Raw genomic sequence first — 57022 nt, 5'->3', positions numbered from 1 at the left:
CCGGGAAAACCGGCTCCGGTGCCCACGTCGACGAGGCGCTTGTCCGCAAAGTCGGCGCAGGTGAGGAGAGCGGCACAGTCCAGCATGTGGAGCTTGACCACCTGGTCGGGGTCGGTGATGGCGGTCAGGTTCATGACCTGATTCTTTTCCAGCAGGAGACGGCCGTATTCGGCCAGCTGGTCCGGAGCCTGGGCGGGCACCCGGTCCAGAAGACCCAGGGCGGACAGCCCCGCTTGAATTTGTTCTTTCATGGGCTCAACCTCCCAGTGCGCCCAGGAGAGCGGTCACACCCAGCACCAGATTGACCAGGCAGGCCACGGCGGCTAGCACGGCCAGGAGGAGCATGGGCAGACGCTTCTCGGCGCGGTATTTCAGAAAAGAGATGGCGGAGAGTCCGCCGCAGGCGGGGAAGAGCAGGATGCCGGGGATACCGTGGAGCGGCTCCCCCGTGGCCAGATTATAGGTGGTGAGAAGGACCAGGATGACCATGTAGACAATGCCCATCCAGGCCAGGGCACGCTTGATGGGGGAGGCGGGGGTATAGGTGGGCTTGTTCTCTCCGGGGATCTTGTCGTCCGGCATTACGATCTCTCCTTCAGCAAATCACGGATCTCGGTGAGCAGGATTTCCTCTTTGGAGGGAGCGGGAGGAGCGGCAGGGGCCTCCTCCTTTTTCCGGTGGAACACATTCAGGGCCTTGATCAGGCAGAACAGCGCGAAGGCGGTAATAAGAAAGCTGAGCACCGTGTCCAGAAAATGTCCCACGGCCACCGGACCGATGGTCCAGCCGGAGAGGGAGAGTCCGCTGGGGGTCAGCAGACCCAGCAGCGGCATGAGCAGGTCGTTGGACAGGGAGTCGGCAATGGACTTGAAGGCGCCGCCGATGATGACGCCCACCGCCAGGTCCATGACATTGCCCCGGGCAATGAACTTGCGGAACTCGGCCAGAAAGCCGGTGGCCTTTTGATTGACTGACATGATAAACCTCACGATCGTAAATAAAAAAAGAAGGGAAGGGGCGGCGGAATTCCGCCGCCCCGGGTCTTGTGTTTGGATGTGCGCTCTTATTTCTTGGGCAGCAGGACTTCCTTGCCGCCCATGTAGGGCTGGAGGACCTTGGGGATCTTCACGCTGCCGTCAGCCTGGAGGTTGTTCTCCAGCAGGGCGATGAGCATGCGGGGGGGAGCCACGCAGGTGTTGTTGAGGGTGTGAGCCAGGCAGACCTTGCCCTCGTCGTCCCGGTAGCGGATCTTCAGGCGGCGGGCCTGGGCGTCGCCCAGGTTGGAGCAGGAGCAGACCTCGAAGTACTTCTGTTGACGGGGGCTCCAGGCTTCGATGTCGCAGGACTTGACCTTCAGGTCGGCCAGGTCGCCGGAGCAGCACTCCAGCTGGCGCACGGGAATGTCGAAGTTGCGGAAGAGCTCCACGGAGTAGCGCCACATCTTCTCGTACCAGTCCATGGACTCCTCGGGCTTACAGACCACGATCATCTCCTGCTTCTCGAACTGGTGGATGCGGTAGACGCCGCGCTCCTCGATGCCGTGAGAGCCCTTCTCCTTCCGGAAGCAGGGGGAGTAGGAGGTGAGGGTCTGGGGCATCTTCTCAGCGGGGATGATCTGGTCGATGAAGCGGCCGATCATAGAGTGCTCGCTGGTGCCGATGAGGTAGAGGTCCTCGCCCTCGATCTTGTACATCATGGACTCCATGTCGGCGAAGGACATGACGCCCTCCACCACGTTGCCGTGGATCATGAAGGGGGGGATGCAGTAGGTGAAGCCCTTGTCGATCATAAAGTCACGGCCATAGGCCAGCACGGCCTCGTGGAGGCGGGCGATGTCGCCCAGCAGGTAGTAGAAGCCGGAGCCGGACACCCGGCCGGCGGCGTCCATGTCGATGCCGTCAAAGGACTCCATGATCTCGGTGTGGTAGGGGATGGGGTAGTCCGGCACCACGGGCTCGCCGAAACGCTCCACCTCTACATTGGCGGAGTCGTCGGGACCGATGGGCACGGAGGGATCAATGATCTGGGGGATGACCAGCATGATCTTGCGGATCTCCTCGGCCAGCTCAGTCTCGCGACCCTCCAGATAGGCCAGACGGTCGGCGTCCGCCTTGACCTCAGCCTTGAGGGCCTCGGCCTCGGCCAGCTTGGAGGGGTCCTTCTTGGACTGGCCCATCAGCACGCCCACCTGCTTGGACTTGGAGTTGCGGGCGGTGCGCAGGTCCTGGGCCTCCTGGATGGTGGCGCGGTTCTCAGCGTCCAGCTCCAGCACCTTGTCCACCAGGGGGAGCTTCTCCTCCTGGAACTTCTTCTTGATATTTTCCTTGACCAGTTCGGGGTTTTCCCGGACAAAACGAATATCCAACATTGTGTTACACCTCGTCATTCAAAATCGCGCGGGGGAAGCTCTGCCGCTCAGGGCTGGGCAGAGGGGGAAGGGGAGGGCGCGGAGGTCGTCTCCACATCCAGCAGGTCCAGGATATCCCGGTACTGCTCGGCAGGGGAGAGACCCTCCTGGCCGGTCAGGTTCTCGGTGGGGAGATACTGGGGAAGGCCGGTAGCCTCAAAGGTGGCGATGAGTTCCCGGGCCTTCGTGTAGTAGCCCCGGGAGTACTGCCGCTGGATGCGCCAGAACCAGTCCATGGCGGTGAGGGCCTGCTGAGAGGACTCCTTTTCCTCCGCCAGCTCCACCCGGCTGTCCTGGAGCTGTTCGTGGAGAGCCTCGTTGGCTTCCTCCAGCTCGGCCACCCGGTTTTTCAGATCCTCATTCTCCTGGAGCATGTTATCCAGGGTCTGCACGGTGGAATTGGAGGTCTGCTGCAGGTCGTTATAGCGTTCCTGATTGGTGCGCTGCTGCATAAAATAGGAGAGGAGCAACAGGAGGAAGGCCGCGGCAAAGAGGATCACCAGATAGAGGAGCACCGCGTTCTTCTTACCCGGCTTGGCGTGCTCCGCCTCGTGCTGAAGAGGCTGCTCGTGGTTGTCATCGTGCACGGCTTATTCGACCTCCTTTCCGGAGGAGGGGAGCTGCTCCAGCACCTCCAGGAGAAGATTCAGGTCATCGGTATTGTAATACTCCAATTCGATTTTACCCTTCTTCTTACCATTTATAATATGCACCTTCCGGCCGAAGCGGCTGGAGAGATCCTTTTCCGCGTCCCGCAGGTAGAGGGAGAAGTCGGCGGCAGCCGGTGCGGCAGGGGCCTCATCCAGGGCCTCCTCCGACTTGGCCAGCCGCTTGGCCAGCGCCTCGGTCTGGCGGACGGAGAGTCCGTCATTGACCACCTTCTGAGCCAGCTTCTTCTGGAGCTCCTTCACGGGGCAGGAGAGGATGGCCCGGGCGTGGCCTGCCGAGAGACGCCCCTCCTCCAACAGAAGGTGTACCGCGTCGGGCAGGGAGAGGAGACGCAGGGCGTTGGTCACGGCCGAGCGGGACTTGCCCACCCGCTTGGAGACCTCCTCCTGGGTGAGGCCGTACTCGTCGATGAGGGTCTGATAGCCGGCCGCTTCTTCGATGGGATTCAGGTCCTCCCGCTGGAGGTTTTCGATGAGGCCCAGCTCCATCACGGTGCGGTCGTCGGCCTCAATGATGACGGCGGGGACCTCATGGAGGCCCGCCAGCTTGGCGGCCCGCCAGCGGCGCTCCCCGGCGATGATTTGATAATAGCCGGAGGAGAGGCGGCGGACGGTGAGGGGCTGGATGATGCCGTGGGTGCGGATGGAGTCGGCCAGATCGGCCAGCGTCTCATCGTCAAAGCGCTTGCGGGGCTGCTTGAGGCCCGGCTGCACCTCGGAGATGGGGAGGGAGAGGGAACCGCCCTCCTGGGGCTGAAGGGCGTTGTCGCCCAGCAGGGCGCCCAGGCCCTTGCCCAGTCCGCGGTCCTTTGAGGATGCCATATACTCAGTCCTTTCCTAAGTGATGTGAGCTTCAGGTGCGGTTCTGGTCCAGGACCTCCTGGGCCAGGGCGGCATAGGCCTCCGCACCCCGGGAAAAGCTGTCGTAGGCCGACACGGGAAGTCCGTGGCTGGGGGCCTCGGAGAGCCGTACATTGCGGGGGATGACGGTGGCATAGACCTGCCCGGGGAAATGGCGCTTGACCTCCTCGGCCACCTGGAGCGAGAGGTTGGTGCGCCCGTCGTACATGGTGAGGACTACGCCCTCCATGGTGATGTCCGGGTTGAGGGCCCGCTTGACGATCCGCACGGTGGAGAGGAGATCGGACAGTCCCTCCAGGGCATAGTATTCGCACTGGACCGGCACCAGGATGCTGTCGGCCGCACACAGGGCGTTGAGGGTGAGCAGCTCCAGAGAGGGAGGACAGTCAATGAAGATGTAGTCATAGTCTCCCGCCACTTTGGAGAGCGCGTCCTTGAGCCGGTATTCCCGCCGGTCCATGGCGATCATCTCCACCGTGGCGCCGGTGAGCGCCTTGTTGGTGGGGAGCACGTCGGCATAGTCGGTGTGAACGATGGCCTTGGTGATATCCGCGTCGTTGACCAACACATCATAGATGTTGGGAGAGGCGGTCACCTTGTCCACCCCAAAGCCGGACGTGGTGTTGGCCTGGGGATCAAAATCGCACACCAGTACCCGGGAGCCCAAGGCCTTCAGGGCGGCGGCCAGATTGACGCAGGTGGTAGTTTTGCCGACGCCGCCTTTCTGGTTGACGATTGCGATGGTTTTTGCCATAATGCACCTGCCTTTTACCTGCACGGTAGAATAAGTAAGTTGAATTTTGCCAAGTGGTTTCCATAATACAGCCCTGAGTGGGATAAAAGCAAAAACCACCGGAACATAGATTCAGCAGACCTTATTATAATGCCATCCTGGATGGAGCGCAACCGAAAATGCAAAAATAAAAAAACAACTCCGTATGTTTCACGTGAAACATACGGAGAGAGGGAAAAAGAAGGGGAAGATGGTTTCACGTGAAACATCAGCTTCGACCGCGCTTTGGGATGCGAATGGTGAGCAGGATGGAGTCCTCAGTATCCTCCCGGTCACAGTTGGCATCTACCCCCGCGCTCTGCATCATGCTCAGTCCCTTGGTAATGGAATTGAGAAAGAGCCGGACATCCTTGAGGATAAAGACCGGCTTGCGCCGGGGAGCGGCCGGAGGAGGAGCCAGGAGAGAGTCAATGTACTCCTCAGTGCGGGCCACGGTCAGGGAGTGCTCCACCACATAGTGGGCGGCGGAGCGCTGCTCCTCGGCGGTGGGCAGACGGAGGAGGGCGCGGGCGTGCCGCTCGGAGTAGTGCTTCTCCCGCAGCAGGGCCAGTACATCGGGGGGGAGGCGGAGGAGCCGGAGCTTGTTGGCCACCGCAGACTGGGATTTTCCAATCTTCTGGGCGGCCTCCTCCTGGGAGAGGTGGAAGGTGCGAATCAGCTTGGCCAGAGCAGCTGCCTCTTCTACAAAATCCAGATCCCGCCGCTGGAGATTTTCAATGAGGGCCAGCAGAGAGGAGGCCTCATCATCTACATTGACCAGAATACAGGGAACCTGGGTCAGTCCTGCCATCTGAGAGGCGCGGAGCCGGCGCTCCCCGGAGACCAGCTCATAGCCGCTCTCCACCTTGCGCACTGAAAGGGGCTGAAGGATGCCATATAACCGGATGCTGGCGGCCAGTTCCTCCAAGCCGTCCTGGGCAAAGGCCTTGCGGGGCTGGTTCGGGTTGGGCGCAATGGCGTCGGCGGGGAGAAAGAGGACGCGGGTACTCTCAAAGAGTCCCTTTTTTCGAGATAAAAGCATGGGAGCTTCCCTCCTTGTCACAACAGATTTGATAACCATATTTTACCATACAATCGCGCAAAGGGAGGGGAAGGGGGTCGAGTGGGAAATATTTCCTAAAGCTCCGGCCGCCCTTGAAGCCGGCCGGAGGGCTGTGCTATACTGAAAGAACCCAAATCACGCGGGCCCGGGGCGGCATGCCCTGGTGGAAAGAGAGGAAAGGAGCCAACGGCTATGAGTCGGAAAGCAACCAATGTTGTGGCATATTTGACGCTGATTGGACTGATTATTGCGCTTTTGCTGGGGGACCGGGCGGCCTGCCGCTTTCACCTGAACCAGGCGCTGACCCTGTGTGTGTGCAGTCTGGTGCTCTCGGTGGTCTCGCAGATTTTAGCGGTCATCCCGGTGCTGGGCTGGCTGCTGCTGATCGTGGTACAGATCCTCTATCTGGTGCTGTTGGTGTTGACCATTGTGGGCATCATCAACGCGGCTCAGGATGTGGAGAAGCCCCTGCCCATCGTGGGAGGCATCCAACTTCTGCGATAAGAGAAAAACTGCGGCCGGATACCATTGGTATCCGGCCGCAGTTTTTTGTACTCAGGCCCGCAGGAAGCCTTTGCCGAAGATCTCGCTGGAATTGGCGATGATAAAGAAGGCCTGGGGATCGTTCTCCTTGAGGTAGCGGCGCAGGGCCACCGCCTGGCCCCGGGAGAGCGCGGTGAGGACCACCCAGTGCTTTTCGTGGGTATAGGCGCCCTCGCCCTCCCACACTGTGGCGCCCCGGTGGAGGCGGAGGGTGATGTAGTCGCAGGCCGTACGGGGGTCGGAGGTGATGATAAAGAAGTTTTTCCGGCGGTTGAGGGATTCGATGACGCTGTCCACCAGCACCGATTTGAGCACCAGGCCCAGCATAGAGAAGAGACCGGTCTCCACATCGAAGATCAGGAAGGTGGAGGCGGCAATGACCACGTCGGACAGAAGCAGGGCCTTGCCCACATCCAGGCCGGTGTACTTTTTCAGAATCATGGCCACGATGTCAGTGCCGCCGGAGGAGGCGTTGATGTTGAAGAGGATGGCCGAACCCAGGGCGGGGAAGATGACGGCAAAGAAGAGCTCCAGCATCTTCTCGTGGGTGAGGGGGGCGTCCAGGGGACAGATCCACTCAAAGGCCTGGATGACCAGAGAGTAGAGGATGGAGCAGTAGACCGTGCGCAGGCCGAACCCACGGTTGAGCATGGCAAAGCCCAGGAAGAGAAAGAGAATATTGATCACGCCGTTGATGGCCGAGGCGCTCAGCCAGGGCCAGGGCGAGAGAGGGGCCAAAATCACGGCCAGGCCGGATACGCCGCCCATGGAGAAGTTGTTGGGAAATTTGAAGAAATACACGCCGATGGAGACCAGAACAATCCCCAGTGTCATGAGGAAAACGTCCCGGAGCCGTGCGTTCCATGATGCCTTCATGTCAGGTCATCCTCCTGTTGATGGATCTCTCCGATCCAGTGATGGGCTATGGACGTTCGGCCTGGACGGCGGTCCACAGGTTATAGTTGCTATAGGTTGGGATGTTCCCCAGACGCCAGAAGGAGAAGCCGGTGATGCCGAACATCTGGGCCAGATCGATCTTGTCCGCAATGCTCTGGGCATCCTCAAACCAGACCTGATAGCGCGCCCCGCTCTCGTCGGTGTAGATGGCGTAGGGATTGCGGGCGGTCTGGCTGTAAGTAACAGTGGTGTCGCTCTGGGCCAGGCGCTGGGAGAGGGTCTCCATGGTGGGACGGTAATACTTGCTCTCCAGCACACGCCCGTTCTCGTCGATCCGGAAGCCGGTGGTATCCATGGAGAAGGCCAAGGCCAGCTTGCTCTTGTCCTGCACGCCGGTGAGGGGGGCGGTGATCTCCACCAGGGCGGCATAGATCTTGGAGAAGGGGGTGAGGGCAAAGCTCTCCGAGGGGATGGAGCCCACCTTCAGGCTGGAGACCGGCGGGCGGTAGTCGTGGGCCATGAGGATGACCTTGTCACAGCTCTCCCCCAGGGATTTAAAGTCAAAGCCATTGTTATAGGGCCCGGGCTGGACGCACACATACAGACGCTTGTCCGCCGGAAGGGCGGCACGCAGTTCGGACATAAAGGAGGCAAAGTGCTCCTTCAGGCCGTCCTTGTCCTTGAGCCCCTCAAAGTCAATGGTGATGCCCGCATAGTCGGACGCGGCGGCGGCCAGCGCGGCCACGGCCTGGGCCCGGCTGGCAGAAGAGGCGGTCACGGCCGCCACGGTGGAGGTGGTGGTGCCGTCCGGGAGAGTGATGGAGTCGGAAGCGCTTCCAAAGACACACAGGTTATAGGGGATGCCATTGCTCTCAAAATAGCCGGTGGCCGCCTCGCTCTGAGCGGGGATCTTCCAGTCGTTCCCCCCCGCGCTGGTGGTGTTGAGGACCGCTCCCCGCTGGGGATCGTACTCCATCCGGGCCCAGCCCACCGAGACGGCGTCCATCTGCCGGGTCAGGTCGATCTGGCTGTACGAGGAGAGAGCATAGAACCCGTGGAGCCACTCGATGGTGGAGGTATAGCGCTCATAGACCTGCACCAACATGGTGGCGGCCTCGGCCCGTGTGGCCGAGCTGGCGGGCTTGAAGAGAAGCTTGCCGTCTTCCTCGATACCCGAGACCATGCCGATGTGGTAGGCCAGGGAGATATAGCCCTGGTTCTCGGTCACGTCGGAGAAGGGCAGATCGGCCGCGGCGCTCTTTGCCAGCGTGTCATAGCCCAGGGCCTTGACCAGCATGACGGCCATTTCCTCCCGGCTGATGTAGTCGTCGGGGCGGAAGCTCCCGCCCGCGTCCATGACGCCGTGGGCCCGGGCCGCCTCCACATAGCCGTAGGCCCAGTGGGAGGAGGGACAGTCGATGAAGCTGGCGTGATCGGGCCGGACCGCCTCCCAGGAGAACATCTGACAGAGAATGGTCACAAAGGAAGCACGGTTCAGGTTGTCGGCCACGCCGAAGCGGCCGTCCTCATAGCCCACCATCAGGCCGTAATTGGTGGCCCGCTGGATGACTGACTCGGCCCAGTGGCCGGCGGTATCGCTGTAAGCCAGAGCGGGGGCGGACAGAGAGAGCATCAATCCGGCGGAAAGCGCCAGGGAGAGAAGTCTGCGTCGCATGAAAAAACCTCCTTATGAATCAGCGGATGGATAACTCGATCGGGTGAGACTCCTGTCCGGGAGGAGAACCCGGACAGATGCCGCTTTCATTGTAGCAGGCGAAGGAAGTAAACGCAATGGATACCCGGACGGAAGGGGTCGAACTGTGGTGGAACAACAAAATATTTTGTTTCTAAGAAAACCATTTTTCGATGAAAAGGGGGTGACGGAGGTGCTTTTTTTTGCTATGATAAAACAAAGAGAAAGTCCCTCGCGGGACCAATGAATGATGAGAATGGGAGAAGAGCTATGAAACTGTTGGAAGAGCGCATTCGCAAGGATGGCACCATCCGGGGCACCGAGGTGCTCAAGGTAGACCGTTTCCTCAATCATCAGATGGATATCGGCCTCATCAATGAGATCGGCAAGGAGTTCAAGCGCCTGTACGGGGACTGCGGCGTGAACAAAATTCTCACCATCGAAGCCTCGGGCATCGGCATTGCGTGCATCACCGCGCAGTTTTTCAACGTGCCCGTGATTTTTGCCAAGAAGAACAAGACCAAGAACATCGCCGGGGATGTGTACACCTCCAAGGTGGAATCCTTCACCCACGGAAAGGTGTACGATATCATCGTGTCCAAGGAGTTTTTGGGCCCTGAGGACCGTGTGCTCCTCATTGATGACTTCCTGGCCAACGGCAGCGCGCTCCAGGGTCTGATCAACCTGGTGCGGGACGCGGGCGCCACCCTGGTGGGTGCCGGTATCTGCGTGGAGAAGGCCTTCCAGCCCGGCGGCGACCTGATTCGCTCCATGGGCGTACGGGTGGAGTCTCTGGCCCGGGTCAAGTCTATGGACGAGGCCACCAACTCCATCGAGTTCTGCGAATAAGAACCGCGGGAGAGGTGCGCGCCTCTCCCGTTTTTTCTCTTGCAGGTATTGCGCAGATCATATGTCTATTACGGCACGCGCCGTTATAGGATACACAAGGACACTCTTGCAAAGACCAATGTGAAAAGGAGGAACATGGTATGAAAAAGCGGATTTTGGCGATGCTCCTGGCCGGTACGCTGGCCGTAGGGCTGGCCGCCTGCGGCGGCGGTGAGGAAGCTCCGGCTCCCAGCGGAAGCGGCGGGGGAGAGACGGCCGGTGTAGCCAAGGAGGAGCTGAAGGTAGGCTTTGTCCACATCGGCGACGAGAGCGATATGGGCTACACCTACAACATGGTCCAGGGCGTCAAAGAGATGCAGGCCAATCTGGGTCTCTCCGACGACCAGATCATCACCAAGTACAACATCCCGGAAAACGATGCCTGCGCCGACGCCCTCAACGACCTGATCGACCGGGAATGCGACATCATCTTCGCAACCAGCTTTGGCTTCGGTGACTATGTGACCATGGCGGCCCGGGAGAATCCCGACATCCAGTTCTGCCATGCCACCGGTACCCAGGCCCACACAGAGGATCTGCCCAACCTGCATAACTGCTTTGCCAACATCTATGAGGGCCGCTACCTGGCCGGTATCGCCGCCGGCATGAAGGCCAAGGAGATCGGCAATCCCAAGCTGGGCTATGTGGGTGCCTATCCCTATGCCGAGGTTATTTCGGGCTACACCGCCTTCTATCTGGGCGCCAAGAGCGTCTACCCCGAAGTGACCATGGACGTCATCTATACCAATACCTGGAATGACGCCAGCCTGGAGAGCCAGACCGCTCAGGCCCTCATCGACCGGGGCTGCGGCGTGGTGAGCCAGCACTCCGACTCCACCGGACCCGCCACCACCGCCGAGATGAACGGCGCCTTCCAGGTGGGCTACAACGCCGACATGACCGAGGCTGCCCCCGGCGCCTCCCTCCTGTCCACCCGCATCGACTGGGGCATCTACTTCACCGAGGCGGTCCAGGCAGTCCTGGACGGCAAGGAGATCCCCAAGGACTGGAGCCAGGGCTATGCCGACGGCGCCGTCCTCCTTACCCCCCTGAATGAGGCCATCGCCGCCGAGGGCACCCAGGAGGCCATCGAGGCCGCCGAGGCCGGCCTGAAGGACGGCAGCCTCCAGGTCTTTGCCGGCCCGCTGCACGGCGTGTCCTACAACCCCGACGGCAGCGAGAAGGACGTGCTGGACCTGGCTGAGGGCGAGGCCTTCATCGAGAGCGATGTGGCCGGCGGCAAGACCAGCGCCCCCTACTTTGACTACATTGTGGACGGCATCACCGTGGTGTCCGACCAGTAACCGAGAGCAACCGACGGCAACACCCCGGGCGGGGCTGCGCATTCCCGCAGCCCCGCCCTTTTTTCCACAGGGCACTGCCCAAACTGAGCAAGAGAGGTGAGCACATGGATAACCAGGCCAACTATGCCATCGAGCTGCGGGAGCTGACCAAGACCTTTGGCGAGGTGGTGGCCAACGACAAGGTCTCCCTGACCCTGCGCCGGGGAGAGATCCTCTCCCTGCTGGGAGAGAACGGAAGCGGCAAGACCACACTGATGAACATGCTCTCGGGCATCTATTTTCCCGACCACGGCTCCATCCTGGTGGACGGGAAGGAGGTCACCATCCGCTCCCCCAAGGACGCCCACGACCTGGGCATCGGGATGATCCACCAGCACTTCAAGCTGGTGGACGTGCTGACGGCCGCCGAGAATATCATTCTGGGCCTCAAGGGGGGCGGGCGTCTGGACCGGCGGGAAGTGGGGCGCCAGGTCAAGGCCATCAGTGAGAAATACGGCTTTGAGATCGACCCGGACCAGAAGGTGTACGACATGTCGGTCTCCCAGAAGCAGACGGTGGAGATCGTCAAGGTCCTCTACCGGGGCGCCAATATTCTCATTTTGGACGAGCCCACCGCTGTTCTCACCCCCCAGGAGACCGCGAAGCTCTTTGCCGTCCTCCGCAACATGCGGGACGACGGCAAGTCCATCATCATCATCACCCACAAGCTCCACGAGGTCATGGCCATCTCCGACCAGGTGGCCGTCCTGCGCAAGGGCCAATACATCGGTACCGTCCCCACCTGTGAGACCAATCCCCAGAAGCTCACCGAGATGATGGTGGGCCATGCGGTGAGCCTGAACATCGACCGGCCCAAGACGGAGTATCAGGACCTGCGTCTGGAGGTCAAGGGACTCAACTGCCGGGGGGCAGAGGGAGTCAAGGCCCTGGAGGATGTGTCCTTTGAGGCCCGGGGCGGCGAGATCCTGGGCATCGCCGGGATCGCCGGTTCGGGCCAGAAGGAGCTGCTGGAGGCCATCGCGGGACTCCAGAAGGTGGAGTCAGGGCATATCTTCTACTACCCGCCCCATCCCAATTCGGAGATCGCCGGACTCCATGTCCCGGTGGACAAGGCCGGAGAGGAGCTGGTGGGGAAGACCCCCACCCAGATCCAGAAGATCGGGGTCTCCCTGGCTTTCGTACCCGAGGACCGGCTGGGCATGGGCCTGGTGGCCAGCATGGACATGGTGGACAACATGATGCTCAAGACCTATCGGCAGGGCAAGGGCCCTCTGGTGGACCGGAAGCCGCCCCGGGAGCTGGCCATGCGGCTGAAGGAGGAGCTGGAGATCGTGGCGCCCAGCATCTCCACCCCGGTGCGCCGCCTCTCGGGCGGCAACGTGCAGAAGGTACTGGTGGGCCGGGAGATCGCCTCCAGCCCCACGGTGCTCATGACGGCCTACCCGGTGCGGGGACTGGACATCAACTCCTCCTACACCATCTACAACCTTCTCAATGAGCAGAAGAAGCGGGGGGTGGCCGTCATCCTGGTGGGCGAGGATCTGGACGTGCTGCTGGAGCTGTGCGACCGCATCCTGGTGCTCTGCGGCGGCCGGGTCAGCGGCATCGTGGACGCGGGACAGACCACCAAGGAGGAGGTGGGCCTCCTCATGACCCACCTGAGCGGGACTGGAAAGGAGGGTGCGGCGGTATGAGCGTACACACCGAACACAGAGAGCCACTGATTCGTCTGGCCAAGCGGGACGACATCCCCCGCGCCCAGGCGTGGGCCATCCGGGCCGCGGCCATCCTGCTGGCCCTGGTCACCGGCGGACTCATCATCGCGGTGCTGGGGCATAACCCCATCCAGGTCTACGCCTCCATGGTGGAGGGGTCCCTGGGCAAGAGCCGGGTCCTGCGGGAGACCGTAAAAAAGGCCATCCCCCTGCTGGGTGCGGCAGTGGCCATCGCCCCCGCCTTCAAGATGAAATTCTGGAACATCGGCGCAGAGGGCCAGATCCTGGCCGGCGGCATCGCGGCCAGCTACTTTGCCCTCTTCTGGGCGGACAGCCTGCCCCGGCCGGTCCTGCTGGTGGTCATGGCAGTGGCCGGCATCCTGGCCGGCGGAGTGTGGGGCCTCATCCCCGCGGTCTTCAAGGCCCGGTGGGGGACCAACGAGACGTTGTTTACCCTGATGCTCAACTACATCGTCCTGGGGTTTGTAAAGTATCTCCAGGCCGGCCCCTGGGGCCCCGACCTGAACGCCAACGGCTATCCCAAGATCCCCATGTTTGACTCGGCGGCCCTGCTGCCCAAGGCGCTGGGCGTCCACATCGGCTGGATCATCGTCCTGGCGGTGACCGCCCTCATGTTCGGCTATCTCAAATACAGCAAGCAGGGCTATGAGATCGCCGTGGTGGGCGAGAGCGTGCGCACCGCCCAGTATGCGGGCATGAACGTATCCCACATCATCCGGCGCACCATGTTCCTCTCGGGCGGCATCGCGGGGCTGGTTGGCTTCCTCCAGGTGTCGGGGGCCAGCGGCACCCTCACCGAGAATACCGCCGGCGGCATCGGCTTTACCGCCATTACGGTGGCGTGGCTTGCCAAGCTCAACCCCTTTGTCATGATCGCCATTGCCGCGCTGCTGGCCATCCTGGAAAAGGGCGCGGATACCATCCAGACCCTCTATACCATCCCGGCTTCGGCGGCTGACATGCTCACGGGCATCGTGCTCTTCTTCATGCTGGGATGTGAGTTCTTCATCAGCTACCGGCTCATCGTCCGGGGAAAGGGGGAGCGTACGCATGAGTAATCTGTTTTCCATTGCCTTTGTCATGGCCGCTGTGGCGGCGGGGGCGCCCCTGCTCTTCGGCACACTGGGAGAGATCCTCACCGAGAAATCGGGCAACCTGAACCTCGGTGTGGAGGGCATGATGTACATGGGCGGCGTGGCCGGTCTGGCGGGGGCCTATTACTACGAGCAGATGGCCGGTCCCGCGGCCTCCGGCGTGACGGCGGCGGTCATCGCCACGGTGTGTGCCTTCCTGTGCGCGGCCTTCGGGGCGCTTCTGTACAGCGTGCTCACCATCACCCTACGGGCCAACCAGAACGTGACCGGTCTGGCCCTGACCATCTTCGGTACCGGCTTCGGCAACCTGGTGGGCGAGGCCATGGGCAACGCCGCCGGCGGCTTTGTGGCGGTGAGCCAGAGCACCAAGAGCGTCTTCAACGGCGGCATCCCGGTGCTTCAGGACCTGCCGGTGGTGGGGAAGCTCCTCTTCTCCTACAACTACCTGGTCTATCTGGCGGTGCTGGTGGCGGTCGTTCTCTCGCTGTTCCTGAATCACAGCCGGCTGGGCCTCAACCTGCGCTCGGTGGGTGAGAATCCGGGCACGGCCGATGCGGCCGGCATCAATGTGACGGCCTACCGGTATCTGGCCACCTGCATCGGCGGCGGGATCTCGGGCCTGGGCGGTATGTACATCGTCATGGCCCAGCAGCAGGGCGTCTGGGTGCACAACTGCATCGCAGGTAAAGGCTGGATCGCCGTGGCTCTGGTCATCTTCGCCACCTGGAGCCCGGCCCGGGCGCTGGCGGGCAGCCTGGTGTTCGGCGGACTGTCGGTGCTGCGCCTGTACATGAACTGGGGCGGGAACCGTCTGGCCCCCATCTATGACATCGTGCCCTACATCGCCACGGTGGTGGTCCTCATCGCCGTGAGCATCCGGCAGCGCCGGGAGAGCCAGCCCCCCGCCAACCTGGGCAACGCCTATTTCCGGGAAGAGCGATAACGAGAACTGTCCCGCAGACCATACCTAAAATGTACAAAAACCTCCTGTCCGGCATACCCGCCGGGCAGGAGGTTTTGTAATTAAAACGGGCAAATATGCCATCCGGAGCCGGAGTTTGGCTGCGGTTTAGTTGAGAACGGCGACATAGTCCGTAAAGGGTTCCCCCTCCGGAGCCTGGAGGAGAAAGCAGTAGACGGGCTGATAGAAGCCCTTGGTGTCGGCTATCCACTCCAGCGTACAGGAGAGCACCTGGATCTGGGTGAGGCCGGAGTGCTCCAGCACTGTGCCCGCAAAGCTGCGCCCGCCATAGAGTTGCTCCACCGCCTGTGCGGGGGTGAGGATCGGGCGCTCCTCACAGGGGGTCAGGGAGACCAGCTGGTTTTCGATGGACGTGAGGGTAGAGGCGCCGTCCTGCTCCTGGAGAAGGCAGGTCAGCGTACCGTAGACGCTTGGTCCGTCGGCAGGTATGAGCTGGGAGGTAAAGCTGGCCTGGACATACGCCTCACCCGAAGGCTCCAGAGCAAAGGCGGCGCCCTCCGGCACCGAGATCCCCCAGACGTCCAAAATGGAGAGAAGTGCGTCGGGAGAGACCTGGGAGGCGGGAACATCGAAGACGGGCCGCTTCTCCCGGTCGATGCGGTATTCCCATGTGCCGTCCCGCTGGTACAGGTTCAGAAAATCTCCGCTCGTGTGATTGGCGAAGATAATGATGTCATCGTAGTAATAGGTATCCTCAAAGGTGATCCCCAGCTTCTGCGCAAAGGCTGCGGCAAATGCCTCACTGGCGGAGCGGTCCAGCCGCCCTGCCCGGTAGATGGGGGCCGTGGCAGGCGCATCCTCCGGCGTAAAGGCCAACTCCCACTGTATCCCATCAAGGTTGGCGGTGATCACAGGGGCGTCCGGGAGATTGCCGTACGGCTTCAGGGCGTAGCCGCCAAAGATGAGAGCCAGTGCGAACAAAAGAGCGGCTGGTATGGGCAGCAGCGCCCCACAGCGCCTTTTCCAGCCGGGGCTGCGTTTTGTCAGGGTTAGAATGAGCATGGAGATGCTCCAGCCCACCATGGCGCCCAGAGTATTGGTAAAGAGATCGTCTACGTCCAGCATGCCTCTGGCGGTAGCAAACTGTCCCAGCTCGATCAGCAGGGATACGCCCAGCCCGGCCAGCAGCATCCGGGGCCACGAGCGGAACCAACGGGTCAACAGAGGGAGCAGGAAGCCAAGGGGAAGGAACAGGGCGATGTTGAGCAGCACATTGAGCCAGACCTGGAGGGTAAATTGATTCCAGGCCTCGCGCCATGCCAGAAACAGGTGCAGGTTCCACTGCCGGTGCCCGGGCTCGCCCCTCAGCAGGGTGAGAAAAACCGTGAGGACCAGCCAGCCGATCAGGAGCAGCAGCACCAGCGCCCGCCCCCATGGGAAGGGGCGGTTCTGTCTCCGAAAGAGGATCCAGCACACCGCCACGATTGCTCCACAGAGCAGGAGAACCGGGACGGCCAGATGAAGCCCACGCTGGAAAAGAGACAGGATGTATCCGATAAAATCATGCAAAACGATCCCCCCTATGATCCGTATTCTGCTGTCTGCATTTTACCATAGGAAGCATGTGGGGACAACCGCGGGAGGTTCTCACAAAATGAGAGGGCCAAACGAAAACGACAAGGGCCGGACGCCTGCTCCTGACGTCCGGCCCCTGCCTTAGGAAAGAGGATACAATGAAATGAAAAGAAACTGTCTCTTGCAGGTATTATAATAGCCGAGAGTTGTTAACAAATCAGCGAAAAGGTGTTACAAGAGTTTTAAATCTTTTTGGATTTTATGTAAAGGTCTCATGAGACGGGGCAGACGCCGCATCGGAGGATGACGAAACGGATTTCGCAGCCTTACGCTTGTCCCGGAGGCGCTGAAAAAAAGCCTGGAGCAGCGCGGCGCACTCCTCCTCCAAAAGGCCGCTGTGCACCTGGGGGTGGTGGTTGAAGGGCTGGGCAAAGAGGTCCAGAACTGACCCGCAGCAGCCCGCCTTGGCGTCGGCCGCGCCGTACCACACCTGGGGGATGCGGGCGTTGATAATGCCTCCGGCACACATGGGGCAGGGCTCCAGCGTCACATAGAGGGTGGCCTTGTGGAGCCGCCATCCACCCAAAAGGGCGTTGGCCTGGCGGATGGCCTCCAGCTCGGCATGGGCCAGGGCATCTTTCCCGGTCTCCCGGCGGTTGCGGCCACGGCCGACCACCCGCCCGTCCTCCCAGACGATGACGCAGCCGACCGGCACCTCGCCCTCCTCCATGGCCTCCCGGGCTAAATCCAGGGCCATGCGCATATAGTCCTCATGGGTCATGAAAGCCATCCCCTTTCGCTTGCTCTCCCCGCAGGGGCAGCATTAGCATACCTGTTTTTCCCGGGCGGCGCAAGGGGAGAAAGGAGAAGTTGGAGCGGAAAAAAGATGGCGTGGGGGAAAACTCTATGGTATAATCATGTGATGATGTCTGGGGAAATGCTAGGCATCGGGAGAAGAACAGGAGAATAGGTGAGCATATTTGATTGAAGTTTTGTTGATTGCGGTGAGTTTGGCCCTGGACGCCTTTGCGGTATCCGTGTCCAGCGGTATCTCGGTCCCTGGCTTCGGCTGGAAGCAGGCCGTGCGCATGGGCCTCTATTTCGGCTTTTTCCAGTTTGCCATGCCCCTGATCGGCTGGTTCCTGGGGACCAGCGTCAGCGGCTACATCGAGGCGCTGGACCACTGGGTGGCCTTCGCCCTGCTGGCGATCATCGGCGGACGCATGGTCTGGGGCGCAAGGGACGACTCCTGTGAGACCGAGAGCGGCCCCGTGGAGCTGACCTGCCGCCGCCTGGTGATGCTGGCGGTGGCCACCAGCATTGACGCGCTGGCGGTGGGAGTCTCCATGGCCTTTATGAAGAACGTGAACATTTTCTCGTCCGCCCTGGTCATCGGCGTGGTGGCCTTTGGCCTGTCGGTGGTGGGCGGTCTGGCGGGATGCCGGCTGGGATGCCTCTTTCAGAAGCGGGCGGAGCTGGTGGGCGGACTGGTGCTCATCGGCATCGGCCTGAAGATCCTGCTGGAACATCTCTTGGGATAAGGGGGTAATCGGATGGGACTCTGGAGCGATCTGCACCTGGATATGGACCGCCACCGGGCGGTCACCCTGGTGGGAGGCGGCGGAAAGACCACCACCATGTATGCCCTGGCCCGGGAGGCCCGGGAGGCGGGGAAGCGGGTGATCGTGACCACCACCACCCACATCATGCCCCATCCCCGCATTTTTCTCACGGACGACCCCGCGCCGGAGCATCTGCGCCAGTGCCTGGAGCGCCATGGGATCATCACCCTGGGCACCCTGGGCCGGGCGGACAAGCTGTGCGGCACGGGAGAGATCGGCCTTTGCCGCTCGGTGGCCGACGTGGTCCTGGTGGAAGGGGACGGAGCCCGGATCCGGCCGCTGAAGATCCCGGCCGACCATGAGCCGGTCATCCCACCGGAGAGCGACGCGGTGGTGGCGGTAGCCGGGATGGACGCCCTGGACAAGCCTATCGGTGAGATCTGCCACCGGGCCGACCTGGTGGCGGCCTTTCTGGGGAAAACGCTGGAGGACAAGGTCACCGAGGCCGATATGACAGCCATCCTCTCCAGCGAACGGGGGAGCCGGAAGAATGTGGCCCCCGGCATGGCATACCGGTGCCTGCTGAATAAGACGGATACTCCGGCCCTGCGGGAGCGGGCCCGGGTCATCGCCGCCGGTCTGGACCGGCTGGGTATTTTTACGCTCATCAAGAGCTATGAGGAAAAGGAGCGAGGAGGACTATGCTGGTTCTGATCAAAGGCGCGGGAGACCTGGCCACAGGGGTGGCCTACCGGCTTTACCGGGCGGGCTATTCGATCGTAATGACCGATATTGAACAGCCCACCGCGGTGCGGCGGACGGTGGCCTTCTGCCAGTGTATCTATGACGGCACCGCCACGGTAGAGGGGGTCACCTCCCGCCGGGTGGAGACCGTGGAGGAGGTCAAGGCCTGTCTGGAGCGGGGGGAGATCCCCGTGCTGGTGGACCCGGAGGCGGCCATCCGCACCCAGATGCCCTTTGACGCCGAGGTGGACGCCATCCTGGCCAAGTATAATGTCAACACCCGGATAGACGACGCCCCCATCGTGCTGGCCCTGGGGCCCGGCTTCACCGCCGGGGTAGACTGCCACGGCGTCATTGAGACCAAGCGGGGCCACTATCTGGGCCGCCTGATCCTGGAGGGGTCGGCCATCCCCAACACGGGCGTGCCCGGCGATGTGGGAGGCTACACCACCCAGCGGATCATCCGCGCCTGCCGGGACGGCATCTTCCACCCGGTGGCCCACATCGGCGACATGGTCGCTGAGGGAGATGTGGTGGCCACTGTGGACGGCGAGCCGGTCTATGCCCTGATGCCCGGTACGGTCCGGGGCATGCTGCCCGACGGTCTGCGGGTCAAGCAGGGGATGAAGTCGGGGGACATCGATCCCCGGTGTGAGTACAACCACTGCTTCACGATCTCGGACAAGGCCCGGGCCATCGGCGGTGGCGTGCTGGAGGGCCTGCTCTATTTCCAGAACCGGAAGGGATAAAGACGACCCCGCCTCCAGGGCGGGAAACCGATGATACAGAGGAGAATGATCCATGGAACGACTGATTTTATGCGGCGGCGGCCATGTGTCGCTGGAAGTGGCCTACATGGCCAGCCATCTGGAATTTGAAGTGGTGGTCATCGACGACCGGGAGGAGTTTGCCAACCCCGAGCGCTTCCCCATGGCTGCGCAGGTGCTGTGCAAGCCCTTCCTGGAGGCCCTGGACGAGCTGGGCAGCCGGAGCGACGACTACTATGTGATCCTGACCCGGGGACATGCCTTCGACGGAGAGTGCCTGGCCAAGGTGCTCCAGGGCGACTACGCCTATGTGGGTATGATCGGCAGCAAGATCAAGGTGGCCGCTGTGATGAAGCGGATGAAGGAGCTGGGCTTCCACGCCAACGTGTTGGCTGGGGTACACTCTCCCGTGGGACTCCAGATCGGCGCGCAGACTCCGGCGGAGATCGCCGTATCCATCTTGGGTGAGGTCATCCAGGAGCGGGCGCGTAAGGGACCCGGAACGCCGCCTCCCCCCAGTGAGAAGGGCGTGCTGTGCACCATTACCCGCAAGAGCGGCTCCGCGCCCCGGGGTGAGGGGACCTGGATGCTGGTGCATCCTGACGGGACGTGCGTGGGTACCATCGGCGGCGGCGCGGTGGAGTACCGGGCCAAGCTGGACGCCCTGGAGATGATGAAGAACGGCGTGGAGCGGGAGCACAAGCTCTACGATCTCTCCCACGCGGCGGCCGAGCTGGGCATGGTCTGCGGCGGCAAGATCGAAGTGGACTTTGAGAACCGAAAGGGTTGATCGCCATGAAAGAGATCCTGATGTTTGTCCAGGCGGGCTGCCCCCACTGTAAGCGCGCCCTCAAGTGGCATGAGGCGCTGACCGCCAAGTTCCATCCCGAGTGGGCCCAGGTGCCCCTGCGCATCGTGGACGAGGAAGTGGAGAAAGAGCTGGCCGACGCCCACGACTACTACTATGTGCCCACCTACTATGTGGACGGAGTGAAGATCCACGAGGGTCCCGTCACCCAGCAGGATGTGGAGAAGGTCTTTGCGGCTGCCATGAGCGCCGAATAAGTCAAAAAATACCCCCTGTCCACCGAGGACAGGGGGTATTTTTATGTCTGGGGGAGATCCTCCGGGCGGTCGATGTCAAAGAGCTCCCGGGGATGGGCGGCCGGCACCAGGTGCAGAAGCTCCTTGTGGCGGCGGATGACCTGGCCGCCGCCGGTATCGCCGGTGAGGGCCAGAAGCTCGGGAAAGAGGGCGGAGGGGAACAGGGCGGGATTGCCCCGCCGCTCCCCATAGCAGAGGGAGCAGATCCGGTCCGGGTGGGACTGGAAGGCCTCCAGCAGAGTATTCACGCTCTCCGGAGTGAGCCAGGGCTGATCGCACACGCCGAAGAGGATACCGTCCAGGTCCATACAGGCCCGGGTTCCCAGGGTGACCGAGGCGGAGATCCCCCGCGCGGCCTCCGGGTTGGGAAGGGGGAGAAAGCCCGCCTTCCGGCCCAAGGAGAGGATAGACTCATACTGACTCACCACCACCCGGCGGGCAAAGGGGGCACCGGCATAGAGGGTGAGCGCCCGCTGGACCAGGGGCACCCCCTCCACCGGCAGAAGGAGCTTATTGGAGCCAAAGCGCCGGCCAAATCCCGAGGCCATCAGGACGCATCCGATCTCCATACAGCCTTATCTCCAGAACTGGGAGGGTCCGCGGTGGACGAACTTTCCCAGGCCTTCCTTGACCACTTTGCCGTCCTCCACGGCGACCTCGCCGCCCAGCAGGACGGTCTCGGTACGGCCCGCCATCTCCATGCCCTCATAGGGCGTGTAGTCCACATTCTGATATTGCTCGGCTGCGCGAATACACCAGGTATAATTCGGATCAAAAATAACGATATCAGCGTCGCTTCCCACAGCCAGCGTGCCCTTCTGGGGGAACATGCCAAAGAGCTTAGCGGGATTTTCCGAGAGGGTCTTCATCATCTGAAGCTCGGAGATGTGCTCCTGCCGGACGCCGTAGGTGTACATGAGAGCCGGACGGTGCTCCACGCCGGGGATACCGGGGGGGATGGCGGAGAAGTCGTCCTTGCCCAGGTGCTTGGTGGTGGCGTAGTTGAAGGAGCAGTGGTCGGTGCCGATGGTGTCGATCTCATCCTCACCCAGGGCCTCCCACAGGGCGTCCACATCCTCCTGCTTGCGCAGGGGGGGAGAGAAGACGTACTTGGCGCTCTCAAAGCCGGGGAGGTGATACTTCTCATCGGTCATGGTGAAGTACTGGGGGCAGGACTCCAGGTAGAGGGACTGGCCGTGGGACCGGGCCATCAGGGCCTCCTCCAGGCCGCGCTGGGTGGAGAGATGGACCACGTTGACCGGATAACCGGCCTGCTCGGCCAGATTGAGCCAGCGGTTGACGGCCTCAGACTCGATGAGGTCGCTGTGGGCCAGGGGATGGGAGGCGGGCGTGAGCATACCGGCCTCCTTGAGCTCGGCAATAGCCTCGTCGATGAGGTCGCCGTTCTCGCAGTGGCAGCCCACCACGCCGCCCTCCTTACCAACGGCCTTGATGACCTCATAGGCCACGCCGTCGGGGATGCGCATGCCGTGGTAGGCCAGGTAGACCTTGTAGGAGGTGATGCCCTGCTCGGTCATTTTGGGCAGCTCCTCCCGGATGCGGGCATCCCAGTCCACGATGGTCATATGGAAGGAGTAGTTGCAGGAGGCGTGGCCATCGGCACGGCTGTGCCACTCGTCCAGCGCGGACTGGAGGGAGTGGCCGTGCTCCGGCTCGGCAAAGTCCAGCACGCAGGTGGTGCCGCCGGCCAGAGCGGCCCGGGTGCCGGTCTCCCAGTTGTCCGCAGTCTCCCGGTCGGTGCCCTTGTTCATCTCGAAGTGCGTGTGGGTGTCGATAAAGCCGGGGAAAACCAGCTTGCCCCCCGCGTCGATGACCTGACAGCCGTCGGCGGAGAGGGCGGGGCCAATCTCGGCGATCTTGCCCGCATCCACCCGCAGATCAGCCTTTACCGGGCCGTCGGGGAGGATCAGGGTACCGTTTTGAATGAGGATGGACATAGATAGGCCTCCTTCAATAAGAGTAAATACAAAACAGGGCGGGTCACATCCAAAACGGATGTGACCCGCCCATTCAGGCTCCGTTTCAGCCATTTCCGGCTCTATTGTAGCACATGGAAAGGTTGAACGCAAGAGTACAGGAACGCTGCGCCGGAGGGGTCAGGGATGGATCCCATTGGCGTCGAAGGCCTTGAGCAGTTCGTCCATGGAGGGACGGACCAGCATGGGCTCTCCCGCGGCCTTGATGCCGTTGGCCACATCCTTGAGGCCGTTGCCGGTGACCACGCTGACCACCGTGGCGTCGGGGTCCAGGATGCCGCGCTCCAGGGCTTTCTTGACACCGGCAGTACCGGTGACACCGGCGGGCTCGCCAAAGACGCCCTGGGTCCGGCCCAGAAGGCGCATGGCGGCCAGAATCTCGTCGTCGGTGACGTTGACCACCAGACCGTCGGACTCCTCAATGGCCTGGAGGGCCTTGTCCGCGTTGCGGGGCACGCCCACGGCGATGGAGTCGGCCAGGGTGTTCTCCTCCATGGGCTGCCAGGGAGTGGCCGTCATGATAGCCCGGTTGAGGGGGCAGCAGCCCTCCGCCTGGACCGAGATGAGGCGGGGGAGCCGGTCGATGAATCCGGCGGCATAGAGGTCCTTGAGGCCCTTCCAGGCGCCGGCGATGGTGCAGCCGTCGCCCACCGAGAGGGCGATGAAGTCGGGCACCTTCCAGTGGAGCTGCTCCAGGATCTCCAGGGTGACCGTCTTTTTGCCCTCGGAGAGATAGGGGTTGATGGCGGCGTTGCGGTTGTACCAGCCCCACTTCTCGATGGCGGCCTTGGAGAGCTCAAAGGTGTCCTCATAGGAACCGTCCACGCTGATGACTGTGGCGCCGAAGATGCGCAGCTGGGCCACCTTGCCCTTGGGGGCGCGGGAGGGGACAAAGATGTAGGTGGGGATGCCCGCTGCCGCCGCGTTACCCGCCAGAGAGGAGGCGGCGTTGCCGGTGGAGGAGCAGGCAATGGTGTGGGCACCCGCCTCCCGGGCCTTGACCACTGCCATGGCGGAGGCGCGGTCCTTCAGAGAGGCGGTGGGATTCTGTCCGTCGTCCTTGATGTAGAGGGTCTTGAGGCCCAGCTCCCGGGCCAGATTGTCCGCCCGGTAGAGGGGAGACCAGCCCACCCGCAGCGGAGTGGGCGCCGAGTCGGCCTCCACGGGCAGGAAGGGACGGTAACGCCACATGGACCACTCCTGGCTGCGCTCCAGGTCGTCCCTGGTGAAGTGGGCCTTGATGTAATCGTAGTCGTAGACAATGTCCAGGATACCGCCGCAGGTACAGGTGGTGGTGTTGGGGGTGGCTTCATACTCCTTGCCGCACTTGACACATTTGGCGTATTTTACATTCTTCAGCAACGGGATGACCTCCTTTTCAAAACAGCCGGCGGGCGGGATTTCCCCGCCCGCCGGTCCGGTGTGTATGGATGAATGAGGCGCTTACAGGGCCTTGAGCAGTCCAGTGGCGTCGTTGAATTCGTTGATCAGCTCGTCCAGATCCTTGGCCTGCTGGTGGACGGCGTCCCAGGTGCCCTCGGTGTCGTACCACAGGGCGTTGAGGTCCTTCACGTCGCGGGCCTGCTGCTCCACCCAGGTGTAGTACTTCAGGTTGTGGACCCGCTTGCGGTCCCAGTAGTTGAGCTCGGCCATGTTGTCGGTCTTGAGGCCCAGAATGTGCAGGTTGTGGTCCAGAGTGGCCTCCTGCAGGTTGTAGGCGCCGTGCATCTGGTTGAGCTCTTCGATGCGGCTCTGATACATGACGGCCGAGTCGGTGAGGACGGTGACCACCACGTCGCGCTCGGTCAGCTCGTAGTACTTGGCCATCTTGATGCAGCACAGCACGTTGGCGATACCGGAAATGCCCATCCAGGTCAGCTTCTCCAGCAGCTCATCCGAGAGGCCCAGCTCTTCCTTCAGGTACTTCTGGCCGTCGGGGGTGTTGAAGAGGCGGAGCAGGCGCTGGGAATCCTCATCGTCAATGTCGATGACCATATCGGTGTTCTTGACATTGTGGATCCAGGGGATGTGCTTGTCGCCGATACCCTCAATGCGGTGGCCGCCAAAGCCGTTTTCCAGAATGGTGGGGCACTGGAGCGCCTCGCCCACGGCCAGCTTCACATGGGGATAGCGGTCCTTGAGCAGGTCGCCGGCCGACATGGTGCCCGCCGAGCCGGAGGTAAAGCAGGCGCCGGCCAGACGGTCGCCGGGGCGCTTAACCGCCTCATAGAGATCGGCCAGAGCGGTACCGGTCACATTGTAGTGCCACAGGGGGTTGCCCATCTCTTCAAACTGGTTGAAGATCATCATGGTGGGGTCCTGCTTGAGCTCCCAGGTCTTGTCAAAGATCTCCTTGACGTTGGACTCACAGCCGGGGGTGGCGATGACCTGGCCGGCGATCTGGCTGAGCCACTCGAAGCGCTCCTTGCTCATCTCGGCGGGAAGGATGGCCACGCTGTCACAGGCCAGCAGCTTGGAGTTGAAGGCGCCGCCGCGGCAGTAGTTGCCCGTGGAGGGCCAGACGGCATGGTGATAGGTGGCGTCAAACTGTCCGGTCACCAGACGGGGGGCCAGACATCCAAAGGAGGCGCCCACCTTGTGGCATCCGGTGGGGAACCACTTGCCCGCCATGGCCAGAATGCGGCAGGGAACACCGGTCAGGGAGGAGGGCAGCTCCACATAGTTGGGCACAGCCTGATAGCCGCCGCCAAATTCCTTGGCTTCGTTCTTCCAGGTAATGCGGAACAGGTTCAGAGGATTGACGTCCCACAGTCCCACATTTTTCAGCTTGTCCCGGATGGCGCCAGGAATGGATTCCGGCTCCTGCATCTGGGCAATGGTGGGAATGATGACGTTATTTTCGCGGGCCTTTTTGATGTTTCGGTCCAGACTGTCTCGGCGGATGGTAAGGTCAATCATATTCCGTGTCCTCCTTAAAATACAGAGTGCCAAAGGCGCTGCCATGCCCTAATCATAGCACAATCTGGAAATAAATCAAGAGGAAAGAAATAATTTTTGAACTTAGGCGTTTTCATTGAAAGTAAATCATATAATGAATTATTTGTACAAAATAACGGGAGTGTGACCATGCACGTTCAGATGAGTGAAATTCTGTCCGCCCGATAAAAACAGAGAACGGTCGCGGCGCGGAGAAAGACAGAAAAAAGCGGGCCGCATTTGCGGCCCGCCGGAAAAAATATTCAGATTAGCACTTCTCGAGGATGACAGCAGTGCCCATGCCGCCGCCGATGCACAGGGTGGCAAGGCCCTTCTTGGCCTCGGGACGCTTGCTCATCTCGTGCAGCAGGGTGACGATGATGCGGGCGCCGGAGCAGCCCACGGGGTGACCCAGGGAGATGGCGCCGCCGTTGACGTTGACCTTGCTCATGTCAAACTTCAGCTCGCGGGCCACAGCGATGGACTGGGCAGCAAAGGCCTCGTTGGCCTCCACCAGATCCATGTCCTCGATGGTCAGGCCGGCCTTCTCCATGGCCTGCTTGGAAGCGGGAACAGGACCCACGCCCATGATCTTGGGATCCACGCCGCCCTGGCCCCAGGAGACCAGCTTGGCCATGGGCTTCAGGCCGTACTTCTCCACAGCCTCGCCGGAGGCCAGGATGATGGCGGCAGCGCCGTCGTTGATGCCGGAGGCGTTGCCGGCGGTGACGCGGCCGTCCTTCTTGAAGGCGGGCTTCAGCTTGGCCAGACCCTCAGCGGTGGTGCCGTGGCGGGGGAACTCGTCGACCTTGAAGTCCACGATCTCCTTCTTGACCTTCACAGGCACGGGGACGATCTCGTCGTCAAACTTGCCGGCCTCCTGAGCAGCCTTGGCCTTCATCTGGGAGTTCAGGGCGAACTCATCCAGCTCCTCGCGGGTGATGCCCCACTGGTCGCAGACGTTCTCAGCGGTGATGCCCATGTGGTAGTCGTTGAACACATCCCACAGGCCGTCCTTCACCATGGTGTCCACCAGCTTGGTGTCGTTCATGCGGGCACCGAAGCGGGCGGCGGGCATGGCATAGGGGGCAGCGGACATGTTCTCGGTGCCGCCGGCCACGATGATGTCGGCGTCACCGGCCAGGATGGTACGGGCACCCTCGATCACGGACTTCATGCCGGAGCCGCAGACCATGCTGACGGTGTAGGCGGGCACTTCAACGGGAATACCGGCGCCCAGAGAAACCTGGCGGGCCATATTCTGACCGGCAGCGGCAGTCAGGATGCTGCCGAACATGACCTCGTCCACCTGCTCAGGCTTGATGTTGGCACGCTTGAGCGCCTCAGCCACAACGATGGAGCCCAGCTTGGCGGCGGGAACATCCTTCAGGGAACCACCGAAGGAGCCGATGGCGGTACGGCAGCAATTGACAACATAAATGTCCTTCATAGAATTGACCCTCCAAATATTTTACATTTCGTTCGATATATGGTCGCGGAATCGGCAATGAATACAAATTCGGTTTGCGAACCGGATAAGCTTATTATATATGATTGGGAAGAAAAATGCAACGGTGACTTGTGAATATTTTAACAATATACTTTGGAGGTCAAAAATCCGGCGGTCACCGGGACGAAACGCCCAGGACCGCCGGATTTGAATGAGAAAGTTAAAAATTTAACATACTTTCAAAAAATCTTTGGAGAGGTGCGGGATGCCGGAGTTTCTCAGGGTGCTGCGCTGCGGAGGATGAGTACATCCTCTGCGCCCAACTCCCGCAGGGCCTCCAGGGTATGGGTGGCCGTAGTCTGAATGGTAATGGTGAACTGATAGATGTGTCCGTCCTCCACCAGTTCCGAACGGGCCTCCGGCGAATAGAAGTGGAAGGTCAGATCGTTATAGTAGCAGTTGGCATAGCGGTCCTGATTCTCCAACAGATAGTGACGACCCAGATTTCCCTCTTCCAGATCGGTGAGCACGGCGTCCAGAAGCAGCTGGGTGTCCGCACCGCTGGAGAAAATTTGATCGGCTCCCGTATAAGTGGAGAGGTTGACGCTGGTCAGCACATCGCCGCTGCGGTAGAGGGAGAGATACTCCTGCTGTGCCAGACCCGGAGCATTGATGAGCGCATCCAGCTTGGCGGCGGGAGAGGTGGGATCGGCCAGAAGCTCCTCGTCCACCGGGATACGGTAGCTGCGCCGCATGGTGCCGCCGTCCCGGAAGAGATAGGTGAAGGAGAAGTAGAACGAGCCGGAAGTCTCTACGTCCACCATATAATCTCCCACCTGCTGGGAGACATAGGAGTGGGAAGATACACGCTCAGCCGACTCCAGCTGGGACTGATGGTCGATGATGGTCTGATGGAGCTCCACCAGACGGGCAATGTCCTCCTCCCGGCGCAGGACGGAAGGAGAGGAAGCTCCATCATAGGGAGCGAAGGAGGGCGTATCCAGGCGTACTTCCACCACCTGCTGGGCCTGGGGGACCCGGGCCTCAAAGCCGATCGGGTCGACCTCCAGAGTGCTCACGCCCAGCGTGAGCAGGACCAGGAAGCAGAGGCAGCCCTTCCAGCCCTGCCGGAAGACGCGGAAGGATTTGCACAGCAGCATTTCGGCGATAAAGTAGCCCAGGGCTCCCGTGAGCAGCAGGAAGAACAGGAGAGACCACAGGATGCTGTGTGAGACCTGGGGCAGGAAGACGCTCCACAGAAAAGTGCCGATAACCACGGCAGAGCAGAAGGCCACACCGTATTTGAAGATGGGGCGCAGCCAGGAGACAGCCACCACGTCCCCGGCGGTCTCCAGATGGCGGCGGCGGTAGAGGAGCAGGGCCAGTCCGGTGAAGACCAGCCCGGCCAGCATATACACAAAGACGGGAAGCAGTCCGGTAAAGTGATAATTGGGGGAGCCGGTGCTGCTCATACGGTCGATGTAGCAGAGTGTGGGAGTGAGCCACTCCACCCAGGGGTTGAGTTGATATGAGGTATAAAACCCGAAGAGGAAGATGCGGGCCAGCTCCCGAAAGAGAGCATCCAGGCCGAACACCAGGCCGTTGAGGATGCCGTAGAAGGCGGGCAACGCCAGAATGTGGCCGGTAAACATGGCGCAGAACACCGCAAAGGAGTAGAAGAACAGGGAAACCATACACTGGCACCAGCCCCACAGGAAGAGAGAGGTCAAATCCACCCCGTGGCCCGCATAGAGCTCTGCCCCCAGGGTGAGCAGGGCCACCACCAGAATGGGGAGGACAAAAAAGCTCAGGCCCGAGAGGTAGTTGGTGAGAAAGAGCCCCTCCCGCCGGATGGGCAGGGCGTGCATGAGCCCCACCGGACGGCTGGAGTAGAGATAGGAAAAGACCGCCATGGCACACAGTACACCAAAGCCCAGTGAGAGCAGGATCCCCATGGGGATGGCGTACACCACATAACCGGTCGGGTAGTAATTATCCGGCATGGGATCATAGATGCCGCGGCTGTTGAGAATGCCCACGGTCAGAATTAAGAACCAGATCACCCCGTACAGAGACCACAGGGGCCAGAACCGGGACCAGTTTTTCCGAAAGAGCGTGATGTTGAACCAGGCGCAGGGGCGGCGCTCCTTAGAGCACGATGTCACGGACGGCATAGTCCTCACCTCCCAATTCATAGATAAAGATTTCCTCCAGCGTCAGAGGCAGGGCCTCCATCAGGATGGGGGCATAGATCGCCAGACGATTGGTGACCTCGTCGGCCGAGCCCCGGACAATCAGGGTATGAATACGCCCCACCTGGGACACATGGAGGACTGCCAGGTCCTCGGGGAGCTGAGGCAGCTCCCGCTCCTGAAAGACGATCTGCATCTTCACGATATTGTCCTGCAGATCCGCCAGGGCACGCTCCAGCAGCACCTTACCCTGGGAGAGGATGCCTACATGGTCGCAGACGTCCTCTAGCTCCCGCAAGTTGTGGGAGGAGACCAGCACGGTGGTGCCATACTCCGCCACATCGCCCATGAGGAGGGACCAGACCTGCCGGCGCATCACCGGGTCCAGACCGTCCACCGGCTCATCCAGCACCAGCAGGTCGGGCCGGCAGCACAGGGAGAGCCAGAAGGCCGCCTGCTTCTGCATGCCCTTGGAGAGACGGCGCACCGGGATATTCTCCTGCACCGAGGAAAAGACCTCTTTCAGAGCCTGGTAGCGCGCTTCATCAAAGCGGGGGTAGAAGCCCCGGAAAAAGCGCATCATATCCCGGGTGGAGGCGGACAGGAAGGTGTAGAGCTCATCGGGGATGGAGGCGATGCGGGCCTTGACGGCGGGGTTCTCGTAGACCGGCTCACCTGCCACCAGCACCTGACCGGAATCCTGCCGGTAAATGCCGGTGATGTGGCGCAGAATGGTGGATTTTCCCGCTCCGTTGGGGCCCACCAGGCCGTAGATGGCCCCGTCGGGCACCTCCATGTTCAGACCGTTCAGGGCCCGGAACCCGTCGAAGGTCTTTACTACATTTTGGACTGAGATCATAAACAGCGGCTCCTCCTTCTCAAATTATGGCTGGGAAACAGCATGCAGGCGACGAGAGAGCTCGTCCGGGCTCAGTCCCAGAAAAATCAGTTCAGCAGCCGTCTGGTCAAACCGATTTAAAAGGGTTTCCCGGCGCCGGCCCTGGATATCCCCCCGGTCAGCCGCAAAACAGCCCTTGCCGGCCACTGGGTGGAGGTAGCCCTCCGCCGCCAGGGATTCATAGGCCCGCTGGATCGTGTTGGGGTTGATGGCCAGCGTAGTGGCCATCGCGCGGACCGAGGGGAGCTTCTCCCCAGGCTGGATGGCGCCAGACACCACCAGACGGCGCAGACTGTCCATCACCTGTTCATAAATGGGGCGCGCATCCCGGGAGTCAAGACGAATCATAATCAGACCCCTTTCCTAGAGTTGAACTGTATGAGGTGTATTAATACAGTCAGTATAGAGGAGTATATGACCGGGAACAAGGGAAAAAGTCTTAACATTTTCTGACGATTCCGGACGGGAGACAAAAAACCGCCCCGGCGGTTTCACCGGGGCGGTTCGGAACGGTCAATTCTGAGAGACGGGAGTGAGCTCCTCCTGAGAGCGGAAGAGGCGGTCGGTGAGCGGGGCAAACCAGCGGGAGGACTGGCCAATGAGCACAGCAGCGATAATAGTGCCTTCCCGTACGGTGGTCACGCCATGGAAAACAATCAGAGAACCAATGGTGGCCAGCACCACCAGGGTAATATCGGTCGCGGTGCGGACATTGCCCCAGGCCCGACCGGTACGCTCGGCCACCACGCTGATGAAAGCCTCGCTGGGCTGAAGGGTGGCGTCGGCGGAGACCATCAGGGCCAGGCTCAGACCAAAGACAATGCAGCCCGCCACCAGGACCAGCAGCTTGGACACGTAGGAGGTAGGCACCACAGCGTTGCACAGCCACATGTTGACGTCGATAAAGACGCTGCAGATAAAGGTGGGAACCAGCTGCGTGAGGATCTTGACCGGGTGCCAGGTCTTGGGCGCCACGATAAATTCAGCTATAAAAAACAGGAAGTTCAGCAGAAAGGAAAAGGTACCCAGCGAAATGTTGGGGAAAATCAGATAGAAGAGGTTGGTAATACTGCTCATGGGAGAGACACCAATGGTAGCCTTGATGCTCAGCGCAATACCGGTACCCATCAGGAACATGCCGATGAAAAAGACGATCCAGCGTTTGACCACTTGATCTTTTGTTGCAGCGGAGGGAGTAGACATAGAAAATCCACCATCTTTTCTTTTGAATTTTATGAGCCGGCAAGCCGCTGTTTTGCCAAAGCTCATATAGTGATATGAGGAGTTTACGGCAAGGTTGTGCAGTTTGTCAAGAAAAATTTTATTGAACAGTCAGTGAGTGTATTCGATGTAAATACACTTTGAAATAAAACGTATTTATATTGGAGACGATATAAGAAAAATTTGTATAGATAGAACAAAAATAAAAGCAAAAAACTGTAAAAAAGTGAAATATATGTCGTGCGCATGAAAAAGAGCGGGAAAGGGGCCGGTTCGGACCGGAAAGAAAATGCTGGCAATTGCCCAAAACGACATGACAAACCGTTGGAAAGCTACTATAATAAATATGGAGGGGCCCGGATCTCAGGGCCCCGGACCCAAGTGGGTCCAATGACTGCGAAGGGGTGATTCCCATGGTTTTGTTCGATGAGACGCATTGGTATCGGTTCCTGGAGTGCGTGGCCGACCTGATTGAGAGCCGTGAGGTGCTCTCCATGCGGGAGATCCCCCACCACCCGGGCTGCAACTGCTACGAGCACTCCGTATTCGTAGCCTATATTGCCTTCCGCCTGGCCCGGCGCTGGGGACTGGACTGCCGCACGGCGGCTCGCTGCGGCCTGCTCCACGACCTGTACCTGTACAACGCCCGGGAACCCGGGACCCATCCGGGCAACCAGTGCTTTGACCACCCGGTGGCCGCGGCACGCAATGCCCGCATGCTGTGCGGCGAGCTCTCGCCCAAAGAAGAGAATATCATTCTGTCCCATATGTGGCCCCTGGCCAAACGCCGGCCCCGCAGCCGGGAGGCGGCGGTTGTGAACCTGGCGGATAAGTTCTGTGCCACATTGGAGGTCTCCCAGCTCTGGCGCGTCATGGGGATGCGCCGCCTGGTCATGGCATAACCGGGGCAGAACCGGAAGGAGGATCCCCGGGGGTCCTCCTTTTTTACGCTTTCCGGGCAACCTGCTGTGTAAAGAGGCGGTAAAGTTGTTGAGAAGCCGGGGGAAAACCCATTTGGAATTGTGCATTTGTCTGATATGGCATCGGGAGACGGATTTTCCCAAAAATATGGGTGCATTTCCACGGCCGCTTTGATATAATCGAAAGAAGAGAAGGAGTGTGACCGCGTATGACGGAAAAGGCGGGTGCAATCGTATTCCTGCCGCGGGAGGGGAACCGGCCGTCCCTGCTGCTGGAGCCGCTGCTCTTTGACCCTGCGGCCCTTTGGCTGGAGCAGGCTCTGGAGCGCGCTGGAGCAGAGGAGTTTCTGGTGGTATGCCATCAGGACGACCAGGCCCAGGCCGAGACCTGCTTCCCGGAGGGAACGGTGTTCATCACCACCGGGACCGACGGGGCCAGAGAGCGTCTGCTGACCTTCCTGGAGGGACATGACCGGGTGGTGGCGGTGACCCGGCCTGTTTTTATGCCCGCCTATGCCGTCAGCCGCGTCCGGGATGGACTGGCTGAGCTGCCGCCCCAGGAGAAAAACGCCATGCTCAGCCGGGGGATCCACCCGGAGGGACACGGTGTGTTTGAGTTTACTCCCGCCGGCCGGGCTGCGCTGGCCGAGGGCGGCGATATTCTGGAGGTCCTGACCGTCCACTGCCGTCCCTATGAGAGCTGCTTCCTCCCCCTGGAGGAGAAAAATCTGGAGGACCTCCAGACCGTAGCCCGGGAGGACAGCGTCAGCCGTGCCCGGGAAGCGGGGGTACGCTTCCTGGATCCCGCCCAGGCCTATATCGGGCCTCAGGTCACACTGGGCCGGGGAACGGTGGTGCTGCCCGGGGTCATCCTGCGGGGACGGACCGTGATCGGTCCGGAGTGCGAACTGGGCCCCAACACCATGATCCGGGACTGCGTGATCGGCCGGGGCGTGACGGTCAATGCCTCCCAGCTCAATGAGAGCACGGTGGAGGAGGGGACCAAGGTGGGACCCTTTGCCTATATCCGTCCGGGCTGCCATGTGGGCCGGGAGGTCAAGGTGGGCGACTTTGTGGAGCTGAAAAACTCCACCATCGGCGACGGTACCAAGATCTCGCACCTGACCTATGTGGGCGACTCCGACGTGGGCGGCCATGTAAACTTCGGCTGCGGTACGGTCACCGTCAACTATGACGGCACCAGCAAATTCCGCACCACCATCGGCGACAACGCCTTCATCGGCTGCAACACCAATCTGGTGGCCCCGGTAAAGATCGGGGACGGCGCCTATACCGCTGCCGGCTCCACCATCACCGACGATGTGCCGGCGGATTCTCTGGCCATTGCCCGGAGCATCCAGGTGGTCAAGAAGCAGTGGGCGGCCCGCCGGCGCAACCGCAGAAAATAAGCCATCCCCCGGGCAGAACCCGGATAAGATGCAGATAGAGAAGTGACTTGAGCGGCAGGGTTTGGCCGCAAAACATATGAGAGGATGTATGTAGAAATGATTGCACACGGTAAGGACATTAAGATCTTTTGCGGAAGCTCCAACCAGGCGCTGGCCCTGGACATCTGCAAGAAGATCGGCACCTCCCTGGGCGAGGCCGAGGTGGGCACCTTCTCCGACGGCGAGAAGTATGTGTCCATCTACGAGACGGTGCGTGGCTCTGACGTCTTTGTGATCCAGTCCACCTGCAGCCCCGTCAACGACAACCTGATGGAACTGCTCATCATGATCGACGCCATGAAGCGCGCCTCCGCCGGCCGTATCACCGCGGTCATCCCCTACTTCGGCTATGCCCGTCAGGACCGCAAGACCAAGCCCCGCGATCCCATCTCCGCCAAGCTGGTGGCCAACCTCATCACCCGCGCCGGCGCCGACCGGGTCCTCACCATGGACCTGCACGCCAATCAGATCCAGGGCTTCTTCGACATCCCCGTGGACAATCTGATGGGCTCTCCCGTGTTCGTCAACCACTTCCTGGAGAAGTACAAGGACTGCCACGACGAGGTGATGGTGGTCTCCCCCGACGTGGGCTCCGTGGCCCGCGCCCGCGCCTTTGCCCAGAAGCTGGATATGCCTCTGGCCATCGTGGATAAGCGCCGCCAGAAGGCCAACTCCTCCGAGGTCATGAACATCATCGGCGATGTGCGCGGTAAGCGCGTCATCCTGCTGGACGACATGGTGGACACCGGCGGGTCCCTCTGCCACGCCGCCCAGGCTCTGGTGGAGATCGGCGGAGCCAAGTCGGTCACCGCCTGCGCCTCCCACGGCGTCCTCTCCGGTCCTGCGGTGGAGCGCATCCGCAACAGCGCCCTGGACGAGGTCCTCTTCCTCAACACCATCCCCGCCAAGGCGGAGACCTGCGACAAGATCAAGTATCTGTCCGTGGCCCCCATGTTCGCCGAGGCCATTGAGCGCATCTACGAGGAGATCTCGGTCTCCAAGCTGTTCCTGTAAGCATCCTCTCCCGCCTGCGGGCGGGTGCGGGGCGCCCCTGCCGGGTCATTTTGCCCGGCGGGGACGCCCCCTTTTCTGCAATGCTGTAATCCTGTGAGGTGGTATCCATGTTTTTCGGAAGGACATCGGGCGGCGTATCCTGGCTGGTAGTGGGCCTTGGCAACATCGGTGAAAAGTACGACAACACCCGGCACAATGTGGGCTTTGAGGTAGCCGATGAGCTGGCGGAGCGGGGACGGGTACCCATCCAGAAGCTCAAGTACCGCGCCCTCACCAACACCCTGGAGATCGGGGGAGAAAAGGTTTTGCTGATGAAGCCGGTGACCTATATGAACCTCTCCGGTGAGTCGGTGGGGGAGGCGGCCCGCTTTTTCAAGGTGCCCGCCGACCATGTGCTGGTCATCTCGGACGATGTGTCCCTGCCGGTGGGAAAGCTGCGGGTGCGCCGCGGCGGTTCGGCCGGGGGGCATAACGGCCTGAAAAACATCATCCAGCACCTGGGCAGCGACCAGTTCCCCCGGATCAAGGTAGGCGTGGGGGAGAAGCCCCATCCCGACTACGACATGGCCGACTGGGTGCTGGGAAAATTCCAGGGGGAGGACCGCAAGACCATGGACGTGGCCGTCAAACGGGCGGCCGACGCGGTGGAGTGCTTCCTCCGGGAGGGGCCGGACAAGACCATGAGCCGCTTCAACGGGTAAGTCTGCCATCTTTCGTATTTTGTAAGAAAATCGTTCATTCTTCTCAAAAGCCGTCTGCTATTCTGTGTGAGAGAACACATGGAATGGGAGGCGGCTTTTATCAGACGCTGGATATTGGAACGGGCCCGGGTGGGCGCCTGGATCTGGATGGGCCTGGGGCTGCTGGGCCTGGCAGCGGCGGAAATGCTGTACGATGGGTGGCAGCTCCCGCTGCTGCTGTTTTGGGTATGGGTCATAGGCTATATGGATGTGATCTCCATTCTGACGATAAAAGAACTGCGCCACCAGATGGCCCGGCTGGATCAGACCTGTGATCCGGCGCCGCTGTTGGCGTGGTGCCGCTCCGTCCTGCGGCAGAATCCGGGCAGTACCCGCTATCGGGTCTATGAGGGGTTTTGCCTGCTTTTGCTGGGACGGGAGGTGGAGGCTCTGTCGACCCTGGAACAGGTGGAGGGGCGGCGGAAGCTCTGGCGGCAGCCGGACAGCTTCCTGCTCTATGTGGCCTGCCGCAGTGATCTGTCCGACCCCGGGACGGCGGGACAGTGGCTGGAGCAGGGGCGCCGGGCGGCCCGCCGGAAATGGCTGGGGCGCAAGACCCTTGAGAAGGCCCTGAGGGAACAGGAGCTCTGCCTCGCCCTGCGGCAGGGACAGACCGAGGGACTGGAGGGGGCCATGAAGGCCTGCCTGGAGAAGGCGTCTTCCCTGCGTCTGCGGGTGGCCTGGCACTATGAATTGGGGCAGCTCTTCCGGGCGCTGGGCCGGCCGGAAGAGGCGGCGGAGCATCTGCGCTTCGTGGCCCAGTATGGAAACCGTCTGGCGATACGCAGCCGGGCGGAGGAGCTGCTGGAGCTGGGGCGCTGAGGCAGACCGTTCTTCCAATCCATATCGGAGCAAATGGGCGCCGCGGGAGAGAGCACTCCCGCGGCGCTGTACGCATGGGGCAATTTTGTTACCAAACTGTGGGGACTTTTCGGCACGTATGGGATACAATCCAGAGAGACGGACCTGGAACGGCCCGGGAGAGGGATGGAAGGCATGGGACAGAGGAAATTGTTTTGCCAGTGGGGGCCGGTCTGCTACCGGATCTCGCTGAAAAAGGAAGCGCTGCGGCGGAGACTGTGGGACTGGCGGGAGCGCACCGCCTTTGCCCGGACCAGACAGGTGGAATCCCTTCCGGTGGTGGTAAAGGGACACCGCTCTCCCATCCTGCGCCCGCTGCACGGGGTGGATATGGCCCTTCAGGAGAACAAGCGGCAGAATCTGGCCCTGGCGGCCCCCTGTGTGGACGGCATCTGTGTGGAGCCGGGGCAGGTCTTTTCCTTCTGGGCACTGGTGGGGCCGCCCACCGCCCGGCGGGGATACCGGGAGGGCCTGACCATCGGCGGGGGGCGGTTCTACACCGGTGTGGGCGGGGGACTGTGCCAGCTGGCCAACCTGATCCACTATCTGGTGCTCAACAGCCCCCTCACCGTGCGGGAGCTCCACCACCACTCGGACGCCCTCTTCCCGGACGCCCAGCGGCGGGTACCCTTCGGCACGGGCACGTCCATTTTCTATCCCCATGTCGATTACCGCTTCCGGAATGACACGGACCAGACCGTACAGCTGCGGGTGTGGCTGGAGGGGGACGACCTGTGCGGCGAACTGCGGGCTGGGCATCCCTTCCTGCGGCGCTACCGCCTGCGGGAGGAGGGCGCGGGCTATGTCCGGGAGGGGGAGGACTGGTTCCGGGTGAGCCAGGTCTACCGGGAGGTACTGGACCGCGCCACCGGTGAAGTGGTGGGCCGGGAGCTGGTGCTGGACAATCACTCCCGGGTGATGTATGATCCCGCCCTTATCCCCCAGGAGGAGAAGGTATGAGACTGCTGGAGCGGCTGCGGGAGAACTGCGGCGGACTGGGGGAGCGCCCCGCCTTCTGCGGCGGCGGGGAGGCGATGAGCTGGGCGGTTCTGGGGGCAAAGGTGCGGGCAACCGCGGCTATGCTGGCCCGTGGCCGGGGACCGGTGGTGGTATACGGGCACAAGGAGCCGTGGATGCCCGCGTGCTTTCTCGCCTGTCTGCTGGCGGGGCGGCCCTATCTCCCGGCGGACCGGAGCTGGCCCCACGAGCGGGTGCGCCGGGCGGCGGAGCTGGCAGGGGCCACGCTGCTGCTGGCGGTGGAACCGATGGAATTGCCCGGACTGGAGACCTGGGACCGGGGGTCGTTGGAGGCCCTCCCCGACCCCGGGATATGGTGCGAACGTACGGCCGGTCCGGCGGAGACGGCCTATCTGATCTTCACCTCGGGGAGTACGGGAGTGCCCAAGGGAGTCCCCATTTCCCGGGGAAGTTTAGACCATTTTTTGACCTGGGCTCTCTCCCTGCCGGGGATCGCCGCTTGTGCCGGGCGGGGAGTGCTCAATCAGGCAGGCTATGCCTTTGACCTGTCGGTGGCCGACCTCTATCTGGCGGTGATGACAGGGGGGACCCACACCGCCCTGACCGGAGAGGAGCAGAGCGACTTTTCCACAATGTTTGCTCGGATGTGGAAAAGCGGAGCGGGACTGCTGGTGGCCACACCCACCTTTCTGCGGCTTTGCCTCACGGATGCGTCCTTCTGTTGCGGACAGATGGGAACTTTGAGTGGAGTGCTCTCCTGCGGAGAAGTCCTTCGGTCGCGGACAGCGGAAAAACTGTTCCGGCGCTTCCCAAAACTGCTCCTCTACAACGCTTACGGCCCTACGGAGGGAACCTGCGCGGTCTCTGCTGCCCGCATCCATCCCGAGGACTGCGGGAGTGAGCTTCCCATCGGAGAGATGGCGCGGTGCGGCGCGGATATCTCCATAGAGATAGGGGGAGCGCCCTGTCCGGAGGGGGCGGTGGGGGAGATCGTGCTGCGGGGCGCGCAGCTCTCGCCGGGTTATCTGAATGGGATACCGGGCGGGTTCCGGGATACCCTCACCGGGCGGGCCTATGGCACGGGAGACCTGGGGGTGATTCGCGCCGGAAAGCTCTGGTACCGGGGACGGATGGATGAACAGATCAAATACCGGGGTTACCGGGTGGAACCGGGGGAGATCGAGGCGGTGCTGGAGACCCTGAGCGGCATCGAGCGGGCGGCGGTGCTCCCCCGGCTGGGCCGGGACGGGGGCGTACAGGGCCTGGTCGCCTTTGTGGAGAGCCCCCAACTACCTGACTGGAGCGGGGTGAAGGAGGCGCTGTCCCAGCGCCTCCCGCCCTGGATGTGCCCGGGGCAGTATGCGTGGGTGGAACATATGCCCCTCACCCCCAACGGAAAATGCGACCGGAATACCTTAAAGGAGTGGGTGCGAGATGGTAAGCCTGGATGAGATCCGGGACCTGCTGGTGGAGGCCTGTGGAAGTCCGGAGGCGGGGGAGCCGGGGGTGGACCTGCTGGAGCGGGGACTTCTGGACTCCCTGGCCCTCATCACCCTGCTGGAGGGGCTGGAGGACCGGGGTATCGAGCTGATCCCCACCCAGCTTCCCAGAGAGACCTTCCGCACGGCGGAGTCCATCCTGCAGGCGGCCCGGGCGGCCGAAATGTGACATAGAAAAAAGGTCTGCCCCCTTCTCAAAACCGTCTGAGTTTTTGAGAAGGGGGCGTTTTTGTGCCGGAAACCGCCTGATTTCCCTTGACGGCCACCCCGAACAGGGACTATACTGTCCACACGTATACCCCCCTCCCGGATGGGAACGGGGGCTTTCGGCACGTCTATAACTTCCATATTTTTCTAGAAAGGAGGGCACAGCATGCAGCTGCTGACCCAGGTCCTGCGGGAGCTGCCGGAGGTGCGCAAGCTCCTGGCGGCCATCGAGGAGGGGGGCTGCCCCGCGGCCTTCTCCGGCCTCTCCCCGGTGCTGCGGGCCTATATTGCCGCCGCCGTCCGGCGGGAGACCGGCCGGAGCGTGGTACTGCTCTGCGCCGACGAGACCGAGGGGGAGCGCCTCAGCCGGGACCTGAGGGCCCTGACCGGGGAGGAGGTGCGCCTGGTAGCGGCCCGGGAGTTTACCTTCCACCACGCCGCGGTGGTCTCTCGGCAATATGAGCACCGGCGCCTGGCCGCCTTCCACGCTCTGCTGGAGGGGAAGAGTCCCCTCACCGTGGTGACGGTGGAGGCCCTTCTCCAGCGCACCCTGCCCCCGGAGGCCCTGAGACGGGCCAGCCGCACCATCCGCCTGGGGGAGAGCTATGACCTCAACGAGCTGGCCGAGGCCCTCTCCGCCGCGGGCTATACCCGGGGACAGCAGGTGGAGGGCGTGGGCCAGTTTGCCCTGCGGGGCGGCATTCTGGACTTCTTCTCCCCGGCCCAGGAGCGGCCGGTCCGGGTGGAGTTCTTCGGCGACGAGGCCGACTCCATGGGTTATTTTGACGTCAACACCCAGCGCCGCACGGAAAACTGTGAGGAGGCCTGCTTCCTCCCGGCGGCCGAGGTGCTGCCCCAGCTCTCCCCCGGCGGGGCGGAGGGACTGAAGGAGCGCCTGACCGGGCTGCTCTCCCAGGTCCGCCGCCGGAAGGGGGACCAGGCCGCCCTCCTTCAGAATCTGGAGGAGGATCTGGAGCGGCTGACCCAGGAGACCTCCTTCCCGGCCCTGGACCGGTATCTGGCCCTGGTCTATCCGGAGATGGCCACCGCCGCCGACTACCTGCCCGAGGATGCGGTGGTGCTCTTCAGCGAGAGCCCCCGGGTGGTCGAGCGGGGGAAAAACTATCTCTGGCAGATGGGGGAGGACACAAACGCCCTGCTGGAAAACGGCACGCTGGCTGGGGAGTGCGCCCGCTTTACCCGCACCCTGGAGGAGCTCTATGCCCGCCTGTCCGACTGGCCGGTGGCCTATCTGGACTCTTTTGCCACGGGGCAGTACCCCATGAAGCCCCGCACCCTTCTGAACCTGCTGGCCAAGCAGCTCCCCTCCTACGGGACAAGCCTGGAGACGGCGGTCTCCGACCTCTCCCACTATCTGGATGAGGGATACCGGGCGGTGGTGCTGGTCTCCAGCCAGCAGCGGGCCGACAACCTCCAGGCCCTCCTGCGGGAGCGGGGGCTCCGGCCTGCGGTGGACTATGCCCTCCACGCTCTGCCCGAGTCGGGAAAGGCCACCATCGCCGTGGGCGGATTGTCGGCGGGCCTGGAATTCCCGGAGGCCCGCTTTGCCATCCTCACCGAGGGGAGCGCGGCCCCTGTCAAGAAAGCCCGGGCCAAGGCGGTCACTAATCGGGCCAAGCTCAGCTCCTATGCCGATCTCTCTCCCGGCGACCTGGTGGTCCACGAACACCACGGGGTGGGCCGCTATCAGGAGATGGTCAAGATGCAGGTGGACGGGGTGGAGAAGGACTACATCAAAATCGCCTATGCCGGGGCGGATGTACTCTATGTCCCCGCCACCCAGCTGGACCTGGTGAGCAAATACATTGGAGGCGGCGAGGACGCCCAGGAGAAGAAAAAACTCTCCAAGCTGGGGGGAAGCGACTGGGAAAAAGCCAAGACCCGGGCGAAAAAGGCGGTCAAGGACCTGGCCAAGGGCCTCATCCAGCTCTATGCCGAGCGGCAGCGCCAGCCGGGCTATGCCTTTTCTCCCGACTCCGAGTGGATGCGGGAGTTTGAGGAGCAGTTTGAGTACGCCGAGACCGACGACCAGCTCCGCTGCATCGAGGAGATCAAGCGGGACATGGAGACGGCCCGGCCCATGGACCGTCTGCTCTGCGGCGACGTGGGCTACGGCAAGACCGAGGTGGCCTTCCGGGCCATCATGAAGTGTGTGCTGGACGGCAAGCAGGCGGCCATCCTGGTGCCCACCACCGTTCTGGCCCGGCAGCACTTCCTCTCCGCCAAGCAGCGCTTTGCCCGGTATCCGGTGGACATCGACGTGGTCTCCCGCTTCCGCACCAGCGCCCAGATGAAGGAGACATTGCGCCGGGTGGAGCAGGGGGGCGTGGACCTGCTCATCGGAACCCACCGGCTCTTTCAGAAGGATGTGAAGTTCAAGGACCTGGGGCTCCTGGTCATCGACGAGGAGCAGCGCTTTGGCGTGGCCCACAAGGAGCGGCTCAAGGAGATCTCCAAGCAGGTGGATGTGCTCACCCTGTCGGCCACTCCCATTCCCCGGACCCTCAATATGGCCCTCTCGGGCATCCGGGATATGTCCACCCTGGAGCAGCCCCCCATGGACCGGCAGCCGGTGCAGACCTATGTGCTGGAGCACGACTGGGGAGTCCTGGCCGATGCCATGCGCCGGGAGCTGGAGCGGGGCGGCCAGATTTACTACCTCCACAACCGGGTGGAGACCATCACCCGCACGGCCGCCCGTATCAAGGAGATGCTGGGAGGCGAGGTGTCCGTGGGGGTGGCCCACGGCAAGATGTCCCAGGAGGAGCTCAACGACGTCATGAAGCGCATGAGCGACGGCGAGGTGGATATCCTGGTGTGCACCACCATCATTGAGACCGGCATCGACATCGCCAATGCCAACACCCTCATCATTGAGGACGCCGACCACATGGGCCTGGCCCAGCTCCACCAGATCCGCGGCCGGGTGGGCCGCTCCAGCCGCCGGGCCTATGCCTATCTGACCTTCCGGAAGGGAAAGGTGCTCAGCGAGGTGGCCTCCAAACGGCTGGGCGCCATCCGGGAGTTTGCGGAGTTCGGCTCGGGCTTCAAGATCGCCATGCGGGATCTGGAGATCCGGGGCGCGGGCAACGTGCTGGGCCCCGAGCAGAGCGGCTTCATGCTCAGCGTAGGCTACGACCTCTACCTCAAGCTCCTGGAGGAGGCGGTGCTGGAGGAGCGGGGAGAGCCCGTGCCCCGCAACACCGAGTGCTCCGCCGACCTCACGGTGGCGGCCTCCATCCCCGACCGGTATGTGCCCAGTCCTGAGCAGCGGATGGACCTCTACCGGCGCATTGCCGCCATCCGCAGCGAGGAGGACGCCGACGATCTGACCGATGAGCTCATCGACCGCTATGGCGATCCCCCGCGGACGGTGAACAACCTCATCGCCGTGGCTCTCATGCGCGCCGACGCCGCCCGAAACGGCATTTTGGAGATCAATCAGAAGGGGACCAACCTCCATTTTTACCTCAGCGACTTCCAGCTGGAGCGGATCTCCACTCTCTGCGCCGAGCGGAAATACCAGGGGCGGCTGGTGGTGGTGCCCGGGGAGCGGCCCTGCATCGCCCTGCGCCTGAAAAAGGGAGAGGATGCCCTCAAGTGGAGCCGAAAGCTGGTGGAGGACTACTCCGCCACCGCCCCTGCCGTGGCGGAGTGACGGAGCGGGCGCGCCCTTTTCCGGTTGTGCTCGACGGACATCGGTGGTATAGTGTAACAAGCAAATAAAAGGAGGATATCCATGGATCGAATGAAACGAGGGCTGGGCGTGTTCCTGGCCGGCGCGGTGCTGACCGGCGCCCTTGCTGGCTGTGAGAGCAAGCCTGCGGCCGATGATGTGACCTACCAGCTGACCGGGATCGCGCGGGACGCTGTTTTGCTCAAGGTGGATGGCCAGCCGGTGACGGCGGAGGAGTACTTCTTCCAGCTGGGACAGGACATCGGCTATATGGAGCAGCTGGGGGCCCTCTCCGGAGAGGATGCCTGGGAACAGGAGATCAGCGATGGAAAGACCCTCTCCCAGTATGTGAAGGAAGATGCCCTACAGCTGGTGAAATACTACTCGGTCATCGAGAGCAAGGCCAAGGAGTACGGCGTCACAGTCACGGACGAGCAGAAGAGCGAGCTGGACACCCAGTTTGAGCAGCTGGAGGAGAGCCTGAAGGAACAGGGCGGCACCCTCCAGATGGCAGTGGACGCCCAGGGCATTTCCCAGGATGGCTTCCGCAGCTTTATGGAGCAGAGCAGCTATCTGGTCCAGAATCTCTATGAGAAGCTGAGTGAGGAGGGCGGCCCCCTGGTCCCCACCGACGAGGACATGGATGCCTATCTGGAAGAGGAGGGGATCTACCGGGTCAAGCACATTCTCCTCTCCACCCGGCATGAGAACGAGGACGGCACCTACACCGCCTTTTCTGAGGCGGAGGAGGCCCAGGTAAAGGCTGAGGCCGACGACCTGACGGCCGAGATCCGGGCTGCGTCCGATCCCCAGGCCCTCTTTGACGAGAAGATGAACGCCCGCAGCGACGACGGACGGGATGCCGACGGCAACCTCTACTCTCCGGACGGGTACACCGCTACGCCCGGCCAGATGGTGCAGGAGTTTGAGACGGCTGCCCTGGCGCTGGACGTGGGAGAGATCAGCGATCCGGTCAAGAGCGAGTTCGGCTACCACATCATCCTGCGGTTGGATGCCGATACCGACGAGACCCGGGCCTCCTATCCCCAGTACCGCTTCAGCCAGCTGACGGAGGAGTGGATGCAGGATGTCCAGGTGGAACTGACCGACGCCTATGAGAGCATCGATCCCAAGGATTACTACACAAAGCTGACCGCCCATGCGCAGGAAATCCAGGCCCAGGTAGAGGCCAACCAGCAGGCCACCGCCAGCCCCGCGCCCACCGGAAGTGCCGCGCCGGAGCCCACGGCCAGCCCTGCAGCCAGTCCTGCGCCCAGCGCATCGGCCCAGCCCTAAGCAGGGGGAGACCGAACCGCCCGTCGCCGGCTGAGCGCGGCGGCGTCCCCCTGGGGAGCCGGAGGAGGAACAGGAGGAGAGACCATGGAGACGCGGGTGCGCACGCTGGTGGTGGAAGATGACCGCGCCACCCGCATGCTGCTGGAGGACTGGGTGAGGACCCGGCCCGAACTGGAGCTGTGTCCCTGGTCTGCCGCCGACGGGGAGGAAGGGATGCGCCTGATCCGGGACTGGCAGCCGCAGCTGGTGCTGCTGGATCTCATCATGCCCCAGTGCAGCGGGATCTCCCTTCTGCGGGAACTGGAGCGGGACCCGCCTCCGGTGCGGCCCCGCATCCTGGTCCTCTCCAAGGTGGGCAGTGAGCTCATTGTGGACCAGGTATTGTCCATGGGAGTGGACTTTTATCTGCGGAAACCGGTCAATTTGAGTGAGCTGGGGAACCTGGTGGATCTTTTGATCTGCCGCATTCCCCAGCAGGAGCCCGTTCTCCGGGGCCAGGCCTGGGAGATCCTCGCGGAAATGGGGGCGCAGAGTGAGTGGAAGGGCAGTCTCTGCGCCGCGCTGGCGGCCGAATGTCTGGCCGGTCATATTGGAGAGCGGCTCATGAAGGAGCTCTACTATGCGGCCATCCGGGAGAGTGGAGGCACCTATCAGAGCGTGGACAAAAATATCCGCGATCTGGTACACCAGCTCCACCAGAAGGGAGCGGCTTCCTATCAGCGCATCGTGAAGAGCGATACCCGCCCCTCCAACCGGGCCTTTCTCCAGGCGGTAGCCCGGGAGATCGAGCGCCGGACCGGCTTGAAATCATCTGAATCCTGACTCCGCGGGAGAGATCTTACATCTCTCCCGCGGAGTTTTTTTGCCTTGCGCCAGGATTCCCTTGCAATCGGACTTACGTCCCGGGTATGGTTATAGTCCAGAGTACTGGAAAAAAGTGGACGTGCAAAGGAGCGGAGGAAATCATGAGCGGATGGCACAGTCAAAGTGTCCGGGAGGTCCTGGACGGCCTGGGAACCGACGGACAGAAGGGGTTGACCCGGCAGGAGGCGGCACAGCGGCTGGAGCGGTACGGCCCCAATACCCTGGAGCAGGGAAAGCGACGGAGCATGGCCCTGCGCCTGCTGGACCAGCTCCGGGACCCCATGATCCTGGTGCTGCTGGGTGCGGCCGGGCTCTCCCTTTTGGTGAGCGGCGGAGAGGACTGGCTGGATGCCGCCATTATTTTGCTGATCGTGGTGGTAAACGCCGCCATCTCGATTTCTCAGGAGGACGGAGCGCAGCGCGCCCTGGAGGCCCTGCGCCGGATGTCGGCCCCCAAGGCCAAGGTAATCCGGGAGGGCGCGGTGGTGCTGGTCCCAGCGGAGGAGCTGGTCCCGGGGGATCTGGTGGTGCTGGAGGCTGGGGATCTGGTCCCGGCGGACGGGCGTATCCTGGAGAGTACGGCCCTGCGCTGTGACGAGAGCGCCATGACGGGAGAGTCGGTCCCGGTCTCCAAAGGCGCCGGGGAGGTGCTGGGGGAGGATACGCCTCTGGCCGACCGGAGCAACATGGTGGTGGGGGCCACGGTGGTAACGGCGGGACATGCCCTGTGCGCCGTGACCGCCACCGGGATGGACAGTGAGGTGGGCCGTATCGCAGGGATGCTGCTTCTCCAGGAGCGGGGGGAGACCCCGTTGCAGAAAAAAATGGCCGAGGTCTCGGGGACCCTCTCCTTTGTGTGCCTTTGCGTGTGCGGCGTCATGTTTGGGGTGGGTCTCCTCTTTCACAAGCCGGTCTTTGAGATGTTTATGACGGCGGTCTCCCTGGCCGTGGCCGCCATTCCGGAGGGGTTGCCCGCCATTGTGACCATTGTTCTGGCCATGGGCGTGCAGCGGATGGTGAACCGCCATGCCATCGTCAAGCGTCTGCCGGCAGTGGAGACCCTGGGGTGCGCCGGGGTCATCTGCTCCGATAAGACGGGCACCCTGACCCAGAATCGGATGAAAGTGGTGGATCTGTGGACCCTGCGCCCGGGGCAGCGAAAGCTGGCGCTGGAGATCGGGGCGCTGTGCAGCGACGTCCACGTGGAACGCGGCAGCCGGGGGGAGACGATATATACCGGCGACCCCACAGAGATTGCCCTGGTGGAGCTGGCCCTGGTGGAGGGCGTGGACAAAAATGTGTGGGAAGAGACCCGGCCGCGCCGGGGGGAGGTCCCCTTTGACTCGGAGCGGAAGCTGATGAGCACCGTGCATGCCCGGCCGGAGGGGGGCTTCCGGGTACTGGTGAAGGGCGCGCCCGATGTACTGCTGCGGCGGTGCAGGATCGGGGGCGAGGAGAAGCAGCGCATCCTCTCGGCCAACGAGGGAATGGCCCGGCGGGCCCTGCGGGTGCTGGGACTGGCCTACCGGGATCTGGAACTGATGCCTCGGGAGTGCTCCAGCGCAGTGCTGGAACAGGGATTGACCTTTGTGGGGCTGGCGGGGATGATGGACCCACCCCGGGCCGAGGTGAAAGAGGCGGTGGGCCGCTGCTACCGCGCGGGCATCCGGCCGGTCATGATTACGGGGGACCACAAGCTCACCGCCGTGGCGGTGGCCAAAGAGCTGGACATCTTCCAGCCGGGGGACCTGGCCCTGACGGGAGAGGACCTGGATTTCATGCCCCAGGAGATGCTGGAATCCGATGTGGAGCAGTTTTCGGTCTTTGCCCGGGTCTCCCCGGAGCACAAAATGCGCATCGTCAAGGCCTGGCAGAAGCGGGGAAAGGTGGTGGCCATGACCGGGGACGGCGTCAACGATGCCCCGGCTCTCAAGGCGGCTGACATTGGCTGTGCCATGGGGGTGACCGGGACCGACGTGGCCAAGGGCGCGGCGGATATGATCCTCACGGACGACAACTTTGCCACCATTGTGGCGGCGGTGGAAGAGGGGCGGGGGATCTACGCCAACATCAAGAAGGCCATCCACTACCTGCTCTCCTGCAACATTGGAGAGATCCTGACCATTTTTCTGGCCACTCTCTTTCAGTTCCGGCAAATGCCTCTGTTGCCGGTGCAGCTTCTGTGGCTCAATCTGGTGACCGACGCCCTGCCTGCTCTGGCGCTGGGGGTAGAGCCGGTGGAGGAGGGGATGATGGACCGCAAGCCCCGGGATGCCCATGCCTCCCTCTTTGACCGGGCCTTTTCCTTCCGCCTGGCCTGGCAGGGGGCCATGGTGGGACTGCTCACCCTGACAGCCTATTTCCTGGGGGAGTATGTGCTCTCCGACCCGCTGACGGCGTCGGCCACCGCCAATACCATGGCCTTCGCCACGCTGACCTTCTGCCAGCTCTTCCATGCCTTTGATGTACGCAGTGAGACCGAGTCCCTGTTTCACATCGGCCTGTTCTCCAATCCCTCCATGAATAAGGCCTTTCTGGTGGGGGCGCTGATGCAGCTGGCGGTATTGTGTATGCCGCCCCTTCAGATGATTTTCAAGACCGTGCCCCTGGGGGTGACGGAGTGGGCTGCGGTCCTGGCCCTGGCCCTGACCCCTCTGGTGGTATGCGAGCTGACCAAGGCCCTGCGGCGGAGAAAAAGAGGTGAGGGGAAAAAGCCCAAGGAGGAGAAAGTGCTGGTGAGGAAGGGATAAGCCGCCCCGAGCCAAGCCTTTCTTTTGCTGAAACATAAAAAAGCCCTGGCCAGAGCGGCCAGGGCTTTTTAGGATTCTTTTGTGCGGGGATAGGGAGCCTCCACATCGGTGAGACCGGCCAGGTAGTCCATACTGGTATCCAATGCCAAGGCCAGTCGGCGGCACTGTTCAAAGGTAAAATACCGGCGGCCATTTTCCAGTTTAGAATAGTCGCTCTGGTCAATACCGGTCAGATGGTACATTTTGATCTGGGTATATCCCCGCTTTTTGCGGAGTTCTTTCAGTCGGGACATGGTACATCACCCAAGCTTATTATGGGTGAATTGACCTATTGAAATTAGGGTGATTTTGACCTATAATGCGGTAAAAGAGGTGATTTCAATGTGTGAGCAGGGGAACGAAGAAAATATCATACCATTAGTGTTAGCAGAACAGGCCGTTGGTCAGCTGGTATTAAAATGGATGGGCCAGGAAGCGAGAGAACGAGTGATATACCACTTAGGCTGCAATAGGGCGGTTCACGCACTGGAAGAGATCCGACAAGTTCTTGAAAATATGGATATAGATGATCCGACTTGTTTTCGTAGGATAGAAGAAATTATAGGAATCTTTTTTGACCATGGCCTTCCGACACGCAGACATGAGGAGTTTGAATAGTTGGGGGCGGAACTGCTTTTGATAAGGTGAACATGCGTAAGAAAAAAGACCCCGCCAGATAGGAGGCGCAGCTCCTATCTCAGGCGGGATCTTGTATTTATTTAGCCTGCTCCTCCGGCAGGGGACGGATGAGGACGAAGGGGGTCAGCTGGCGGTCCTGGCCGGCGGGATTGTCCCGGATCAGGTCCAGCAGAGCTTCATCGCTCTCCTTGAGCTGGGAGCAGTGGCCCAGCATCTCCACGTTGAGGTCGTTGGCGTCCACGATCATGGAGAGGATGCCGGTCTTTTCAAAGATCTCGTCGCAGACTCCGGCGGGATTTTCGGGGATGCGCACACCCATATGTTCATACTCGGGGATGTCCTCGCCGTAGAAGCCGTCCAGACCGGAGACCTCCAGACCGGCGATCCGGTAGAAGGTGCCCCGGACACCGCGGAGCTTATCGATGGCGGCCCGGAAAGCGGCCCACAGGATCTTGGGCAGACCGCAGACATTGATGGCAAACTGCATCTTGATGGGCAGACCCATGCCGGGACCGGCGGAGGTCTGATGGACGAAGCGGGAGAGCACTTTGGCCCAAAAGCCGGGCTTGAGCTCCTCCTCGGTGACCACCCGCTTCTGGCAGATGGCAATGACCTTTTCGCTCATGGAGAGGATGTCCCCCTCCTGATAGACGGGCTTGACATACCGCTCCATCAGGTCGATATAGCTCTCTCCCACCGTGACAAAATGGGTGGCGATGGCATGGCGGGCCCAGGTCTTGCCCATGGCCTGGATGGTGACGCTTTTTCCTTCGTTGGCATGGAATTCCATGAACGTTCCTCTTTTCACAGATATATAGTATCGGGCGGCCGCAGGGGCCGCGGCGGGTTTTCGGCAGACATTATTATAACCAGTCCCCCTCCAAAAGGCAACGGCGGAGGAGGGAATTTCAGAAAAATCCCCCGGAAGCCGCGGCTTCCGGGGGATTTTTGATTACTTTTTCGCCGAGTCAGGGAGGAACTTCCGGTACTTCTCAATGTAGGGAGAGAAGTCATAGCGCTTGGGCCGGGGGAAATACTCCGTGTGGAGCAGCTCGTGGGCCTTGTGGCTGAGCGGATGATCGAAGAACTCCTGATAAATGGTCTGGATATCGGGGTTCTCGTGGCTCTTGCGCAGAGGCAGGCTCTTGTCCAGATCATAGAGGGCCTTGATGCGGGCCTTGCGCTTTTCGTTGTTGGTGCCAATGGGCTGTCCGCCGCCGCCGATACAGCCGCCGGGACAGGCCATGATCTCGACGAAGAGATAGTCGGCCTCGCCGCTCTGGATCCGGCGGATGACCTCCTCGGCGTTCTTCAGGCCGTTGACCACGGCCACCTTGAGGGGCGTGCCGTCCAGATCGATGGTGGCCTCCTTGATGCCGCCCACCTCGCCGCGGACTTCCTCGAACTCCAGGCGGGGCAGTTCCTTCTTGGTGTAGAGCTCATAGGCGGTACGCAGAGCGGCCTCCATGACGCCGCCGGTGGCGCCGAAGATGGCGCCTGCGCCGGAGCCGGTGCCCAGGGGAGAGTCAAAGTCGCTCTCGGGCAGGTTCACCGGGTTGAGACCCTCGTAGCGGATGAGCTTGGCCAGCTCGCGGGTGGTCAGGACCACGTCCACGTCCTGATAGCCGTCCCGGCCCAGTTCGGGACGGGTGGCCTCGAACTTCTTGGCGGTACAGGGCATGACCGAGACCGAGAAGATGTCCTTGGGATCCCAGCCCATGCGCTGGGCATAATAGGTCTTGAGGACCGCGCCGAACATGCCCTGGGGGCTCTTGGCGGTGGAGAGGTTGCCGATGAGCTCGGGGTGATGCTTCTCCATGAAGTTGACCCAGCCGGGGGAGCAGGAGGTGATCATGGGCAGACGGCCGCCCTTCTGGATGCGCTCCAGGAGCTCGGAGCCCTCCTCCATGATGGTGAGGTCGGCGGTGAAGTTGGTGTCAAAGACCTTCTCAAAGCCCATCATCTTGAGGGCGGTGACCATCTTGCCGGTGACCAGCGCGCCGGGCTCCAGCCCGAAGTCGTCGCCCAGGGCCACGCGGACCGAGGGAGCGATCTGCACCACCACGTGCTTGTTGGAGTCGTGGAGGGCGTGGCGGACATGGCTGGTGTGATCCACCTCGGTGAGGGCGCCCACGGGGCAGACCAGGGTACACTGGCCGCACAGGACGCAGTCGGTCTCGTTCATGGGCAGGTCAAAGGCGGTGGTGACCTTGCAGTCCGCGCTGCGTCCGGTGAAGGAGAGGGCACCGATGCCCTGGACCTCGGAGCAGACCTTCACGCAGCGGCCGCACTTGACGCACTTGGAGGGGTCGCGCACGATGGAGGGGTTATCCAGACGGGGGCGCTCCTGGGAGGAGACGTCGGGCAGGTCGGGCTTCAGACGGTTGAAGCGGCGGCACAGATTCTGCAGGTCGCAGTTATTGTTGCGGGCGCAGGCCAGGCAGTCCTGCCGGTGATCGGCCAGGATCAGGTCCAGCACGCCGACCTGGGCGTCGTAGACCCGCTTGGAGTCGGTCACGACCTCCATGCCCTCCCACACCAGGGTGGAGCAGGCGGCCAGCAGCTTGCGCTGACCGGTGACCTCCACCATACACATACGGCAGTGGGCCTTGATGGACTGGTCGGGATGATAGCAGAGGTGGGGGATATCGATGCCGATGCTCTGGGCCGCCTCGATGATCCGGGTCCCGGCGGGAACCTCCACGGGCATATGATTGATGGTCAGATGGATCATTTTGGTCTCGCTCATCTGACAGCCACCTCCTTCTTAACGGCAAATACTTCGGGGAAGCGCTTCATGGCGGAGAGGAGAGCGGACTGCGCCGTCTCGCCCAGGCCGCACATGGACGCGGTGGACATGATGTTGGCGTATTTCTCCATGAGCTTGATGTCTTCTTCGGTGTGGGTGCCCGCGGCGATCTTGTCCAGGAAGCGGGCGATGTGGCGGTTGCCCTCCCGGCAGGGGGTGCACTGGCCGCAGGACTCATGGGAGAAGAACTGCTGGGTCATGCGCAGGAAGCCGATGACGCTGGTGCGCTCATCCACCACCAGGATGGCACCCGAGCCGATGGCGGTGAGGTCGGCACCCTTCATGCCCTTGTAGGTGTACTGGGTATCCAGCTGGGCCGGAGAGGCCAGCCGGCCGGAAGCGCCGCCCAGCTGGACCAGCTGGAGCTGATGGCCGTCCTCGATGCCGCCGGCCAGGTCATAGATGATCTCCCGCAGGGTGATGCCGAAGGGAACCTCGAACACACCGGGATTCTTGACGTTTCCGCAGACCGAGATGAGCTTGGTGCCGGGGCAGTCGGGCGTGCCCTGGCTCTTGTAGAAACCGTCCTTGTCCAGCAGCAGCGGGGGCACCAGGGAGAGGGATTCCACGTTGTTCACGCAGGTGGGCAGGTGGAAAGCGCCGCACTGCTTGATGAAGGGGGGCTTCATGCGGGGACGGCCCGAGTGGCCCTCCAGGGATTCGCACAGGGCGCTGCCCTCGCCGCAGACATAGGCGCCGGCGCCCGAGTAGAGGTGGATGTGATAATGAAAGCCCTCGTGGCCCAGAATGTTCTCGCCCAGGTAACCGGCCTTCTCACACTGCTCGATGGCGGAGAGCAGCTGGGGACGCAGATGGGAGTACTCCTCCCGCATGTAGATGTAGCCGTTATCGGCGCCCACCGCCCAGCCGGCGATGATCATGCCCTCCAGCAGCTGGAAGGGGTCCTTGGAGAGGAGCTCGCGGTCCTTGAAGGTGCCCGGCTCGCCCTCGTCGGCGTTACAGACCACGCACTTGTGGGGGGCCTGCACCGCCCGGGCCTGGGACCACTTGCGTCCCATGTCGTAGGCCGCGCCGCCGCGCCCCTGGACGCCGTTGTCCGCCAGAAGCTGGGCGACGGCGTCCCCGTCCATATCCAGCGCCTTGCGCAGGGCGGTAAAGCCGCCGATGAACTCATAGGACGCCAGGCTGGAGGGGTTATACTTCCCGAAATTCCGAGTGATGAAAGAGACAGTCTTACTCATGCCTTCACGCCTCCCTTAATCAAGCTGGCGGAGCATATCCATGATACGCTCCTCGCTGTCCAGATGGCCGTAGACCACGCCGTTGACCCGCACCGCAGGGGAGACGTCGCACGCGCCGAAGCAGGGGACCTTTTCAATGGAGAAACGGCCGTCATAGGTGACCTCTCCCACCTCGAGATTCAAAAGCCGCTTGAGGGTCTCACACAGTGCGTCGCTGTCCTTGACCCGGCAGGGGGCACTGTCGCACACCTGAAGGGTGTACTTGGCCCGGGGCTGATCGTGCAGGGCGGTATAGAAGGAAATGACATCGTAGACCTGCGTGGGAGGAATGGACAGCCGCTCGGCCAGATAGTAGGCGGCGGGCTCGGGGATATAGTGCCGCTCCACACCGGCCTCCAGGTCCAGCAGGATCCCGACCAGCTGAGTGGGATCTCCGTTATGACGGGCGATGACATCGTCCACCAGGGCCACCAGTTCGGGTGTAAGCTCATTTAATTTCTGTGCAAAGGGCTTCATGCAGGGGCCTCCTTTTTAAACCCGCACTGGGCTGTACGGGTGAGTTTAAAAAACAGAAACTGCGGTATAAAGTTTATAAAAAGTGGTACAAACAGAAAAAAAGATGGCATACAGCCATAAAAAGTGCCGACTTGGAATTTATGATTCAATTTTATACTCATCATTCTAAATTTGCAAGTACAAAAATACTTAGGACAGTATATATGGAGAAACAGACAAAAACACCGGGCTAAACATAGATAATATGACGAATTAGCGTGGTATAAAAAGGGAAGGGTATGGGCAGAATGAAACCGATCCATGGCTGGATGATATGGGGGAGGGAGCGCTATGTGGGATCGAAAGAAGCGGGAAGAGGCCGTGCCGCCGCATCCGAGAAAGGAGCCAAGGCTGGAGGGATCGCTTACCCTGGAGCGGATCCGGGAAGTCTTCCGGGACTGCGCGGACTTTTCGGTGCGGGAGGTGGAGCGGCCGGGGGGCAGCGGAGAAAAGTTGGTGCTCTGTTCCATTATGGGAATGGTAAAGCTGGAGCGGGTCAGCGACTATATCCTGCGCCCCTTGGCCCAGGATGATGCGCTCCGGCAGCTGGACAACCGGGCGGCCTACCGCCGAATGGCGGAGGGCGCCCTTTACAATCTGTTGGTGACCGAGCGGACCACGGTGGACCAGGTGGCCTATGATCTGGTGAGCGGATGGTGCATTCTGTTTTGCCCGGGGGAGAGTACCGCGCTCTCTCTCTTTGTGGCCACCGAGGACAAGCGCGCCGTGGGCCCGCCGGTCAACGAGACGGTGCTCAAGGGCGCGAGAGACGGCTTTGTGGAGAGCCTGCGCACCAATACCAGCCTGGTGCGCCGCCACATCAAGGCGCCCGAGCTCAAGATCCGAGAGCAGATCGTGGGACGGCAGTCCCTGACCAGCGTGGACATTGTTTGGCTGGACGGGATCGCCGATCCGGAGACCGTGGCAGAGGTGGAACGGCGAATGGCCCGGATCGACATAGATGCCGTGCTCTCCTCGGGAAATCTGGAGGAATATCTGGTGGATGATGTTGCCACCGCCTTCCCGCTGATCCAATATACAGAGCGGCCCGACCGCTTTTCCGGCGGCCTGGCGGAAGGCCGGGTGGGTATCTTAGTGGACGGCCTGCCCTTTGGTTACCTGGCCCCCGGCACGGTGAGCAGCTTTCTGCGGGCGGGACAGGATAAATCCAACAACTGGCTGCTGGCCTCTGTGCTGACGCTGCTGCGCTATCTGTGCGTCCTGGTGACGCTACTTCTGCCCGCCCTCTATATTGCCATGGCGACCTTCCATCAGGAGATGATCCCAACACGTCTGGCCCTGTCCATGATCGCGGCCAAGCAGGATGTGCCCTTTCAGACGGTATTTGAGGTGCTCATCATGCTTATTGCATTTGAGATCTTGCAGGAGGCCGGGCTGCGGCTCCCCCAGTCCATCGGACAGACGGTATCCATCATCGGCGGTCTGGTGGTGGGTCAGGCGGCGGTAGAGGCCAAGATCGTCTCGCCTGCCGTCCTCATTGCAGTGGCCATCGCGGGCATCGCGGGCTATACCATGCCCAGCCAGGAGGTGGCGGGCGCGCTGCGGATGTGGCGTTTCCTGCTGGCGGTTCTGGCCAGTGCGGCCGGACTCTTCGGCGTAGTGGGGGGGGCGGCGCTGCTGGTCTATCACCTGGCCAAGATAGAGAGCTTCGGCGTGCCCTATCTGGCGCCATTTGCGGGCGGAGCCGGCCTGGGCGGAACGGCACGGGCCGTGGTGCGTGCCCCGCTGCCCTGGCAGAAGCTGCGGGAGCGGATACTGAAAACCCCGAACAGGAGAAAGCAGCGATGAAACAGGTAAAACGAATGGGGTGTCTTGCGGCCGGTGCGGCCCTGCTGTTGGGGCTGAGCGGGTGCAAGGAGACCTTTGATTTTCTGCCCTACTCCAGAGAGTTGGAGAATATGGCACTCATGCGGACCATGGGTGTGGATGCCGGAGAGGGAGAGAGTATCTCTGTGACGGTATCCAGCGGAGAACAGAGCAAGGGCAGCGGAGAGGGCAACAGCAGCGCGGTGGTCCTGCAGGAAGAGGCCGAGACCATCAGCGGAGCCTGCCTGTCCATGCAGGGCAGGGGAGTATCCTATGTTTTTTACGGGCACGTGGGCCAGCTGCTGCTGGGAGAAGAACTTGCCCGCGCAGGAGTGGACACCTCTCTGGACTATGTACTGCGGGATATTGAGATGCGCCTGCAGACCAATGTTTATCTGGTGCGGGGCGCCCGGGCGGGGGAGGCCATTCAGGCGGCCGCAGAGACCGGGTCGGCCACCCGGCGTCTGGAGGCTATGGAAAATGACGCGGGGCTCCTGTCTCACTCCATGTCCCGGAGTGTGGAGGACGCGCTTCAGGATTTGGAGGAGACAGGATGTACCTTTCTGCCCTCCCTTCGTCTGGAGGGGGAGGAGCGAACCATGGCCGCCGACGGATATGGTCTCATTCAATATGGTCAGCTGGTCGACTGGGTGGACGGCGATGGGGCGAAAGGCGTGAACCTTCTCATGGGAGAGGTGGATGCCGATGTGCTGGAGCTGGACCTGCCCGAGCTGGGGAAGGTGGCCCTGCGGATTGTAGGGGCCAAGAGCCGGGTGGAGCCGGTGGTGCAAGACGGGAGAGTGACCGGGCTGACGGTGACCTGCCGGGTGGACGCCAACCTGGCGGAGGGCGCCGGAGAAGTCAATCTGGCTCAGGAAGAGATCCGCAGACAGCTGGAGGAGGCCCTGGAGCAGCGCAGCCGCAGCCGGTTGGAACAGGCGCTGGAATATTGCCGGACCTGGAATGCAGATTTCTTTCAGCTGGAAAACCGAGCGGGGCGGTCGGCCCCCTGGCAGAAAGAGATGCTGAAAAAGGAGTGGGAGCCGTCCATGCCGATCGAAGTTCGGGTGGAAGGGACCCTGCGCCGGGGCTATGATGTGGGAAACGAGTTTACCATGAGGGGGAACACCAATGAAGACCGATAATATTTCCATGCGGCAGGTATTGTCACTGCTCAGCGCGGCGCTGCTCTCTCCTCTGATCCTGCTTCTTCCGGGGGAGACTGTGGCAGTGGGAGGACGGGCGGGATGGCTCTCTGCGCTGGCAGCGCTGCCTGTGGCTCTCCTGGTGGGATGGGCATTCCGCAGATTGCTGGGGGCGGCCCCGGCGGGGACGGGACTGGCCGGTGCACTGGAGCTGGCCTTTGGACGGTGGGGCGGCCGGGTGGTCACACTGGTCTATCTGGTGTGGGGGTTGCTGCTGCTGGGGTGGAATACCCGCTGGTGCGCCTTTCGCTTTCTGGCCACTACGTACCGCAATGCGCCGCTCAAACTGTTCTTTTTTATTCTGTTGGGTGTGACCTTGTGGATCGGGCGGGGAAAACGTGTGGCCTTCCTGCGCGCGGCAGAGGTATTTGCACTGGCATTGGGCATTGCCCTGGTGCTGGCACTGGGCCTGGGGACCCTTAAGACAGAATGGGGAAACATTGCCCCCATTTGGATTGAAGATCTGCCCGGGGCCGTATGGGGGGCGCTTCCGGTGCTGGGGCTGCTGGGCTATGGCGTATATGCCGCCTTTCTGGGCGGGCATATGGCGGGACGGCCGGAAAACGGGAGGCAGCTCACGCGCTGGATCTGGGGAGCAGGGATCCTGTTGGCGGTGTTCCAGCTGGTGTGTATTGCGACCTTTGGCCCGGATCTGATCGAACGAATGGATATCCCCTTTTTTATGATGGTAAAGGATGTACGGGTGCCCGGAGCCTTTGAGCGGGTGGAATCCCTGGTGATGGCGCTGTGGGTACTGGCTGACCTTGCGCTGTTGGGAATGCTGTTTTTTGGCTGCCGGAGTGTTCTGGAACATTGGAATGGTGGAGCGTACCGGGAGTGGATGCCTTGGGTGATTGCCGGAGCAGCCATGGCAGCTGGACTATGGACGGTACCGGATGCCTTTCGGTTGAACTGGTTGATGGAAAAGGCGGTCACAGTGGGGAATGTGTGTGTGGGTATCCTGCTCCCTGTCATTGGGGCAATTATCCTGTATATAAAAGAAATAAGGCGGACAAAATAACATCATAGAAATGGAAGCCAGACCCACTGCAAAGAAAAAGTGAAGAAAAGTGAAAAAAGGTGTTGACAAAAGTGGTGCGGGGGTGGTATTCTATCTGAGCGCCTCACGAGAGGGCACCGAAACAAGTCGAAAAGTGAGAAGAAACCGAGCGGAAGC

Annotated in this window: 52 protein-coding genes (1 of these 52 cut by a window edge); 26 read left to right on the top strand and 26 right to left on the bottom strand. The window is 61.8% G+C overall.

Annotated elements, in window-relative coordinates; translation table 11 throughout:
* The 8 genes from rsmG to I2C21_RS05665 form a co-directional block, all read right to left on the bottom strand.
* A protein-coding gene (gene rsmG / locus I2C21_RS05700) for a 16S rRNA (guanine(527)-N(7))-methyltransferase RsmG (protein WP_195278768.1) crosses the window boundary here: on the bottom strand, positions 1-251 show its beginning. The gene continues 466 nt to the left of window position 1, outside the view; only the first 251 of its 717 coding nucleotides appear in the window; its start codon is at positions 249-251; the stop codon falls past the left edge of the window.
* Positions 252-255: 4 nt separating this feature from the next.
* Positions 256-582: a DUF6442 family protein gene (locus I2C21_RS05695; protein WP_101692595.1), complete on the bottom strand. Its 327-nt coding sequence runs from the start codon at positions 580-582 to the stop codon at positions 256-258.
* Positions 582-977, bottom strand: a complete 396-nt coding sequence (gene mscL / locus I2C21_RS05690; RefSeq protein WP_101692596.1) for a large conductance mechanosensitive channel protein MscL — start codon at positions 975-977, stop codon at positions 582-584. The genes I2C21_RS05695 and mscL overlap by 1 nt, the downstream gene beginning before the upstream one ends.
* An 86-nt stretch (positions 978-1063) precedes the next feature.
* Positions 1064-2368 (bottom strand): serine--tRNA ligase, encoded by a 1305-nt coding sequence (gene serS / locus I2C21_RS05685; protein WP_101692597.1) that lies wholly within the window; start codon positions 2366-2368, stop codon positions 1064-1066.
* Positions 2369-2415: 47 nt separating this feature from the next.
* On the bottom strand, positions 2416-2994 hold the full coding sequence (locus tag I2C21_RS05680) for a hypothetical protein (RefSeq protein WP_195278767.1): 579 nt from the start codon (positions 2992-2994) through the stop codon (positions 2416-2418).
* Positions 2995-2997: 3 nt separating this feature from the next.
* Positions 2998-3897 carry a ParB/RepB/Spo0J family partition protein gene (locus I2C21_RS05675; RefSeq protein WP_195278766.1) on the bottom strand — a complete coding sequence of 300 codons (900 nt, stop codon included), beginning with the start codon at positions 3895-3897 and terminating at the stop codon, positions 2998-3000.
* A 31-nt stretch (positions 3898-3928) separates the two neighbouring features.
* Entirely contained in the window at positions 3929-4690 is a 762-nt protein-coding gene (locus tag I2C21_RS05670; RefSeq protein WP_101692600.1) for a ParA family protein, read from the bottom strand.
* Between the two features lie 247 nt (positions 4691-4937).
* Positions 4938-5750, bottom strand: a complete 813-nt coding sequence (locus tag I2C21_RS05665) for a ParB/RepB/Spo0J family partition protein (RefSeq protein ID WP_101692601.1) — start codon at positions 5748-5750, stop codon at positions 4938-4940.
* A 213-nt stretch (positions 5751-5963) separates the two neighbouring features.
* On the opposite strand from I2C21_RS05665, the gene I2C21_RS05660 reads away from it, so the two are divergent.
* Positions 5964-6275, top strand: a complete 312-nt coding sequence (locus tag I2C21_RS05660) for a magnetosome magnetite crystal formation protein family (RefSeq protein ID WP_101692602.1) — start codon at positions 5964-5966, stop codon at positions 6273-6275.
* Positions 6276-6326: 51 nt separating this feature from the next.
* Here I2C21_RS05660 and I2C21_RS05655 read toward each other — a convergent pair whose 3' ends face one another.
* Positions 6327-7190, bottom strand: coding sequence for a YitT family protein (locus I2C21_RS05655; protein ID WP_195278765.1), 864 nt, complete (start codon positions 7188-7190; stop codon positions 6327-6329).
* Between the two features lie 46 nt (positions 7191-7236).
* Positions 7237-8886: an S-layer homology domain-containing protein gene (locus I2C21_RS05650; protein WP_195278764.1), complete on the bottom strand. Its 1650-nt coding sequence runs from the start codon at positions 8884-8886 to the stop codon at positions 7237-7239.
* A gap of 288 nt (positions 8887-9174) precedes the next feature.
* On the opposite strand from I2C21_RS05650, the gene I2C21_RS05645 reads away from it, so the two are divergent.
* The 5 genes from I2C21_RS05645 to I2C21_RS05625 all read left to right on the top strand — a co-directional run bounded on the left by I2C21_RS05645 (position 9175) and on the right by I2C21_RS05625 (position 14869).
* A complete protein-coding gene (locus I2C21_RS05645) occupies positions 9175-9753 on the top strand; it encodes a xanthine phosphoribosyltransferase (protein ID WP_101692605.1) in 579 nt (192 codons plus the stop codon).
* A 140-nt stretch (positions 9754-9893) separates the two neighbouring features.
* Positions 9894-11096 (top strand): BMP family ABC transporter substrate-binding protein, encoded by a 1203-nt coding sequence (locus I2C21_RS05640; RefSeq protein WP_186963217.1) that lies wholly within the window; start codon positions 9894-9896, stop codon positions 11094-11096.
* A 104-nt stretch (positions 11097-11200) separates the two neighbouring features.
* Positions 11201-12790, top strand: coding sequence for an ABC transporter ATP-binding protein (locus tag I2C21_RS05635; protein WP_195278763.1), 1590 nt, complete (start codon positions 11201-11203; stop codon positions 12788-12790).
* Entirely contained in the window at positions 12787-13890 is a 1104-nt protein-coding gene (locus I2C21_RS05630) for an ABC transporter permease (protein ID WP_101692608.1), read from the top strand. The genes I2C21_RS05635 and I2C21_RS05630 overlap by 4 nt, the downstream gene beginning before the upstream one ends.
* Positions 13883-14869, top strand: a complete 987-nt coding sequence (locus I2C21_RS05625; RefSeq protein WP_101692609.1) for an ABC transporter permease — start codon at positions 13883-13885, stop codon at positions 14867-14869. Before I2C21_RS05630 ends, I2C21_RS05625 begins: the two co-directional genes overlap by 8 nt.
* Positions 14870-14995: 126 nt before the next feature.
* Here I2C21_RS05625 and I2C21_RS05620 read toward each other — a convergent pair whose 3' ends face one another.
* Both I2C21_RS05620 and tadA read right to left on the bottom strand, forming a co-directional pair.
* A complete protein-coding gene (locus I2C21_RS05620; RefSeq protein WP_195278762.1) occupies positions 14996-16417 on the bottom strand; it encodes a VanZ family protein in 1422 nt (473 codons plus the stop codon).
* A gap of 265 nt (positions 16418-16682) precedes the next feature.
* Positions 16683-17204, bottom strand: coding sequence for a tRNA adenosine(34) deaminase TadA (gene tadA, locus I2C21_RS05615; protein WP_195278761.1), 522 nt, complete (start codon positions 17202-17204; stop codon positions 16683-16685).
* 199 nt (positions 17205-17403) lie between these two features.
* On the opposite strand from tadA, the gene I2C21_RS05610 reads away from it, so the two are divergent.
* From I2C21_RS05610 to I2C21_RS05590, 5 genes are read left to right on the top strand one after another with little or no spacing between them, the layout of a single operon-like run.
* A complete protein-coding gene (locus I2C21_RS05610; protein ID WP_195278760.1) occupies positions 17404-17964 on the top strand; it encodes a manganese efflux pump MntP in 561 nt (186 codons plus the stop codon).
* A 12-nt stretch (positions 17965-17976) separates the two neighbouring features.
* Positions 17977-18699, top strand: coding sequence for a selenium cofactor biosynthesis protein YqeC (yqeC, locus tag I2C21_RS05605; RefSeq protein ID WP_101692612.1), 723 nt, complete (start codon positions 17977-17979; stop codon positions 18697-18699).
* A complete protein-coding gene (gene yqeB / locus I2C21_RS05600; RefSeq protein ID WP_195278759.1) occupies positions 18687-19478 on the top strand; it encodes a selenium-dependent molybdenum cofactor biosynthesis protein YqeB in 792 nt (263 codons plus the stop codon). The genes yqeC and yqeB overlap by 13 nt, the downstream gene beginning before the upstream one ends.
* Positions 19479-19530: 52 nt before the next feature.
* Positions 19531-20286 carry an XdhC family protein gene (locus I2C21_RS05595; protein WP_101692614.1) on the top strand — a complete coding sequence of 252 codons (756 nt, stop codon included), beginning with the start codon at positions 19531-19533 and terminating at the stop codon, positions 20284-20286.
* Between the two features lie 5 nt (positions 20287-20291).
* Positions 20292-20561, top strand: coding sequence for a thioredoxin family protein (locus I2C21_RS05590; protein WP_101692676.1), 270 nt, complete (start codon positions 20292-20294; stop codon positions 20559-20561).
* A 41-nt stretch (positions 20562-20602) separates the two neighbouring features.
* Here I2C21_RS05590 and I2C21_RS05585 read toward each other — a convergent pair whose 3' ends face one another.
* From I2C21_RS05585 to I2C21_RS05545, 9 genes are all read right to left on the bottom strand, one after another.
* Positions 20603-21169 carry a nucleotidyltransferase family protein gene (locus tag I2C21_RS05585; RefSeq protein ID WP_286167220.1) on the bottom strand — a complete coding sequence of 189 codons (567 nt, stop codon included), beginning with the start codon at positions 21167-21169 and terminating at the stop codon, positions 20603-20605.
* A gap of 6 nt (positions 21170-21175) precedes the next feature.
* Positions 21176-22558 (bottom strand): dihydropyrimidinase, encoded by a 1383-nt coding sequence (gene hydA, locus I2C21_RS05580; protein WP_101692615.1) that lies wholly within the window; start codon positions 22556-22558, stop codon positions 21176-21178.
* Between the two features lie 159 nt (positions 22559-22717).
* Entirely contained in the window at positions 22718-23956 is a 1239-nt protein-coding gene (locus tag I2C21_RS05575) for a threonine synthase (protein ID WP_101692678.1), read from the bottom strand.
* A gap of 84 nt (positions 23957-24040) precedes the next feature.
* Positions 24041-25516: a pyridoxal-5-phosphate-dependent protein subunit beta gene (locus I2C21_RS05570; RefSeq protein WP_195278758.1), complete on the bottom strand. Its 1476-nt coding sequence runs from the start codon at positions 25514-25516 to the stop codon at positions 24041-24043.
* A gap of 286 nt (positions 25517-25802) precedes the next feature.
* A complete protein-coding gene (locus I2C21_RS05565) occupies positions 25803-26984 on the bottom strand; it encodes an acetyl-CoA C-acetyltransferase (RefSeq protein WP_195278757.1) in 1182 nt (393 codons plus the stop codon).
* A gap of 278 nt (positions 26985-27262) precedes the next feature.
* The gene (locus tag I2C21_RS05560) at positions 27263-29158 is read right to left on the bottom strand and encodes an ABC-2 transporter permease family protein (protein WP_195278756.1); all 1896 of its coding nucleotides are present in this window, start codon (positions 29156-29158) and stop codon (positions 27263-27265) included.
* Positions 29133-30035, bottom strand: a complete 903-nt coding sequence (locus tag I2C21_RS05555) for an ABC transporter ATP-binding protein (protein WP_101692619.1) — start codon at positions 30033-30035, stop codon at positions 29133-29135. The genes I2C21_RS05560 and I2C21_RS05555 overlap by 26 nt, the downstream gene beginning before the upstream one ends.
* Positions 30036-30059: 24 nt before the next feature.
* Positions 30060-30422 (bottom strand): GntR family transcriptional regulator, encoded by a 363-nt coding sequence (locus I2C21_RS05550; RefSeq protein ID WP_101692620.1) that lies wholly within the window; start codon positions 30420-30422, stop codon positions 30060-30062.
* A 165-nt stretch (positions 30423-30587) separates the two neighbouring features.
* Entirely contained in the window at positions 30588-31277 is a 690-nt protein-coding gene (locus I2C21_RS05545) for a YczE/YyaS/YitT family protein (protein ID WP_195278755.1), read from the bottom strand.
* A 431-nt stretch (positions 31278-31708) separates the two neighbouring features.
* On the opposite strand from I2C21_RS05545, the gene I2C21_RS05540 reads away from it, so the two are divergent.
* The 12 genes from I2C21_RS05540 (at position 31709) to I2C21_RS05485 (ending at position 47569) form a co-directional block, all read left to right on the top strand.
* Positions 31709-32197 carry an HD domain-containing protein gene (locus tag I2C21_RS05540; RefSeq protein ID WP_101692622.1) on the top strand — a complete coding sequence of 163 codons (489 nt, stop codon included), beginning with the start codon at positions 31709-31711 and terminating at the stop codon, positions 32195-32197.
* Between the two features lie 227 nt (positions 32198-32424).
* A complete protein-coding gene (locus I2C21_RS05535; RefSeq protein ID WP_101692623.1) occupies positions 32425-33624 on the top strand; it encodes a DapH/DapD/GlmU-related protein in 1200 nt (399 codons plus the stop codon).
* 96 nt (positions 33625-33720) lie between these two features.
* Positions 33721-34677 (top strand): ribose-phosphate pyrophosphokinase, encoded by a 957-nt coding sequence (locus I2C21_RS05530; protein ID WP_101692624.1) that lies wholly within the window; start codon positions 33721-33723, stop codon positions 34675-34677.
* Between the two features lie 107 nt (positions 34678-34784).
* Complete coding sequence (pth, locus tag I2C21_RS05525; protein ID WP_195278754.1) at positions 34785-35378, top strand: aminoacyl-tRNA hydrolase; 594 nt, start codon at positions 34785-34787, stop codon at positions 35376-35378.
* A gap of 114 nt (positions 35379-35492) precedes the next feature.
* Positions 35493-36239 (top strand): tetratricopeptide repeat protein, encoded by a 747-nt coding sequence (locus I2C21_RS05520; protein WP_195278753.1) that lies wholly within the window; start codon positions 35493-35495, stop codon positions 36237-36239.
* A gap of 174 nt (positions 36240-36413) precedes the next feature.
* Positions 36414-37238, top strand: a complete 825-nt coding sequence (locus tag I2C21_RS05515) for a VanW family protein (protein WP_193535628.1) — start codon at positions 36414-36416, stop codon at positions 37236-37238.
* Positions 37235-38707, top strand: a complete 1473-nt coding sequence (locus I2C21_RS05510) for an AMP-binding protein (protein ID WP_195278752.1) — start codon at positions 37235-37237, stop codon at positions 38705-38707. Before I2C21_RS05515 ends, I2C21_RS05510 begins: the two co-directional genes overlap by 4 nt.
* Entirely contained in the window at positions 38691-38924 is a 234-nt protein-coding gene (locus I2C21_RS05505) for a phosphopantetheine-binding protein (protein ID WP_193535624.1), read from the top strand. Before I2C21_RS05510 ends, I2C21_RS05505 begins: the two co-directional genes overlap by 17 nt.
* Before the next feature lie 204 nt (positions 38925-39128).
* The gene (gene mfd / locus I2C21_RS05500; protein WP_195278751.1) at positions 39129-42641 is read left to right on the top strand and encodes a transcription-repair coupling factor; all 3513 of its coding nucleotides are present in this window, start codon (positions 39129-39131) and stop codon (positions 42639-42641) included.
* Between the two features lie 81 nt (positions 42642-42722).
* Positions 42723-43955 carry a peptidylprolyl isomerase gene (locus tag I2C21_RS05495; RefSeq protein WP_195278750.1) on the top strand — a complete coding sequence of 411 codons (1233 nt, stop codon included), beginning with the start codon at positions 42723-42725 and terminating at the stop codon, positions 43953-43955.
* Positions 43956-44039: 84 nt separating this feature from the next.
* Positions 44040-44777, top strand: coding sequence for a response regulator (locus tag I2C21_RS05490; protein ID WP_195278749.1), 738 nt, complete (start codon positions 44040-44042; stop codon positions 44775-44777).
* Between the two features lie 143 nt (positions 44778-44920).
* Positions 44921-47569, top strand: coding sequence for a calcium-translocating P-type ATPase, PMCA-type (locus tag I2C21_RS05485; protein WP_195278748.1), 2649 nt, complete (start codon positions 44921-44923; stop codon positions 47567-47569).
* Between the two features lie 68 nt (positions 47570-47637).
* On the opposite strand, the gene I2C21_RS05480 is transcribed toward I2C21_RS05485, so the two are convergent.
* From I2C21_RS05480 to I2C21_RS05455, 5 genes are all read right to left on the bottom strand, one after another.
* The gene (locus I2C21_RS05480) at positions 47638-47862 is read right to left on the bottom strand and encodes a helix-turn-helix domain-containing protein (protein ID WP_186963234.1); all 225 of its coding nucleotides are present in this window, start codon (positions 47860-47862) and stop codon (positions 47638-47640) included.
* Positions 47863-48323: 461 nt separating this feature from the next.
* A complete protein-coding gene (locus I2C21_RS05470) occupies positions 48324-49037 on the bottom strand; it encodes a F420-0--gamma-glutamyl ligase (protein ID WP_186963236.1) in 714 nt (237 codons plus the stop codon).
* 162 nt (positions 49038-49199) lie between these two features.
* Complete coding sequence (locus tag I2C21_RS05465) at positions 49200-50996, bottom strand: NADH-dependent [FeFe] hydrogenase, group A6 (RefSeq protein ID WP_193535602.1); 1797 nt, start codon at positions 50994-50996, stop codon at positions 49200-49202.
* Positions 50993-52258 carry a complex I 51 kDa subunit family protein gene (locus I2C21_RS05460; protein WP_195278747.1) on the bottom strand — a complete coding sequence of 422 codons (1266 nt, stop codon included), beginning with the start codon at positions 52256-52258 and terminating at the stop codon, positions 50993-50995. The genes I2C21_RS05465 and I2C21_RS05460 overlap by 4 nt, the downstream gene beginning before the upstream one ends.
* Before the next feature lie 15 nt (positions 52259-52273).
* Positions 52274-52774 carry an NADH-quinone oxidoreductase subunit NuoE family protein gene (locus I2C21_RS05455; protein WP_101692637.1) on the bottom strand — a complete coding sequence of 167 codons (501 nt, stop codon included), beginning with the start codon at positions 52772-52774 and terminating at the stop codon, positions 52274-52276.
* A gap of 330 nt (positions 52775-53104) precedes the next feature.
* Between I2C21_RS05455 and I2C21_RS05450 the strand changes: the two genes are divergently transcribed.
* From I2C21_RS05450 to I2C21_RS05440, 3 genes are read left to right on the top strand one after another with little or no spacing between them, the layout of a single operon-like run.
* Positions 53105-54622, top strand: a complete 1518-nt coding sequence (locus I2C21_RS05450; protein WP_195278746.1) for a spore germination protein — start codon at positions 53105-53107, stop codon at positions 54620-54622.
* Positions 54619-55785, top strand: coding sequence for a Ger(x)C family spore germination protein (locus tag I2C21_RS05445; RefSeq protein ID WP_286167219.1), 1167 nt, complete (start codon positions 54619-54621; stop codon positions 55783-55785). Before I2C21_RS05450 ends, I2C21_RS05445 begins: the two co-directional genes overlap by 4 nt.
* Positions 55772-56866, top strand: a complete 1095-nt coding sequence (locus I2C21_RS05440) for a GerAB/ArcD/ProY family transporter (protein WP_195278745.1) — start codon at positions 55772-55774, stop codon at positions 56864-56866. Before I2C21_RS05445 ends, I2C21_RS05440 begins: the two co-directional genes overlap by 14 nt.
* The last annotated feature ends 156 nt before the right edge of the window (positions 56867-57022 follow it).

The organism is Clostridium sp. J1101437_171009_A5, assembly GCF_015547905.1.
Classification (GTDB): domain Bacteria; phylum Bacillota; class Clostridia; order Oscillospirales; family Oscillospiraceae; genus Pseudoflavonifractor_A; species Pseudoflavonifractor_A gallinarum.
The sequence above is the reverse complement of the archived record's forward strand: the minus strand, read 5'-3'. Positions and strand labels throughout refer to the sequence as shown.

Coding starts and splice junctions, on each gene's coding strand:
- I2C21_RS05625 (WP_101692609.1), top strand. CDS start 13,883: ATGAGTAATCTGTTTTCCATTGCCTTTGTCATGGCCGCTGTGGCGGCG.
- I2C21_RS05460 (WP_195278747.1), bottom strand. CDS start 52,258: ATGAGTAAGACTGTCTCTTTCATCACTCGGAATTTCGGGAAGTATAAC.
- I2C21_RS05485 (WP_195278748.1), top strand. CDS start 44,921: ATGAGCGGATGGCACAGTCAAAGTGTCCGGGAGGTCCTGGACGGCCTG.
- I2C21_RS05545 (WP_195278755.1), bottom strand. CDS start 31,277: ATGTCTACTCCCTCCGCTGCAACAAAAGATCAAGTGGTCAAACGCTGG.
- I2C21_RS05645 (WP_101692605.1), top strand. CDS start 9,175: ATGAAACTGTTGGAAGAGCGCATTCGCAAGGATGGCACCATCCGGGGC.
- I2C21_RS05585 (WP_286167220.1), bottom strand. CDS start 21,169: ATGGAGATCGGATGCGTCCTGATGGCCTCGGGATTTGGCCGGCGCTTT.
- I2C21_RS05465 (WP_193535602.1), bottom strand. CDS start 50,996: ATGAGCGAGACCAAAATGATCCATCTGACCATCAATCATATGCCCGTG.
- yqeB (WP_195278759.1), top strand. CDS start 18,687: ATGCTGGTTCTGATCAAAGGCGCGGGAGACCTGGCCACAGGGGTGGCC.
- I2C21_RS05440 (WP_195278745.1), top strand. CDS start 55,772: ATGAAGACCGATAATATTTCCATGCGGCAGGTATTGTCACTGCTCAGC.
- tadA (WP_195278761.1), bottom strand. CDS start 17,204: ATGACCCATGAGGACTATATGCGCATGGCCCTGGATTTAGCCCGGGAG.
- I2C21_RS05570 (WP_195278758.1), bottom strand. CDS start 25,516: ATGATTGACCTTACCATCCGCCGAGACAGTCTGGACCGAAACATCAAA.
- mscL (WP_101692596.1), bottom strand. CDS start 977: ATGTCAGTCAATCAAAAGGCCACCGGCTTTCTGGCCGAGTTCCGCAAG.
- I2C21_RS05490 (WP_195278749.1), top strand. CDS start 44,040: ATGGAGACGCGGGTGCGCACGCTGGTGGTGGAAGATGACCGCGCCACC.
- pth (WP_195278754.1), top strand. CDS start 34,785: ATGTTTTTCGGAAGGACATCGGGCGGCGTATCCTGGCTGGTAGTGGGC.
- I2C21_RS05455 (WP_101692637.1), bottom strand. CDS start 52,774: ATGAAGCCCTTTGCACAGAAATTAAATGAGCTTACACCCGAACTGGTG.
- I2C21_RS05515 (WP_193535628.1), top strand. CDS start 36,414: ATGGGACAGAGGAAATTGTTTTGCCAGTGGGGGCCGGTCTGCTACCGG.
- mfd (WP_195278751.1), top strand. CDS start 39,129: ATGCAGCTGCTGACCCAGGTCCTGCGGGAGCTGCCGGAGGTGCGCAAG.
- I2C21_RS05495 (WP_195278750.1), top strand. CDS start 42,723: ATGGATCGAATGAAACGAGGGCTGGGCGTGTTCCTGGCCGGCGCGGTG.
- I2C21_RS05505 (WP_193535624.1), top strand. CDS start 38,691: ATGGTAAGCCTGGATGAGATCCGGGACCTGCTGGTGGAGGCCTGTGGA.
- I2C21_RS05640 (WP_186963217.1), top strand. CDS start 9,894: ATGAAAAAGCGGATTTTGGCGATGCTCCTGGCCGGTACGCTGGCCGTA.
- I2C21_RS05450 (WP_195278746.1), top strand. CDS start 53,105: ATGTGGGATCGAAAGAAGCGGGAAGAGGCCGTGCCGCCGCATCCGAGA.
- I2C21_RS05535 (WP_101692623.1), top strand. CDS start 32,425: ATGACGGAAAAGGCGGGTGCAATCGTATTCCTGCCGCGGGAGGGGAAC.
- I2C21_RS05550 (WP_101692620.1), bottom strand. CDS start 30,422: ATGATTCGTCTTGACTCCCGGGATGCGCGCCCCATTTATGAACAGGTG.
- I2C21_RS05675 (WP_195278766.1), bottom strand. CDS start 3,897: ATGGCATCCTCAAAGGACCGCGGACTGGGCAAGGGCCTGGGCGCCCTG.
- yqeC (WP_101692612.1), top strand. CDS start 17,977: ATGGGACTCTGGAGCGATCTGCACCTGGATATGGACCGCCACCGGGCG.
- I2C21_RS05560 (WP_195278756.1), bottom strand. CDS start 29,158: ATGCCGTCCGTGACATCGTGCTCTAAGGAGCGCCGCCCCTGCGCCTGG.
- I2C21_RS05635 (WP_195278763.1), top strand. CDS start 11,201: ATGGATAACCAGGCCAACTATGCCATCGAGCTGCGGGAGCTGACCAAG.
- hydA (WP_101692615.1), bottom strand. CDS start 22,558: ATGTCCATCCTCATTCAAAACGGTACCCTGATCCTCCCCGACGGCCCG.
- I2C21_RS05655 (WP_195278765.1), bottom strand. CDS start 7,190: ATGAAGGCATCATGGAACGCACGGCTCCGGGACGTTTTCCTCATGACA.
- I2C21_RS05555 (WP_101692619.1), bottom strand. CDS start 30,035: ATGATCTCAGTCCAAAATGTAGTAAAGACCTTCGACGGGTTCCGGGCC.
- I2C21_RS05480 (WP_186963234.1), bottom strand. CDS start 47,862: ATGTCCCGACTGAAAGAACTCCGCAAAAAGCGGGGATATACCCAGATC.
- serS (WP_101692597.1), bottom strand. CDS start 2,368: ATGTTGGATATTCGTTTTGTCCGGGAAAACCCCGAACTGGTCAAGGAA.
- I2C21_RS05445 (WP_286167219.1), top strand. CDS start 54,619: ATGAAACAGGTAAAACGAATGGGGTGTCTTGCGGCCGGTGCGGCCCTG.
- I2C21_RS05510 (WP_195278752.1), top strand. CDS start 37,235: ATGAGACTGCTGGAGCGGCTGCGGGAGAACTGCGGCGGACTGGGGGAG.
- I2C21_RS05665 (WP_101692601.1), bottom strand. CDS start 5,750: ATGCTTTTATCTCGAAAAAAGGGACTCTTTGAGAGTACCCGCGTCCTC.
- I2C21_RS05565 (WP_195278757.1), bottom strand. CDS start 26,984: ATGAAGGACATTTATGTTGTCAATTGCTGCCGTACCGCCATCGGCTCC.
- I2C21_RS05540 (WP_101692622.1), top strand. CDS start 31,709: ATGGTTTTGTTCGATGAGACGCATTGGTATCGGTTCCTGGAGTGCGTG.
- I2C21_RS05630 (WP_101692608.1), top strand. CDS start 12,787: ATGAGCGTACACACCGAACACAGAGAGCCACTGATTCGTCTGGCCAAG.
- I2C21_RS05695 (WP_101692595.1), bottom strand. CDS start 582: ATGCCGGACGACAAGATCCCCGGAGAGAACAAGCCCACCTATACCCCC.
- I2C21_RS05650 (WP_195278764.1), bottom strand. CDS start 8,886: ATGCGACGCAGACTTCTCTCCCTGGCGCTTTCCGCCGGATTGATGCTC.
- I2C21_RS05590 (WP_101692676.1), top strand. CDS start 20,292: ATGAAAGAGATCCTGATGTTTGTCCAGGCGGGCTGCCCCCACTGTAAG.
- I2C21_RS05470 (WP_186963236.1), bottom strand. CDS start 49,037: ATGGAATTCCATGCCAACGAAGGAAAAAGCGTCACCATCCAGGCCATG.
- I2C21_RS05595 (WP_101692614.1), top strand. CDS start 19,531: ATGGAACGACTGATTTTATGCGGCGGCGGCCATGTGTCGCTGGAAGTG.
- I2C21_RS05660 (WP_101692602.1), top strand. CDS start 5,964: ATGAGTCGGAAAGCAACCAATGTTGTGGCATATTTGACGCTGATTGGA.
- I2C21_RS05670 (WP_101692600.1), bottom strand. CDS start 4,690: ATGGCAAAAACCATCGCAATCGTCAACCAGAAAGGCGGCGTCGGCAAA.
- I2C21_RS05530 (WP_101692624.1), top strand. CDS start 33,721: ATGATTGCACACGGTAAGGACATTAAGATCTTTTGCGGAAGCTCCAAC.